37 protein-coding genes and 1 tRNA gene are annotated in these 40,496 nt (G+C 39.6%); 7 read left to right on the top strand and 31 right to left on the bottom strand.

The window, feature by feature from the left end; translation table 11 throughout:
* The 12 genes from QM867_RS09120 to QM867_RS09065 form a co-directional block, all read right to left on the bottom strand.
* A partial coding sequence (locus QM867_RS09120; RefSeq protein ID WP_414315615.1) for a YSIRK-type signal peptide-containing protein occupies positions 1-6,001 on the bottom strand: 6,001 nt, incomplete at its 3' end.
* 518 nt (positions 6,002-6,519) lie between these two features.
* Positions 6,520-12,471: a YSIRK-type signal peptide-containing protein gene (locus QM867_RS09115; RefSeq protein WP_414315614.1), complete on the bottom strand. Its 5,952-nt coding sequence runs from the start codon at positions 12,469-12,471 to the stop codon at positions 6,520-6,522.
* A 465-nt stretch (positions 12,472-12,936) separates the two neighbouring features.
* Positions 12,937-13,332 (bottom strand): YtxH domain-containing protein, encoded by a 396-nt coding sequence (locus QM867_RS09110; RefSeq protein ID WP_414273648.1) that lies wholly within the window; start codon positions 13,330-13,332, stop codon positions 12,937-12,939.
* A 15-nt stretch (positions 13,333-13,347) separates the two neighbouring features.
* Positions 13,348-13,731, bottom strand: a complete 384-nt coding sequence (locus QM867_RS09105) for a DUF948 domain-containing protein (RefSeq protein WP_414315613.1) — start codon at positions 13,729-13,731, stop codon at positions 13,348-13,350.
* A 1-nt stretch (position 13,732) separates the two neighbouring features.
* Positions 13,733-14,521 (bottom strand): prolipoprotein diacylglyceryl transferase, encoded by a 789-nt coding sequence (gene lgt, locus QM867_RS09100; protein WP_075231806.1) that lies wholly within the window; start codon positions 14,519-14,521, stop codon positions 13,733-13,735.
* On the bottom strand, positions 14,514-15,449 hold the full coding sequence (hprK, locus tag QM867_RS09095; RefSeq protein ID WP_075231805.1) for an HPr(Ser) kinase/phosphatase: 936 nt from the start codon (positions 15,447-15,449) through the stop codon (positions 14,514-14,516). The genes lgt and hprK overlap by 8 nt, the downstream gene beginning before the upstream one ends.
* Before the next feature lie 129 nt (positions 15,450-15,578).
* Positions 15,579-15,755 (bottom strand): 30S ribosomal protein S21, encoded by a 177-nt coding sequence (rpsU, locus tag QM867_RS09090; protein ID WP_000048054.1) that lies wholly within the window; start codon positions 15,753-15,755, stop codon positions 15,579-15,581.
* A gap of 129 nt (positions 15,756-15,884) precedes the next feature.
* Positions 15,885-16,229: a hypothetical protein gene (locus tag QM867_RS09085; protein ID WP_315940860.1), complete on the bottom strand. Its 345-nt coding sequence runs from the start codon at positions 16,227-16,229 to the stop codon at positions 15,885-15,887.
* A gap of 30 nt (positions 16,230-16,259) precedes the next feature.
* Positions 16,260-16,967 carry a glucosamine-6-phosphate deaminase gene (locus QM867_RS09080; protein ID WP_049508421.1) on the bottom strand — a complete coding sequence of 236 codons (708 nt, stop codon included), beginning with the start codon at positions 16,965-16,967 and terminating at the stop codon, positions 16,260-16,262.
* A gap of 522 nt (positions 16,968-17,489) precedes the next feature.
* Positions 17,490-18,125 carry an SGNH/GDSL hydrolase family protein gene (locus QM867_RS09075; RefSeq protein ID WP_075231803.1) on the bottom strand — a complete coding sequence of 212 codons (636 nt, stop codon included), beginning with the start codon at positions 18,123-18,125 and terminating at the stop codon, positions 17,490-17,492.
* Position 18,126: 1 nt separating this feature from the next.
* On the bottom strand, positions 18,127-18,954 hold the full coding sequence (locus tag QM867_RS09070; RefSeq protein ID WP_414315612.1) for an HAD family hydrolase: 828 nt from the start codon (positions 18,952-18,954) through the stop codon (positions 18,127-18,129).
* A gap of 21 nt (positions 18,955-18,975) precedes the next feature.
* Complete coding sequence (locus QM867_RS09065; protein ID WP_414315611.1) at positions 18,976-20,295, bottom strand: CapA family protein; 1,320 nt, start codon at positions 20,293-20,295, stop codon at positions 18,976-18,978.
* A 165-nt stretch (positions 20,296-20,460) separates the two neighbouring features.
* On the opposite strand from QM867_RS09065, the gene def reads away from it, so the two are divergent.
* A complete protein-coding gene (gene def / locus QM867_RS09060; RefSeq protein WP_075231800.1) occupies positions 20,461-21,072 on the top strand; it encodes a peptide deformylase in 612 nt (203 codons plus the stop codon).
* A 44-nt stretch (positions 21,073-21,116) separates the two neighbouring features.
* Positions 21,117-21,845, top strand: a complete 729-nt coding sequence (gene rlmB / locus QM867_RS09055) for a 23S rRNA (guanosine(2251)-2'-O)-methyltransferase RlmB (protein ID WP_248034622.1) — start codon at positions 21,117-21,119, stop codon at positions 21,843-21,845.
* Positions 21,846-22,028: 183 nt separating this feature from the next.
* Here rlmB and trxB read toward each other — a convergent pair whose 3' ends face one another.
* From trxB to QM867_RS09020, 7 genes are all read right to left on the bottom strand, one after another.
* On the bottom strand, positions 22,029-22,940 hold the full coding sequence (gene trxB, locus QM867_RS09050) for a thioredoxin-disulfide reductase (RefSeq protein ID WP_281334596.1): 912 nt from the start codon (positions 22,938-22,940) through the stop codon (positions 22,029-22,031).
* A gap of 65 nt (positions 22,941-23,005) precedes the next feature.
* Positions 23,006-23,230: a DUF4059 family protein gene (locus tag QM867_RS09045; RefSeq protein WP_414273655.1), complete on the bottom strand. Its 225-nt coding sequence runs from the start codon at positions 23,228-23,230 to the stop codon at positions 23,006-23,008.
* A 79-nt stretch (positions 23,231-23,309) separates the two neighbouring features.
* Complete coding sequence (locus tag QM867_RS09040) at positions 23,310-24,053, bottom strand: amino acid ABC transporter ATP-binding protein (RefSeq protein ID WP_045762917.1); 744 nt, start codon at positions 24,051-24,053, stop codon at positions 23,310-23,312.
* Positions 24,053-24,853, bottom strand: coding sequence for an amino acid ABC transporter permease (locus tag QM867_RS09035; protein WP_045762916.1), 801 nt, complete (start codon positions 24,851-24,853; stop codon positions 24,053-24,055). Before QM867_RS09035 ends, QM867_RS09040 begins: the two co-directional genes overlap by 1 nt.
* 156 nt (positions 24,854-25,009) lie before the next feature.
* Complete coding sequence (locus QM867_RS09030) at positions 25,010-25,366, bottom strand: Spx/MgsR family RNA polymerase-binding regulatory protein (protein ID WP_083303335.1); 357 nt, start codon at positions 25,364-25,366, stop codon at positions 25,010-25,012.
* Between the two features lie 12 nt (positions 25,367-25,378).
* Positions 25,379-25,870, bottom strand: coding sequence for a methylated-DNA--[protein]-cysteine S-methyltransferase (locus QM867_RS09025; protein ID WP_414315610.1), 492 nt, complete (start codon positions 25,868-25,870; stop codon positions 25,379-25,381).
* 13 nt (positions 25,871-25,883) lie between these two features.
* Positions 25,884-26,384: an N-acetyltransferase family protein gene (locus tag QM867_RS09020; RefSeq protein WP_414315609.1), complete on the bottom strand. Its 501-nt coding sequence runs from the start codon at positions 26,382-26,384 to the stop codon at positions 25,884-25,886.
* A 134-nt stretch (positions 26,385-26,518) separates the two neighbouring features.
* On the opposite strand from QM867_RS09020, the gene QM867_RS09015 reads away from it, so the two are divergent.
* Positions 26,519-26,974: a DUF1836 domain-containing protein gene (locus QM867_RS09015; RefSeq protein WP_414315608.1), complete on the top strand. Its 456-nt coding sequence runs from the start codon at positions 26,519-26,521 to the stop codon at positions 26,972-26,974.
* Positions 26,964-27,611 carry a PAQR family membrane homeostasis protein TrhA gene (gene trhA, locus QM867_RS09010; RefSeq protein ID WP_414315607.1) on the top strand — a complete coding sequence of 216 codons (648 nt, stop codon included), beginning with the start codon at positions 26,964-26,966 and terminating at the stop codon, positions 27,609-27,611. The genes QM867_RS09015 and trhA overlap by 11 nt, the downstream gene beginning before the upstream one ends.
* Positions 27,612-27,640: 29 nt before the next feature.
* Here the strand turns inward: trhA and pdxT are convergent, their stop codons facing one another.
* The 6 genes from pdxT to QM867_RS08980 all read right to left on the bottom strand — a co-directional run bounded on the left by pdxT (position 27,641) and on the right by QM867_RS08980 (position 31,508).
* Complete coding sequence (gene pdxT / locus QM867_RS09005) at positions 27,641-28,213, bottom strand: pyridoxal 5'-phosphate synthase glutaminase subunit PdxT (protein WP_414315606.1); 573 nt, start codon at positions 28,211-28,213, stop codon at positions 27,641-27,643.
* Positions 28,214-29,089, bottom strand: coding sequence for a pyridoxal 5'-phosphate synthase lyase subunit PdxS (gene pdxS, locus QM867_RS09000; RefSeq protein ID WP_006153788.1), 876 nt, complete (start codon positions 29,087-29,089; stop codon positions 28,214-28,216).
* Between the two features lie 138 nt (positions 29,090-29,227).
* Positions 29,228-29,860, bottom strand: coding sequence for a Pr6Pr family membrane protein (locus QM867_RS08995; RefSeq protein WP_414315605.1), 633 nt, complete (start codon positions 29,858-29,860; stop codon positions 29,228-29,230).
* Positions 29,861-29,862: 2 nt separating this feature from the next.
* Positions 29,863-30,201 carry a zinc ribbon domain-containing protein YjdM gene (locus QM867_RS08990; RefSeq protein WP_045762909.1) on the bottom strand — a complete coding sequence of 113 codons (339 nt, stop codon included), beginning with the start codon at positions 30,199-30,201 and terminating at the stop codon, positions 29,863-29,865.
* A 138-nt stretch (positions 30,202-30,339) separates the two neighbouring features.
* Positions 30,340-31,011 carry a (d)CMP kinase gene (gene cmk / locus QM867_RS08985; RefSeq protein WP_414311220.1) on the bottom strand — a complete coding sequence of 224 codons (672 nt, stop codon included), beginning with the start codon at positions 31,009-31,011 and terminating at the stop codon, positions 30,340-30,342.
* An 8-nt stretch (positions 31,012-31,019) separates the two neighbouring features.
* Positions 31,020-31,508: an SAG1386/EF1546 family surface-associated protein gene (locus tag QM867_RS08980; RefSeq protein ID WP_281334601.1), complete on the bottom strand. Its 489-nt coding sequence runs from the start codon at positions 31,506-31,508 to the stop codon at positions 31,020-31,022.
* Between the two features lie 45 nt (positions 31,509-31,553).
* On the opposite strand from QM867_RS08980, the gene QM867_RS08975 reads away from it, so the two are divergent.
* Complete coding sequence (locus QM867_RS08975) at positions 31,554-31,751, top strand: ferredoxin (RefSeq protein WP_083303333.1); 198 nt, start codon at positions 31,554-31,556, stop codon at positions 31,749-31,751.
* Positions 31,752-31,856: 105 nt separating this feature from the next.
* On the opposite strand, the gene QM867_RS08970 is transcribed toward QM867_RS08975, so the two are convergent.
* The 6 genes from QM867_RS08970 to QM867_RS08945 form a co-directional block, all read right to left on the bottom strand.
* Complete coding sequence (locus QM867_RS08970) at positions 31,857-32,804, bottom strand: glycosyltransferase family 2 protein (protein ID WP_281334602.1); 948 nt, start codon at positions 32,802-32,804, stop codon at positions 31,857-31,859.
* Positions 32,788-33,807 (bottom strand): UDP-glucose 4-epimerase GalE, encoded by a 1,020-nt coding sequence (gene galE, locus QM867_RS08965; protein WP_153224919.1) that lies wholly within the window; start codon positions 33,805-33,807, stop codon positions 32,788-32,790. The genes QM867_RS08970 and galE overlap by 17 nt, the downstream gene beginning before the upstream one ends.
* Positions 33,808-33,910: 103 nt before the next feature.
* Positions 33,911-35,008, bottom strand: a complete 1,098-nt coding sequence (locus tag QM867_RS08960) for an NAD(P)/FAD-dependent oxidoreductase (RefSeq protein WP_414315604.1) — start codon at positions 35,006-35,008, stop codon at positions 33,911-33,913.
* 16 nt (positions 35,009-35,024) lie between these two features.
* Positions 35,025-35,822, bottom strand: a complete 798-nt coding sequence (locus QM867_RS08955) for a Nif3-like dinuclear metal center hexameric protein (protein WP_414315603.1) — start codon at positions 35,820-35,822, stop codon at positions 35,025-35,027.
* A complete protein-coding gene (locus QM867_RS08950) occupies positions 35,809-36,486 on the bottom strand; it encodes a tRNA (adenine(22)-N(1))-methyltransferase (protein WP_414315602.1) in 678 nt (225 codons plus the stop codon). Before QM867_RS08950 ends, QM867_RS08955 begins: the two co-directional genes overlap by 14 nt.
* Before the next feature lie 101 nt (positions 36,487-36,587).
* A complete protein-coding gene (locus QM867_RS08945) occupies positions 36,588-38,924 on the bottom strand; it encodes a cation-translocating P-type ATPase (RefSeq protein ID WP_371607429.1) in 2,337 nt (778 codons plus the stop codon).
* Positions 38,925-39,056: 132 nt separating this feature from the next.
* Between QM867_RS08945 and QM867_RS08940 the strand changes: the two genes are divergently transcribed.
* On the top strand, positions 39,057-39,806 hold the full coding sequence (locus QM867_RS08940; protein WP_414315601.1) for a lysophospholipid acyltransferase family protein: 750 nt from the start codon (positions 39,057-39,059) through the stop codon (positions 39,804-39,806).
* 117 nt (positions 39,807-39,923) lie between these two features.
* Positions 39,924-39,996: transfer RNA gene (locus QM867_RS08935), tRNA-Thr, on the top strand.
* Positions 39,997-40,496: the final 500 nt, after the last annotated feature.

The raw sequence follows: 40,496 nt of genomic DNA, 5'->3' as shown, positions 1-40,496 counted from the left end.
CTGGAGTTTCTACTGGAACTTCCACTGCTGGTTTACCTGGTTCTGTAATCTTACCTGTACCTGGGACATCTTTCTTAGGAAGCTTGTCATTTGGTACTTTACCTTTACCATCTTGACCGATTTCAACTGTGATTGGTGTGCCATCTTCACCTGGAATTTCTACCGTAGTTCCTGGTGGATATGTTCCTCCTCCTGGTCTCTGCGGTGTTACTGTAACGTCACCTGTCTTAGGATCTTGTTCAACATCTACTGTTGGTGTCTTTTGAGCTGGTGTTGTTACATCTACTGGTTGTGATGGTTTCTTGTTCGGTTCGGTTACTGTTCCTTTACCTGGGACATCTTTCTTAGGAAGTTTGTCATTTGGTACTTTACCTTTACCGTCTTGACCGATTTCAACAGTGATTGGACCATCTTCACCTGGGATTTCTACCGTAGTTCCTGGTGGATATGTTGAGCCATCTGGTTTCTTAGGCGTTACTACTGCATCACCATTTGGTTTGCGTGTGATTTCAATCTCACTTGGTGTTTCAGTTGTTGGGGTATTTGGTGTTACCTTAGCTGGAGTTTCTACTGGAACTTCCACTGCTGGTTTACCTGGTTCTGTAATCTTACCTGTACCTGGGACATCTTTCTTAGGAAGTTTGTCATTTGGTACTTTACCTTTACCGTCTTGACCGATTTCAACAGTGATTGGACCATCTTCACCTGGGATTTCTACCGTAGTTCCTGGTGGATATGTTGAGCCATCTGGTTTCTTAGGTGTTACTGTAACCTCACCTGTCTTAGGATCTTGTTCAACATCTAGTGTTGGTGTCTTTTGAGCTGGTGTTGTTACATCTACTGGTTGTGATGGTTTTTTATTAGGTTCGGTTACTGTTCCTGTACCTGGGACATCTTTCTTAGGAAGCTTGTCATTTGGTACTTCACCTGAGCCATTGTCGCCAATTGTGACTGTGATTGTTGTTCCATTTTCACCTGGAATTTCTACCTTAGTTTTTGATGGGTATGTTGAGCCATCTGGTTTCTTAGGTGTTACAATCGCATTTCCATTTGGTTGTTGAGTAATTTCAATCTTACCTGGTTTTTCAGTTTCTGGTGTTTCTGGTGTTACCTTAGCTGGAGTTGTTACATTAGGAACTTCCACAGCTGGTTTACCTGGTTCTGTAATCTTACCTGTACCTGGAACATCTTTCTTAGGAAGTTTGTCATTTGGTACTTTACCTTTACCATCTTGACCGATTTCAACAGTGATTGGACCATTTTCACCTGGGATTTCTACCTTAGTTCCTGGTGGATATGTTCCTCCTCCTGGTCTCTGCGGTGTTACTGTAACGTCACCTGTCTTAGGATCTGGTTTCAACTCTATTGTTGGTATCTTACGAGCTGGTGTTGTTACATCCACTGGTTGTGATGGTTTCTTATTAGGTTCTGTTACTTTACCTGTACCTGGAACATTTGTCTTAGGAAGGTTATCATTTGGCACTTCACCTGAACCATTGTCGCCAATTGTGACTGTGATTGTTGTTCCATTTTCACCTGGAATTTCTACCGTAGTTTTTGGTGGGTATGTTGAGCCATCTGGTTTCTTCGGTGTTACAATCGCATTTCCATTTGGTTGTTGAGTAATTTCAATCTTACCTGGTTTTTCAGTTTCTGGTGTTTCTGGTGTTACCTTAGCTGGAGTTGTTACATTAGGAACTTCCACTGCTGGTTTACCTGGTTCTGTAATCTTACCTGTACCTGGGACATCTTTCTTAGGAAGTTTGTCATTTGGTACTTTACCTTTACCATCTTGACCGATTTCAACAGTGATTGGCCCATCTTCACCTGGGATTTCTACCTTAGTTCCTGGTGGATATGTTCCTCCTCCTGGTCTCTGCGGTGTTACTGTAACGTCACCTGTCTTAGGATCTTTATCCAACTCTATTGTTGGTGTCTTACGAGCTGGTGTTGTTACATCTACTGGTTGTGATGGTTTCTTATTAGGTTCTGTTACTGTTCCTGTACCTGGGACATCTTTCTTAGGAAGGTTGTCATTTGGCACTTCACCTGAACCGTTGTCGCCAACCGTTACTGTGATTGTAGTTGGGTTTCCATCTTTATCTTTACTTGGAATTTCTACCTTAGTTCCTGGTAGGTATGGTTTTCCATCTGGTTTCTTAGGCGTTACAACTGCATCACCATTTGGTTTACGTGTGATTTCAATCTCACTTGGTGTTTCAGTTGTTGGTGTTTCTGGTGTTACCTTAGCTGGAGTTGTTACATTAGGAACTTCCACTGCTGGTTTACCTGGTTCTGTAATCTTACCTGTACCTGGGACATCTTTCTTAGGAAGTTTGTCATTTGGTACTTTACCTTTACCATCTTGACCGATTTCAACAGTGATTGGCCCATCTTCACCTGGGATTTCTACCTTAGTTCCTGGTGGATATGTTCCTCCTCCTGGTCTCTGCGGTGTTACTGTAACGTCACCTGTCTTAGGATCTTTATCCAACTCTATTGTTGGTGTCTTACGAGCTGGTGTTGTTACATCTACTGGTTGTGATGGTTTCTTATTAGGTTCTGTTACTGTTCCTGTACCTGGGACATCTTTCTTAGGAAGGTTGTCATTTGGCACTTCACCTGAACCGTTGTCGCCAACTGTTACTGTGATTGTAGTTGGGTTTCCATCTTTATCTTTACTTGGAATTTCTACCTTAGTTCCTGGTAGGTATGGTTTTCCATCTGGTTTCTTAGGCGTTACAACTGCATCACCATTTGGTTTACGTGTGATTTCAATCTTACCTGGTTTTTCAGTTTCAGCGATTTTGGTTGCTACCTTAATTGGGCTTAGTTCTGACTCAACATTAGGCTGTCCTGGCGTTTGAACAGTTGTTTTAGCTGTAATATTCCCTACTGGAATTGTTCCTGTGATTTTCGCTTTTCCATTTGTCACAGTACCTGTACCAATGGCACGTCCTTCCGGAGAATAAAGCGTTACAGTAGAGCCATCTTTTACCCCCTCATGAACATTTACTACAACTTCCGTGTTAGGAACTTCTGCTTTACCAGTCAAATCTGTTTCAATCGTCGGAGCTTTTGGTTTAACAATAATAGTTACTTGCGGATTAGATTCAGCTACTGATTTATCTGGATGGGTTGCTGTGGCTGTGTATTTGAAGACACCTGCTGTATCTTGGACAACTTTTGGCGCTTCTCCTTTCCATCCCCATTCTACTCCAACTCCACGTCCTTTTGGTGCTTCTGTGTATTGGTTAGAATCTACACGTCCATTCCATGTCTTTAGTGAATCTCCAACTGTAACAGTCTCTGTTTTACCTTCTAGTGGGTACTTTTCTGCTTGTTCATGTATTTCAAAAACAAAGTATCCTGTTGTGCTGTTAGTTCCGTCTGTTGAAATTGCACGGGCAGTATACTTCCCTTTCTTAACTTCTAGACCAACTTTTCCTGTTACATTTTGTCCTAATGGCGATTCTTCTGTTGCTGTTCCATTGACAGGTGTAAAGCTAAAGCCACTTTGGAGGTTTTCCAATCTGAAGTCCGTCACTTTACCACTATCATCAATTGTGATGAGACGTGTGTTCACTGCATCACCACGATAGAGTGGAATAACAACATTTTGACCGGCCGCATGAGTGTAGCCTAACTCTTGTCGACTGCCATCGTCTTTAAGCCAGTAAATCTTTGGTGGAGTTGTATCACGTGGTGTTATCTTAGCTGGAGTTGTTACATCAGGAACTTCAACAGTTGGTTGACCTGGTTCTGTAATCTTACCTATACCTGGGACATTACCTTCAGGTAAATCACTATTAGGTACTTTACCTTTACCGTCTTTACCGATTGTGACTGGGATTGGCTTGTCACCTTTACCTGGGATTTCTACCTTAGTTTCTGGTGGGTATGTTGAGCCATCTGGTTTCTTCGGTGTTACTGTAACGTCACCTGTCTTAGGATCTTGATTCAACTCTAATGTTGGTGTAATAGATTGTGTAACCTTGACAGTTGATGTAAACTCCGCACTTTGTCCAACGTTATTGACAGACTTGACCTTGACCTTATAGTCGCCAGGATCTGAAGCAACACGACCTGTGATAATAAGCTTGTGCTCATAATCACTCACTTTTTGAACTTCAACTTTTTGATCTTTAAGTTCCAGCTTACTATCCACTAACTTGATAGAATCAGCTGGATTATAACCTAGTTTTGGATCACCAAGTGAAAATCCTGCTAGATTATCTTTAGTTGTAAATTCAAGTCGAATTTCCTTACCTTTTTCGATAGTTTGATCAGCCCCCGTCACCTTAGGAGATGGCAAACCATACCATTGCATATCATTTCGGTGGGTGCTGAACTCATAGGAGCGCATCCCTGCTGCATACATGAGTGGAGTCCCCTCAGCAGCCTTGGTTTTGAAACGAAAGATATAGTTTGATGCACTATCCTTAGTTCTACCACGATAATCAATATCAAAATGATAAACTCTTTGCGTATGCTGGATCAACCAATCCTTCAAATAATCTGATACCAGAACATCCTTCTCCGTTGTCGTACGGGCACCACCTGTACGATTAAAATAGAGTGTATCAGGTTTTGAAATGATTTCTTCAAATGTTTTAATCTCTCCATCAGCACCTTTCCAGAAAGCATCGGTAGTGGCGGCTTTGCCCCAAGCCTGCTCGATAGCTCCACCAGGGGTACCAATGTTAACATCCTTAGACGTAGAGCTAACCTGATCTTTAAAGATGTCGTATAAGTTTCGTGGTAATCTTCCTTGAGTTTCAATACGTCGTTTTCCACCAGAACCACCCCAGTAACTACCAAATGATGCCGAACCGTCGTCTACCAAGGTATGACCAGTTGGAATGGTAAACCAAGCATGGGCATTTTGGTGGTTTTCAGGATTACCTTCAAACTCAATGACCCAATCGTATGTATCTCCGTTTTTAGTGACATCAACCTTAACGACATCCTTGACATCCTTAACTCTTTGTTTATCCGCAGTATTTTGGTTACGGTCTCTAAAGAGCATGGTACCAGCTGGATAACCTGAGCCATCTCCTTCCTTTGTGAAGTAGAGCCCAACAGCATTGTCATAGGTTGCCCCCGCATCAGCGCGAAGCGTTGTCCCAACTGGGATAGCTGCGCCATTACGGACGTCATTACGCCCAGAAGTCAAACGATTACGTGCAATCATAACAGAGCTTTCGTTACGTTTGATGACACGATTCATATCCTCAACATCACGAAGGCTAACTTCTACACCACCAAATGCAGACTTGGCTACTGCAACTTGGGCGATAGCTTTTTCCAAGATTTCACGTGTCAAGTCATTCTCAGGTGTTTGGGCGATAGCCTGCTCCAAACGATCAATAGATACTTTGAGACTAGCTTTAGCTTTTTCCAGTTGCTCAGCATTAGTATTTTCTGAAGTTTCCTCAGACTTAGCTGAAATTTCTGGAGTTGGCTTCGCTACTTCTGGCTTGATTTCCGGAGTTGCTTCCTGTGTACTTTCACCATTTTTATCTTCTTTGCCTTGAGATACTTCCACTGCTCGTAGCTGGTCCAAAACATTGGTCAAGCGAGCTACTAAAGCGTCCACTTCTTCTTGACTCACTTTTGAATCAGCGAGAGTCTGTTCAGCCTTAACAAGTTCTTCCTTAGCAGTAACCAAAAGATCTGTATTCGCAGCTTCCTTGACGTGGAGCTGGTCTTTGATCTGTGCCACAAGCTGACTTGCAACAGCTGTATCCACTTTTACAGAACTAACAGGCTCTTCCTTATCTTGCGATGCTAGCGGACTAGTATCTTGAGTTAAAGCCTCTACATGAGGTTTGTCGACAGGTGTTACGCTATCCGCACTAACGACACGCGCACCCAAAAACATCAGCGCTGCAACAGCAACTGAAGCCGCACCGAAGCTATACTTACGAATAGAGAAGCGTAAGACTTTTTCCTGTTGTCGACGCTTTACTCTACTTAGTGAATTTGATTTTTTTTCCATCGTTCCTCCTTATATTAAAGACAAAATCAAATTGAGAAGCAATATTCCCTCTGGGGAATAATACAATAAAAATTACTATGATGACCATCTCTTAACACATCATAGCTATTTCAGGCAAATTATACCATTTTACATTGATTTAAACAAGCATAAAGCCATTCAACCTCTCGAATAAAGCGCAAACATATGCGAACGTTTATAACACATTAATATACAGTTTGTTTAAATAAAACAGAAAGATTCTCCTTTCTGATGACATTCTCTATATATTAGATTAGAAAGTGTACTAATCGCTCACCGATTGAGAACTTTTGGGAACATTTCAAAACTGAGCACTAGGATTAAAGACATACAATATTTTGAGAGGGGGTTGGTACGAATACTGATGTCTCCCTTTTTCAAGAATAAAACAACGACCTTGTACTTCTTCAAATGAGGAACAAGGTTGTTGTTTGATCTTTTATTATTTCATCGTTCACTTAACAGTGAGTAGTTCAAACTTTAACGAAATGCTTATTTTAGTCTTCTTTTTTCTTTCCAAACGCAAGTCCAAGGCTACTTAGCATACCAAGGAGCCCTAAAGATGCAAGAATCATACTTGACTCTGTTCCAAGTCTTGGCAATACATTTTGAGAATCATTTGACTTAAATTCCTTATCAATAGTAGTTGTAATGGATCCGTGATTAGCATTCGGAGTAACTGCATCTGGAATTGGAGTTGTTGGTGTATGTGTATCTTGGCCAGAATTTCCTTTAGTATCAGGTGTGACTGGAGTGACTGGAATTGTATTTGGATTTGTATTTCCACTTACTTTTCTGAAAATGTGAGTAATTACTGGTTCATTTTCATCAATCACAGTTCGTACAAATTCATATACTGGAATTGATCCATGTTCAGCATCCTTTTCATTACCTGTCTTAACGGATGGTTTCAATACATTTCCGTCTTCATCAATCCATCGAACCTCAATCATTAGCTCTGGCAATGCAATTGAACCCGATAATGCATCGTTTTCAAAAGTTGTTACCTTAGGAACTTCCACAGATGATTTACCTGGTTCAGTAATCTTACCTGTACCTGTTTTTTCTACGTTTGGTAGATCACTGTTTGGTACTTTACCTTTACCATCTTCATCGATTGTAACGACGATTGGATTACCATCTTTACCTGAGATTTCTACCTTAGTTCCTGGTGGATATGTTGACCCATCTGGCTTCTTCGGTGTCACTGTAACATCACCTGTCTTAGGATCCTGTTCTAACTCTACTTTTGGTTCTTTCGTTTTCCCATAAGTTCGAACGGTTGTTGGAGTTACCTTACCTGTTTTTGGATCAACTTCATAGGTAGTGGTATCAATCACATCATGACCTTCAGAATCTTTAGATTGTTCAACCTTAGTTTTCGCACCAACTTTAACAATTGTCTTACCTGCTGGGGTGACGACTGGGTTGCCAACGTGTTCTGTGATATGACCATCGTTTGAATCTACATCGTAAGTGGTTGTAGTAACTGTTTTACCTTTAGCTCCTTCAACGCGTTCATTAGGTGTGTCAACATCTCGTTCACCATCTCTAACATACTCAACTTCTGGTTCAATTGGTGTTTCTACTACTCTATCCTTCGATGCGACTTTGACAATTGTTTCTGTTGGATTTACTACTACTGGTTTTCCTACTGTTTCTGTAATAGCGCCTGTAGTAGGATCAACACTATATGTTGTTGTGGTAGTGCTTGAACCTACTTGACCTGCTTCTTCTACGTTGTCTTGGCCTTTGTCGCGCGTATCATCTTTTACGTATTTCTTAGGTGATGGGATTACTGTTGTTTCTACTTTGTCTTTGGCTGGAACTTTGACAATTGTTTCTGTTGGATTTACTACTACTGGTTTCCCTACTCTTTCTGTAATAACGCCTGTAGTAGGATCAACACTATATGTTGTTGTGGTAGTGCTTGAACCTGCTTGGCCTGCTTCTTCTACATTGTCTTGGCCTTTTTCGCGCGTATCATCTTTTACATATTTCTTAGGTGATGGGATTTCGGTTGTTTCTACTTTGTCCTTCGCTGCAACTTTAACAATAGTATTAGTTGGTTCTTTCGTACGAACTAGTTGACCTTCACTTGCTGTAATCTTCCCAGTATTAGGATCCACAGTGTAAATGGTTGTGATAGTGTCTTCGCCATCTTCACCTTTAACAGTAGTTGGGGCTGTACCTTTTTCTTTCGTATCATCTTTTTCATAGACAACAGGTGATGGTACTACTCTCTTCTCAACCGTTGGTGCTTTCGTTTTCCCATAAGTTCGAACTGTTGTTGGAGTTACCTTACCTGTTTTTGGATTAACTTCATAGGTAGTGGTATCAATCACATCACGACCTTCAGAATCTTTAGATTGTTCAACCTTAGTTTTCGCACCAACTTTAACAATTGTTTTACCTGCTGGGGTGACGCCTGGATTACCAACGTGTTCTGTAATATGACCGTCGTGTGAATCTACATCGTAAGTGGTTGTAGTAACTATTTTACCTTTAGCTCCTTCAACGCGGTCATCAGGTGTGCCAACTTCTCGTTCACCAGCTCTGACATACTCAACCTCTGGTTCAATCGAGGTTTCTACTACTTTGTCCTTCGCTGCGACCTTGACAATTGTTTCTGTTGGATTTACTACTACTGGTTTCCCTACTCTTTCTGTAATAGCGCCTGTAGTAGGATCAACACTATATGTTGTTGTGGTAGTGCTTGAACCTGCTTGACCTACTTCTTCCACATTTGGTTGATCTTTATCACGTGTATCATCTTTTACATATTTCTTAGGTGATGGGATTTCTGTTGTTTCTACTTTGTCCTTAGCTGGAACTCTAACAATAGTATTCGTTGGTTCTTTCGTACGAACTGGTTTACCTTCACTTGCTGTAATCTTTCCAGTATTAGGATCCACAGTGTAAATGGTTGTGATAGTGTCTTCACCATCTTCACCTTTAACAGTAGTTGGGGCTGTACCTTTTTCTTTCGTATCATCTTTTTCATAAACGACTGGGGATGGCACTACTTTCTTTTCGACTGTCGGTTCTTTCGTTGTTCCATAAGTTCGAACTGTTGTTGGAGTTACCTTACCTGTTTTTGGATCAACTGCATAGGTAGTGGTATCAATCACATCACGACCTTCAGAATCTTTAGATTGTTCAACCTTAGTTTTAGCACCTACTTTAACGACTGTCTTACCTGCTGGGGTGACGACTGGGGTACCAACGTGTTCTGTGATATGACCGTCGTTTGAATCTACATCGTAAGTGGTTGTAGTAACTGTTTTACCTTTATCTCCTTCAACGCGGTCATCAGGTGTGCCAACTTCTCGTTCACCAGCTCTGACATACTCAACCTCTGGTTCAATCGAGGTTTCTACTACTTTGTCCTTCGCTGCGACCTTGACAATTGTTTCTGTTGGATTTACTACTACTGGTTTCCCTACTCTTTCTGTAATAACGCCTGTAGTAGGATCAACACTATATGTTGTTGTGGTAGTGCTTGAACCTGCTTGACCTGCTTCTTCCACATTTGGTTGATCTTTATCACGTGTATCATCTTTTACATATTTCTTAGGTGATGGGATTTCTGTTGTTTCTACTTTATCTTTAGCTGCGACTTTAATAATAGTATTCGTTGGTGCTTTCGTACGAACTGGTTTACCTTCACTTGCTATAATCTTTCCAGTATTAGGATCCACAGTATAAGTTGTTGTGATAGTGTCTTCACCATCTTGACCTTTAACAGTAGTTGGAGTTGTACCTTTTTCTTTCGTATCATCTTTTTCATAAACTACTGGAGACGGTACTACTCTCTTATCAACTGTTGGTGCTTTCGTTTTCCCATAAGTTCGAACTGTTGTTGGAGTTACCTTACCTGTTTTGGGATTAACTTCATAGGTAGTGGTATCAATCACATCGCGACCTTCAGAATCTTTAGATTGTTCAACCTTAGTTTTCGCACCAACTTTAACAATTGTCTTACCTGCTGGGGTGACGACTGGGTTGCCAACGTGTTCTGTGATATGACCGTCGTTTGGATCTACATCGTAAGTGGTTGTAGTAACCGTTTTACCTTTTTTACCCTCAATACGCTGATCTGGTGTACCGAAGTTTTTTTCAACATCTTTAACATACTCAACTTCAGGTTCAATTAGCGTTTCTACTACTTTATCCTTCGCTCCCACTTTTACAACTCTAGCTATTGTTAGAGTTACGACTTCTGGTTTGCCTTTTGATGGAGTTAGGGTTCCATTTACTGGATTTACTCTATATGTTGTGGTGACTTTAGTTTGTCCTGATTTCCCTGAAAATTGAACAGTATCAGTACCTTTTGGACTGTTCTCATCTTTTAAATAAACTGTTTTGGGTTCAACTGAATTATACTCAACTATATCCTTCGCGCCCCCTCTATTGACTACTTCTTCCTTCTCAGTCGAAGTAAGACTGCCAGTTTTTGAGTTTACTGTGTAGCTTGTTGTCTTCTTAACAACGTCGGCTCCTCTTTTAATGTATTCTACTTCATCCTTGGCTGCGACTTTAACAACTGTTTCTATTGCCGGTTGCTTAACTACTGGTTGTCCTACATGTTCAATAAGATCTCCAGTTTTAGGATTTACACTATAAGTTGTTGTTACCGTCTGTTTCCCAGTTTTACCAGGTACTTCAACATTAGCTTGTCCTTTTTCGCGTGTATCATCTTTTACGTATTTCTTAGATGGTGGGATTTCTATTGTTTCTACTTTGTCCTTGGCACCATCTTTCTTGAAGATTTCATCAGTTGTATTCTTAGTAATATTTCCTGTATCAGGATCCTTAATACTAACAGTTGTTGACTTAATGATGTCATCTCCGCGTTTACTATATACAGTAGTTTCTCCAACTTTTTCTAAAGACTTAGCTGTAGTAATCTTAGGATTTTGAAAACCTATCCCATCTAAGGAAATTCGTTTCCCAGAAATAAACTCTGGTCGTCTATTAATCATATCGGCTTCAAAATAAGAACGGGAACTATGCCCTCCTTTTGTATCCCCAACATTTATAATAACATCACTATCATTGCTGACACCTTTTCTTATCGTCGAATCATTATCAACAATATAATGAGTCAATTTCCCTAACTTAGCTATTTTTTTGCTATCTAAACCTTTCTGCCAAAATTCACGACCAGAAACCAAACTTGTCACAACTTTTGGGGCATTAAATGTTGTTCCTTTTTTTAATACATTATTATAAAAGTTTCTATAAGCCAGCTGTTCTTTAGTAGACATGACTCTGCTGTCAGAATACGCCAACTGATAGGCTTCAACCATTGCCCGTTGTACTAAATATCCTCCCAGAGAATGTCCTGTTAGATAAAGGTTGGTGATACTCTTATCCTTAGCTAATTCACGCATAATTTCTTCTGCTTCTTTAGCTTGTTTAGGGTTACCACCTGTTCCAAGTGTTATATCAGCACCTATGTCTTTAGAATCACTAGTTCCACGAAATGCTAGTACCTGGGCAGTTCCATTTGGTAAATATAAGAAATCGCTCTTAGTCTCAAATAATACAGCATCAAGTCCACTGGATGTATGATAACTTTTCTTTCTTTTCCAATAAGGTCCCAATTCCCTATTCATCATCATATATTCATAGCGTGGTTTACTTTCACCTTTCTTTTTGTATAACTCTGCTTCTGTTAAAGGTGTCTTATGATCCAGTACTCTGTCAATGTACTTATCGTCACGGTAGGACAATTCCATGAACATAATCATATCACGTTCACTTACATTCCATTTTAATTTTTCATCTGACTTTTCGTCACTGTCAATAATACCATCACCATCAGTATCCTCTAGTAGCGGATGACTATTATAACCTACATACTTTTTCCCATTTTTTTCATAAATATAAAGCTCTTCTTTATCCTTCAAGTAATCATCATCTGTATAACCTTCTGGATTTAACTTGGGACCATTAACTAATAAACTATCAAGTTGATCACCTTCTGAACCGATTATTCCTGCTTTGATTTTTTTAGCATCTTCCTCAGTCAATTCATATTTTTTAATCTCAGTAGGATTTGATGCTGCTCTAACCTCTGGAGCACTTGATCTGTCTTCACCAGCCACCAAAGTAGTTGCCGTCGAATTGATATTTTCCTTACCACCGGAAGTATCTAGAACTGTCTCTTTTGTAGCTACTGTTGAAATCTCTTTAGCATCTATCTCAGAAGAAGCATTGTTTCGATGTTCTGAGATACTTTGAACTTCTTCTTTGATCTCCACAGTCGGCAGTGAATTGTCAATCTCAGAATTAACTTCTATCCCTGATTTATCATTATTTTCCGTAGAAGCCAAAACTCCTTGAGTTGGAGCAAACAAGGCAACCCCTATTAGTACAGATGCCGCTCCAACAGAAAACTTCCGAATCGAAAAACGTTGGCGTTTATTAAAGATATCTTTCATGTTATCCAATCCTTTTAACTATTTTTCATACTTAATATAGAAAACGTTAACATCTTCTGTTAACAAAATCATAATTTTTGTTTCTCCTAAAATTTGGGAACTTTACTCTACTTTAATACATCACATTTTAAATCCTTTCAATCTTTAAATAACTATTTGTTGTAATAGCTAAACCCAGTCACCCAGTTCATCAGGCGGGTTATTTAGGTTACGGACAGAACCGCTAATTTTAGACTTCCAAAAAACTCTGTAAAAAAGTACAAGGTTATCTTTTTCTATTTTATCACCTAGGTACATTTCCCCGTCCATATGAAGATCAATAACTTGCTGTTAAAATTTCAGTAAATTAAGAAAGAAATCTAAATATTGCACTTTCTATACTGCCATTATATCACAAAGAGTTCATTAAAAGAAAAAAATCACCATTCTTGATTTTCTAGAAAACCAAGAAATGGTGATTCTATGTTAATTTTCTTGAAGCTCGATGACAATTTCTTGACCATTTTCTTTTTCTTCCACAACTATTTTCTCTTCCAGTTGTGATTTAAAATGATTCAAGGTTTCTTTTGAAGCTTCAGTCGCTTGTTGAGCATGATATTTTGCTTTATCAAGAACAGTGTCAAGAGTAATTTCCCCAGATTCAATCTGCTCTTTTGTTTTAAGAACAAATTCTTTGGTTTGTTCTTTGACATCCGTTAATTTTTCACAAACCTGCTCTTTAGCATACTCAGGATCTTCTTTTAGATCTTCTAAAAATTCTTGTGCATGGCTTCTCACTTGCTTACCTTTATCACTTGTTAAAAACAAGGCTGCAGCAACACCTGAAACAGTTCCTAGAAAGATAGATGATAGTTTACCCATTAGCTTACTCCTTTTTTATTTTTTGAAAAATTTACTTGCAACTCGAATAGCTGACAAGCCTGCGCCAGTCTTCAAGGTTTTTGAACCAGCAGATGATGCCTTTTTACTCAAAACACGTGCTTGTTCATTTAGGTCAGAAACTGAAACAGAGAGGTCTGCAACAGCTGTAAAGAGGGGATCAATTGTAGCAACTTTGACATTGATATCATCAACAAGAACGTTGACTTTTGTAAGCAATTCATTTGTTTGATAAAGAGTTACATCTACATCTGATCTTAAAGTTTTAACAGTTTTTTCAGTTTCATCGATTACACGACCAACTTTTTGAAGGGTAATAATCAAATAAACTAAAAATACAACCAAGGCAATCGCCACAATAATATAAGCCGCTTCTAACATTTTAATTCTCCTTTTTTACATTATAAAATGGTGCTTTTTTCCGATTTTGATAAAAGATGATATAAATACCAAGGCCAATCAATAGGGCAGACAACCATTGAGATACTCGAAGCCCAAAGAACATGAGACTATCTGTACGCATGCCCTCAATAATCATACGTCCAAATCCGTACCAAATTAGATAAAAGGCAGTGATATGACCACGACGGATACTCTTTAATCGGCGTCTAAAAATGACAATCAAGGCAAAACCGATCAGATTCCAGATAGACTCGTATAAGAAGGTTGGTTGGCGGTATGAGCCATCAATATACATCTGATTCTTAATAAAACCAGGTAAATAGTCTAGATTGTCAACGACTGCTCCATAAGCTTCTTGGTTAAAGAAGTTTCCCCAACGCCCTAGACTCTGAGCAATCATGACGCTCGGAGCTGCAATATCTAAGAAATCCCAAGTATTGATTAATTTGCGATCAGCAAAGATATAGAGAACAATCGCGCCAGTAATTAAACCACCGTATATAGCAAGACCACCATTCCAAATAGCAAAAATCTCTCCCAGATGTTGGCTATAATAATCAAATCTAAAAATAACATAGTAGAGTCTAGCTCCAATGATTGACAAAGGAAAGGCAATTAAGATGAAGTCCAAAATATCATCAGATAAAATCTTCTTTTTAGGCGCTTCTTTACTGGCAAGATATACCGCTAAAACAAGACCTGAAACGATGCAGAGTGCATACCATCTAACAGCTAAAGGACCAATTTGAAAAGCGATTGGATCAATCATTTTTCACCTCGTTCTTTGCAATCAGATTTGTCAATCTTTCTTCAAATAGTCGAGTAGCATCAAAGCCCATTTCCTTAGCACGATAATTCATCGCTGCTGCTTCGATAACGACAGAAATATTACGTCCTGTTTTTACAGGAATGCGGATACGTGGAATAGCTACTCCAGAAATCTCCAATTCCTCAGCATTATTGCCTAGACGATCAAAAGTCTTTTGCGTGTCATAATTTTCTAGATAGACAGCCAACTGAACTTGTGAAGAATCCTTAACTGCACTGGCACCATAAAGACTCATCACATCTATAATACCAACACCACGAATCTCAAGTAAATGCTTCAAGATTTCAGCTGGTTCACCCCAGAGAGTCATTTCATCCTTAGCAAAGATATCTACACGGTCATCAGCCACCAAACGGTGTCCTCGTTTCACAAGTTCTAGACCTGTCTCACTCTTACCAATACCACTGTCGCCCTGAATTAACACACCCATACCATAGATATCCATCAAGACACCATGTACACTTTCACGCTCAGCCAAACGAGAATCTAGGTAACTTGACAATTCTCCAGACAGACGACTTGTTGCTGTACGACTCGTTAAAATAGCGATTTTACATTCTCTAGCAGCCTTTAGCATTTCCTCTGGAACTACTAAACCACGCGCAACAATAACTGCAGGTGTTTCTGGTTGAAACATCTTTTTCAAAACCTGGTAGCGATTATGAGAAGACATACTAATCAGATAAGACCACTCTTTCATTCCCAAAAGTTGAATCCGCTCTGGAGTATAGTAGTCAAAATACCCCGTCATTTCAAGCCCTGGTCGCGTAATATCCGCAGTATTGATTTTCTTTTCAAGTAATTCAGTCTCACCATAGACAATGTCTAGTCTGAGCTTATCAATCACTTCTTTGACTAAAACCGACATAATTTTCTCCTTCAATCAAGTTCTTCCCTCTATTATATCAAATTGTAGGAGGAAGTTTCAGAATTTTGCAGGATTTATAGGATTTATTTAAAACAAAAAAGACTAGACAAGTCTAGCCTTTCTTATTAATTAGAATTTTTTACGTTTACGAGCTGCTTCTGATTTACGTTTACGTTTTACAGAAGGTTTTTCATAGAATTCACGTTTGCGTGTTTCTTGAAGAGTACCAGCTTTAGTAACTGCACGTTTGAAACGACGAAGAGCATCGTCAAGAGATTCATTCTTACGTACTACTGTTTTAGACATTTTTTTCACTCCCTTCAAGTTCAAGATCTATTCTATTTTACACGGAATAAAGAAAATTGTCAAGAAAAAAATGAAATTCTCCCAAATCATTCAATTTAAAATTTATAAGATTTTACCATTATATCTAGCCTAGTTCTCCACTTCTAAAGTTTGTTCTAAACGAACACTTAATTTTTTAATTTCTAACCCCATGTGGTCTAGGTACTCCCAATAATCTGACGGTAGATCAAAAATGGTATATAAGTCCTTGCTGTCAACGTGATCAACAAGATGTTTCAGTATTTGCTCTCGAATAAAATATAAATCCTTTACTTGACCTAAACTAATAGCTTCCAGCTTTGCTAAATACTGACATAAAGCAGAAAGTGAAGAACAATCAAATTTGTCTTCTTCATGTAAAAAATACAAAAAATTTTGATTTTCAACCCTTATCATATTTGAAATATATTCAGAGCAAAAAACCACCCAATCCATAGGATCGAATGGTCTTTAATGATTAAAATCTTATTTTTTTAACAAACTGAGTGCTGCTGCATCTGCGATAATGGTCACATCCGGATGGTTTTGTAGGCTACTTGCCGGTAGACTTTCTGTCACAGGGCCTTCAACGGTTCCAGCGATAGCTTCTGCTTTTGATTCACCATAAGCAAATAGAAGGATAGACTTAGCATCCAAAATGTTCTTAATCCCCATTGAAATAGCTTGGGTTGGAACATCTTCAATCTTCTCAAAGAAACGCGCGTTAGCTTCGATTGTAGACTGATCTAGCTCTACAAGGTGAGTTTGGCTATCAAATGGTGTGCCTGGTTCGTTAAAGCCAATATGACCATTACGACCAATCCCTAAGATTTGTAGGTCAACGGGATGGTCAGCAAGAATTTGGTTGTAGCGTTCTACTTCTGCTTCCGCATTATCCTTGACACCACGTGGCAAAAAACTTTCTTTAAATGGTTTCTTGTTGAAAAGATTTTCTTGCATAAAGTAACGATATGATTGAGGATTGTCTCCATCAAGACCTACGTACTCATCCAAGTTCACACTTGTAAGATTTGAAAAATCAAGATCGCTCTCAACGATTCGTTGGTAAAATTCCAGAGGGCTACTTCCTGTTGCAAGTCCCAATGTTTGTGCACCGTTTTCCAATTTTTCTTTTAAGATATCAAAAGCAACTTTTCCACCTTCAATTGGATTTTCCACTTGAATAACTTTCATAATTTTGTCCTCCATATTCTTTATTTTATTATATGGTATAGACCAATTTTTGTCAAGTGAAAACGATTTATTTTTGTTGAAAATATGACAGTAGCCTCAAAATAGCTACTGTCTTGTCTCATTTGATTCTTAAAACCTTGATAGACTTGACAAATAGTAGGAAAGAGCCAAAAAAGCTCGATAATATTTGTAATAGGCAAATTCCTATAGATATTATGGAGCTTTTTATTGTATCGAATTGTCAAATGAAGAGCAGATAGTAGATTGCATACAGAATAGTGCACTGTGACTTCTAAAACATTGCTAGAAATTGATTTGACTTCCTTAATCAATTTATCCAGATTTTATTTCACTTCACTATACTTTCAAGGTCTATTATTTAGTATATCCTCCGACAAGTGAATGGTATCATCAACTAACATGAGATTGCTAGCATTGAAAGAATTTTTTTAATAATATTAGCAACATATTTATTTTACAAAAAATATTAATCATAAAAAATCTTGTTCATCTATACTGAATCTATAAAATATATTTTTTTAAAGTATTTGATAAAGCTTGATAACCAGCGACACTGAGATGAAGACCATCCGTTGTATAGTCTGCCTTGAGTTGCCCCTCTTGATCGAGTAAGTTCTCAAAAACAGGCACAAATTCAACCTGCATATAGGCAGAGGCAAGGTCTTGATAGGCTTGGTTCCAGGCATTGATTTTCTCATTGGTACGAATATAAACTGTCTGTTTAAAATTCTCCCCCTCATTGACCGGCAAGATTGAAACTAGCTTTATCTGTGACAGTGGATAGTCGCGTGAAATAGTTTGAATCACACTCTCAAGATTGTTTAGCGCTTCATTTATTGGAACATCTTTTCCGATGTCATTTGTCCCAATCAAAAGCACAATTTGATCCACTGCATCGCCATAGAGATGGGCATCAAGATTTTCTTGTAAAAGTCCAGTCTGGTAGCCTCGAATCCCTCGGTTCACAATGGTTTTTGACGTTCCCAATAATTCTTGCAAGGGATAATACTCTATAATGGAATCCCCGATAAAAATGATATCTGGTTCCATTACAGAAATCTGATTGAGTTCACGATACTTGGTTTGGATTTTCTCTTGCTCTTTTAAGAGCCAGTTCTCTAATAGTTGTACTGCCAAGTTATTCTCCTTCTTCTAGCCAGTTTTCTAAAGCTTGGTAAACACCTGCCTGACTGTTGGCTGGCGCCACTTTTGTCGCAACTTTCTTGACAGACTCCTCAGCATTTTCCATCGCGTAAGAAATTCCTGCCAACTCTAACATTTCGATGTCATTTTCACTGTCTCCAAAAGCCATGATTTGTTCAGATTTTAAGTTCCAGCGTTTGAGCAATTCCTCTAAGCCCCAAGCCTTATGAATCCCATCCTGTAAGATATCGATACAGCCATAGCCACTAGAGACAGCTCGAACCTGACCATCAAACAAGTCATTGATTTCCTGTAAAACAGAATTTAATCGTTCTTCTCCAACAACCATACTCATCTTGAGGACACCTCCAAAGAGACTGGAGTCAAATTCATCAACAAAGTGCATCCGTTGATAGAATTTCTCTATCATCTCCTGAGTCATAAATTTATCAAGTTCTGTAAAGACAGTGCCTTCCTTGACAAATCCACCATTCATCCCAGTTACGACAAACTGATCCTGACACTCTCTGCCTTTAAAATGAGCTAAAGCTCTATCAACCATAGCATCATCCCAAGTCTGAGCTTGAATCAATTGATCATTTTCGAATATACGAGCACCATTAGCAACCACAAGAACGACTCTCTCTGCTAAATGTCCCAATAATTGCCGCATACGATGAACTTCATTTCCCGTTGCAATGACAAAACGAACGCCACGTTGATCGAGTCGGTCCAAGATTTTTTCGAGGCGTGTTAGATCCAATTGTCCTTTAGGGTCCAACAAGGTACCATCCATATCTGTTGCAATAACTTTAATCTCCATCTTTTTCCTCTCTTAATGTCACTACCACTTCAAACCTACATGCTCATTCATTTCTTTATAGGCTGTATCTATCCGTTCCTTGGTATCTTCATCTAACTGACTGCGGTATTTTCCACCCTCTATAAAATCTTCCAAGATATAGGTCTGATAAAGAAAAAGTGGATAGCCGTCAGGTGAATAGGTGCCTTTTGGAGTACGGTTAACCCAAGTTGGATGAGCCTCTGCAGTCTCAATAGTTGTCTTGCCTGCTTTCTTCTTTATGGTTACGTCCATGAGGACTCCACGCTCCGTCCACTTGGCATTTTCCTCATCCTGCATGGTTTCAATCCGCTGATTTGAGATGAAATTCCCCATAGAATAGATAATGAGTTTCTTGTCCCCATCTTTCTCAACCGTTTCAGCAGGTTCAACTACGTGAGGATGGCCACCAAAGATAATATCTGCTCCCCAATCAATCATCTTGTGATAGAGTTGCTTTTGCTCTTCAGTTGGTTCCAATTGGTACTCAATTCCCATCTGAGGCATGATGACCGTAATATCCGCCTCTTTCTCTGCTCGCTCAATTTCAGCCTTCATCTTGTCTTCATTTAGGTCAGCAAGATGATTATCATAGTCTTCTTTAGAAATATATTCTTCAATGCCATTAAATCCATAAGAATAGGCTAAAAGGGCAACTTTAATTCCATTGACTTCCTTGATAACTATCGGTGCTTTATCTCGTGGTTCATGAGTATAGACTCCTATTGGTGTCATTCCAGCTTTTTCGATAGCATCTGCAGTTGAAAAAACTCCCTCAATCTGAGAATCCAAAATATGATTGTGAGCCAAGTCTAAGACCTGATAACCAGCATCCTTTATAGCATCCATGACTTCACCAGGTGCATTAAACAAAGGGTAGCCAGCTAAATAATGGCTAGGACTTATCGTCCCCTCAAAATCACCGATGACTAAGTCAGCTTGCTTGAGCCAAGGTTTTACATACTCAAAATTTTCATGAAAATCGTAAGTCCCATCTTCTTTTAGAGCAGTTCTATAAATCGGAATATGATAGAGCAAATCCCCATTTGCCATAATACGCGCACTTGTTTCTTGCTCCGTATCTGCATTCTTTTCCTGAGAATTTAACTTTTTCTGCACAGCACTTGGATCACTACTGCTTAAAGAAATCCCTCGAACTCCTTCCACTAATAAAGTAAAAATCATCAAGATAGCTACCGAAGCTAACAAGACCACAATAAAAGTGCGATTGTTCCACTGCTTATAGTTCCTGAAAAATCGAACAGAATGTCTAATAGCATGTAGAACAGGACCTTTTTTTCTTTTTCTACTACGTTGTTCCAAATTTTTTCTCCCTACTTTTTGATGCAAGTCACCTTACCTTATTATACCACAGACAAATTGGTATTTCCTTTTATTATATTATTTTTTAGCAACTTCTGTGACTTTCTTTCTCATCTGTTTTGTGTTATCATGTAATTGTAATAGAAGGAAAGGAAAGGAAAGAATATGTCTGCTATAGAACGAATTACCAAAGCTGCTCATTTAATCGATATGAAAGATATTATCCGCGAAGGGAACCCTACTCTTCGTGCCGTTGCCGAAGAGGTCTCTTTCCCCTTGAGCGACCAAGATATCATTCTTGGAGAAAAAATGATGCAATTTTTGAAACACTCGCAAGATCCTGTTATGGCTGAAAAATTAGGTCTACGTGGAGGTGTTGGGCTTGCTGCACCACAGCTGGATATCTCAAAACGCATCATCGCCGTACTGGTACCAAATATCACTGAGGAAGATGAGACTCCTCAAGAAGCCTATGATTTACAGGCTGTCATGTACAATCCGAAAATCGTCTCACATTCAGTCCAAGATGCTGCCCTAGGCGAAGGGGAAGGTTGCTTATCTGTTGACCGTGCTGTTCCAGGTTATGTTATCCGCCACGCTCGAGTAACTGTCGACTATTTTGATAAGGATGGAGAAAAGCACCGCATCAAACTTAAGGGCTATAACTCTATTGTAGTTCAACACGAAATTGACCACTTAAATGGCATTATGTTCTACGATCGCATCAATGAAAAAGACCCATTTGAAGTTAAAGATGGTTTGCTCATTCTTGAATAAAGAAAATCCCGTTGCAAGACGGGATTTTGTGTTATAATGAAGATATGAAAACAAACGATATTGTCTATGGCGTTCATGCCGTCACAGAAGCTCTTTTAGCAAATACTGGAAACAAACTCTACCTTCAGGAAGATTTACGAGGAAAGAATGTGGAAAAAGTTAAGGAATTGGCTACTGAAAAGAAAGTATCCATTTCTTGGACTTCTAAAAAATCACTTTCTGAGATGACTGAAGGAGCTGTTCACCAAGGTTTTGTCTTGCGTGTTTCTGAATTTGCCTACACTGAACTCGAGCAAATTCTTGCTAAGACACGCCAGGAAGAAAACCCACTACTACTAATCCTTGATGGTTTAACGGACCCACATAATCTCGGTTCTATCTTGAGAACAGCGGATGCAACCAATGTTTCAGGTGTTATCATTCCCAAACACCGAGCTGTCGGCGTCACTCCTGTCGTTGCAAAAACAGCAACAGGTGCGATTGAACACGTTCCTATCGCTCGCGTGACCAATCTCAGCCAAACCTTGGACAAACTCAAGGATGAAGGCTTCTGGACCTTTGGAACTGATATGAATGGAACTCCTTGCCACAAATGGAATACAAGTGGTAAAGTCGCCCTCATCATCGGAAATGAAGGCAAAGGTATCTCAAGCAACATCAAGAAACAAGTAGACGAGATGATCACCATTCCTATGAATGGTCACGTACAGAGCCTCAATGCCAGTGTCGCAGCTGCTATCCTCATGTACGAAGTCTTTAGAAATCGATTATAATAAAAAGGTGAGGTTGGGACAAAAAGATCCCGACCTCACTTTTTATTAGCAATCAAACTTTGACGCGGTAGCTGATTGAACTTTTTGTTCGTCTTTTAGACTCCAAAAAGCTCCTAATCATCCTCGCGGGGCTGGGACTACGAAATCGAGACTTTGTCTATCGATTTCTATCCCACCGCCTTTTTAACTATGTTCAGTAATATATTTATAGGCCTCTTGACCTGCAATAGCACCATCTCCAACAGCTGTTGTAACTTGTCGAAGGTCTTTTTGACGAACATCACCAACAGCAAAAATACCTGCAACACTTGTCTTCATGTGATCATCTGTCACAATCCAACCCGCTTGGTCTCGAATCTGCAACTCTTGTACGAAGTCACTAACAGGGTCCAATCCAACATAGATGAAGACACCACCAAAGGCTTGTTCTGTCACTTGTCCAGTTTTAACATTTTCAATGGCAACCGACTCAACACGGTTCTCACCCTTGATTTCTTTGACAACCGAATCCCAAATGAAGTTGATTTTTTCATTGGCAAAAGCTCTATCTTGCAAGACTTTTTGAGCACGAAGTTCATCACGACGGTGAATGATAGTTACAGACTTAGCAAATCGTGTTAAGAAGATTGCTTCTTCAACTGCTGAGTCACCTCCACCTACGACCAACAAATCTTGGTCGCGGAAAAAGGCTCCATCACAAACCGCACAGTAAGAAACACCACGGCTATTGAGTTCTTCTTCACCTGGAACTCCCAAGAGACGGTGTTTGGAACCAGTCGCTACTATAACTGTACGAGTTTCATAAACTTGGTCGTCTATTACGACTTTTTTGAATTCCCCATGATCCTCAACATTTTCAACGAAGCCATAGAGATGCTCAACACCCAGATTTTCAAGAGGTTCAAACATTTTTTCAGCTAATTCAGGACCACTGATATTAGCATAACCTGGATAGTTTTCAATGTCAGAAGTATTATTCATCTGACCTCCTGGAAGGCCTCCTTCAATCAAAGCCACTTTCAGATTACTGCGTGCTGCATACAAGGCTGCAGTCATCCCAGCAGGGCCTGCACCGATAATAATCGTATCGTACATTCTCTTTCCTTCTTTCTTGTTGTAACCATTTTTATTCTAACGGATTAAATCCTATTTTACAACTATTAAGCCTTGATAACCAACAAGATGCTCATGGTTGCAAAAGACAATACTGGAATTGTTAAAACTCCAATCATAATCATATCGTAGAGATGGGCTTGACGTGCTTTAGCAGTTTTGTCAACCCCCGACAGAGCTCTAAGTCCAATCCAGAGTCCCAAAATAATCAAGACCAGTAGAATTGTCAACACTAAACTCTCTAAATACAAAGCAAATAGCTGAACTAGCATGCTCTCTCTCATTTCTATTAATTTTAAAGAGCAAACCCAGTTGGCCTAGCCAACTGAGTCTTTCTTGTCTTCTATTATATCAAATATAGGTCCGTTTGTAACTAGCAAAGAATTCTTTTGTTCGTTCTTCTTTAGGATGATTGATAATCTCATCTGGTGTTCCAGACTCAATAATCTTTCCTTTATCCAAGAACAAAACCTTATCAGCTACCTGAGAAACAAAGGACATATCGTGACTAACCAAAATCATAGTTTGACCTGATTTTGCAGCATTAGCAATAGATCGTTCTACCTCACCAACCAATTCTGGATCAAGGGCTGAAGTAGGTTCATCCAAGAGCAAGATAGCTGGCTTCATGGCCAAAGCACGTGCCAAAGCTACCCGTTGTTTTTGTCCACCTGATAAGTGGCGAGGATAATGCTGTTGACGATCTGAAAGACCAACCTTAGCCAACTCTTCCTTGGCAATCTTAGTTGCTTCTTCGTCGGATAATTTCTTGACAACAACCAAGCCTTCCTTAACATTGTCTAGGGCTGTTCTACGTTCAAATAAGTTGAACTGTTGGAACACCATGGACAACTTGCGACGAAGAGTCAAGATTTCATCTTGAGTAATTTGAGAAAAATCCACTTTGAAATCATCAATCTGAATGCTTCCACTATCAGGTGTTTCCAGATAATTTAGGCTACGAAGAAAGGTTGATTTTCCGGCTCCTGATGAACCAATCAAAGCCACTACTTCCCCTTTTTGAATATCTAAATTCAGATGATCCAAGACGGTTTGACCTGAAAAGGATTTGCTTAAATTTGAAATCTTAATCATTAGCGAAGGTCTCCTTTCACATCTGTTTTCACATTATCTGGTGCTTCGATTGCCATTTTTCTCTCAATAAAGCGGCCAAGATTTTCAATAGCGATATTTACCACCCAGTATACAAGGGCAACTGAGATGAAACGTTCGAAGTAACGGTAATCGGCACCACCCAAAATCTGAGCTTGGGCAAAGACTTCTACAACACCCGCACTAAAGGCTAGGGAAGTACCCTTAGTCAAACCGATTAGGGAGTTAATCAAGGTTGGTGTAGCAACCACTGCTGCATTTGGAATAATCACACGACGATAGACTTGAGCACGTGTCATTCCAAGACTACGAGCGGCTTCAATCTCTCCAGGATTGACAGAAAGAATAGCGGCACGGATAGTTTCACTAGCGTAAGCTGCTTCATTAAAAGCAAAGGCTACAATGGCAAAAGCTGCAGCCGGAATCGCATTGATATTAAAAGCAGTCCCCCATTGTTGATTCAACGCTTTTAATGCTAGAGGAATTCCATAGTAAGTCAACATCAGCTGCACTAGGATTGGTGTCCCTTTTAAGAAACTAACAAAGAATGCTTGTAATGGATAAAGAATTCTAACGCGATTAATTTTTACAATAGCAAAAACCAAGGCCAAGATGATGCCAAAAAAAGCACCAAATACTGTCAACATCAATGTTGTTGGCAATTGTTGTACAATTCTTGGAATCCCATCAAAGACAGAACGAAAACTAAACAGTTTACCGTCTGGAATATACTGCATCAAGTTTTGGTACCAATCTGATGCTAAAAGTGTTGTAACATTCATAGAAACATCCTCTCCTGATAATGAATCATTCTATCATACTTCTGCCTAGATTTAAAATATTTGCTACGTGCAGAAGAGACTTTGTCTACCTACTAGTTTATCATACTTTAAAAGTGTGAGGTTATATATTTTACCTATCAAGGAGATAGAAAAAAACTATTTCAAATCCAAGTTGTCATAGGTTTTACGATAGCCAATTTGTTTAACAACACCATTCTCCACTAATATTGGACGTTTTAATAACATACCATCACTGGCCAAGAGTTTGGCTGCTTCTTTATTGGATAAAGTCCCAACCTTATCTTTTAAGCCCAGTTCACGGTATTTAATTCCACTGGTATTGAAAAATTGCTTCAACTCAAATCCTGAAGTTTCAAGCCAGTTTAAAATAACCTTTTCACTCGGAGTCTCTTCTACGATATGAACATCCTTATATTCTAGTCCGAGTTGATCTAACTCCTTTTTTGCTTTCTTACAAGTTGTACATTTTGGGTATTCGATAAATTCTAACATTTTCTTTTCTTTCTATTCTTTATTCTCTTGAAATGCTGTACCTTCATGCTTTAAGAGCCAGGCCTTCTTATCGAGCCCCCAAGCATAGCCTGTCAGACGTCTCCCAGCCCCTAGCACACGGTGACAGGGGACAAGGATAGACCAGGGATTGCGCCCTACTGCTCCTCCGATTGCTTGGGCAGAAGCCACCTGCAAGTCCTTAGCTATTTGTCCATAAGTAACTGTCTGACCAAAAGGAATTCCACGCAAGTAGTTCCAGACTCTTTTTTCGAAGTCACTACCGACAGGAGCTAAAGGCATCTTAGATAAGTCTTGATCTTGCCCCTTAAAATAAGTCTCTAAATAGGAAGTAATTTGATTTAAAATGGGATGACTTTCAACAAGAGTTACATCATTTTCAGATAATCCCTTCTCAAAATCACTCTCTTCTTCAATCCATATCCCAAACAGATAGTGGTCATCTGCAACCAGAGATAAAATCCCAACCGGAGACTTGTACAGCATTTTTGCATACTTCTTAGGCATTTGATTTTATTTTTTGATAGGCCAAGCGTTCCCCGTCTACTGGAACTTTACCGACCTGTTTAAAGCCAAGTTTTTCAAAAATATGCTGCATGGCTTTGTTTTTAGCGTGCGTATCTGAACGAAAATCTAGGTAATCAAAGCCTTCAATCAAGCCTTCCAAAAAGGTCTGAGCAACACCTTGACCTTGCATATCACTGGCAACTGCGATACGATGAAATACTAAGTATTCTGTTTCTCTTCCTTCCCAGCTTCCATCATAAATGGCTTCATAGGCTTTTTCTGGACTCTTGGTTACTGCTGCATAAGCTAAGAGCTCTCCTTCTTCCAGGGCTACATAAGCCTGACCTGAGATAATATCTTCGATAATCGTATCAGTATTTGGGTAACCATTTTGCCATTGGGTGCTACCAGCTTCCGCCAAGCTTTTTTTAGCTTCCTCAATCACTTGCATAATTGCATCTACTTCGTTTGGAAAGGCTAAACGAATTTCCATCTTATCTCCTCTTTTCTGACTAGTTTCTCTCATCATAGCATAATTTAAGGCTTTCTACAAGCAGTTAAAACTTGACTTTTGATTTCTATTATTTTATAATCTGGTTATCAAAACTAGATAAACAGGAGTTGGAAATGAAATCTACTTTTTCCTACCCAGAATGGGACGAAATTCCAAACATTGATCTCTATTTGGATCAGGTCCTACTTTATGTAAGTAAAGTTTGTTCCCCAATTTCTCTTGCTAAAGAGAAAGGTTTAACTGCATCAATGGTGAACAACTATGTCAAACACGGCTATATCAGCAAACCTGAAAAGAAAAAATACCAACGCAAACAAATCGCCCGATTAATTGCTATCACAACGCTCAAGTCTGTTTTTTCAATCCAGGAAATTGCTCAAACCCTTAATACCCTACACACAGAGACTAACTCAGAAGAGCTTTACAACGCTTTTGTGTACTACATGAACGAAGACATTGACCCAGCCAATCCTATTATCCAAGCAAGTTGCCAAACGGTTAAACTCTATCATCAGACACTTGCTCTTGTCTATACAGAAAATGAAGAGGAGGAAACAAATGAATACTAGTTTTAAACTTAGCAAACGCCTTAGTTTTGGAGAAGAAATAGCAAACAGTGTCACCCATGCTGTAGGGGCTCTTATCATGCTGATTTTGCTCCCTATCTCATCGACATATAGTTATGAAGCTCATGGATTTTTATCATCGATCGGGGTGTCGATTTTCGTTATTAGCCTCTTTCTCATGTTCCTTTCATCGACCATTTATCATTCTATGGCTTATGGTTCCACTCATAAGTATGTCTTGCGCATTATCGACCATTCCATGATTTATGTTGCGATTGCTGGCTCTTATACTCCTGTCGTTTTGACCTTGATGAATAACTGGTTTGGTTATCTGATTATCGCCATTCAGTGGGGAACAACTATTTTGGGTATTCTTTATAAAATCTTTGCCAAAAAAGTCAATGAAAAATTTAGTCTAATTCTCTACTTAATCATGGGTTGGTTAGTTGTGGCTATCCTACCAGCAATCATCAGTCAAACAAATCCAATCTTTTGGACTCTTATGGTATCAGGTGGGCTTTGCTATACAGTTGGTGCTGGATTTTACGCTAAGAAGAAACCATACTTCCACATGGTCTGGCATCTCTTCATCCTAGCAGCTTCAGCTCTCCAATACATTGCCATTGTTTATTACATGTAAAAATAGGCCGGGAAAATCCCGACCTATTTTTATTTGCACATGTTGATAAAGTATTGATGCAAGCGAAGATCATTTGTCAATTCAGGATGAAAGGATGTTACCAGCATATTCTTTTCTTGTGCCGCAACGATTTGATTGTTCACAATCGCTAGAACATCAACACCCTTACCAACTTCACTAATAATAGGTCCACGGATAAAGGTCATGGGAATTTTGCCAACACCCTTACAGTCTGCTTCGGTATAAAAGCTTCCTAGCTGACGTCCATAGGCATTGCGCTCAACTATTATATCCATAGTCGCTAGATGACTTTCCTCTTGAGAAGTGATTTGACTCGCTAGCAAAATCAAACCGGCACAAGTCCCAAAGACTGGTAAACCATTGAGAATAGCCTCTCTTAGAGGGAGTAGCATATTCTGGTCACGTAGGAGTTTTCCCATAGCTGTCGACTCACCTCCAGGTAAAATCAATCCTGACAGAGTACTCTGATGCTGCTGAAAATCTTCTAGGTTTCGCAGTTCAATACTTTCTACTCCTAGTTTTGCAAGGACTTTCTCATGCTCTACAAAGGCACCTTGCAAGGCCAATATTCCAATTTTCATCTATTTTCCTCGCTCAGCCATGAGAATTTGGATTTCATTCTCATTGATACCAACCATGGCTTCTCCCAAATCTTCTGAGATTTGAGCTAAAATTTGAGGATTTTGATAGTTTGTGACTGCTTTGACAATGGCTGCTGCACGTTTAACAGGATCACCTGACTTGAAAATCCCTGAACCAACAAAGACACCTTCTGCACCTAGCTGCATCATGAGAGCAGCATCTGCTGGTGTTGCAACTCCTCCAGCTGCAAAGTTGACAACTGGTAATTTCCCATGTTCGTGGACGTATTGAACTAATTCTACCGGAACTTGGAGTTCTTTTGCTGCGACATAGAGTTCATCTTCACGGAGATTTTGGATGCGACGGATTTCTTGATTCATCATGCGCATATGACGAACAGCCTGAACGATGTCTCCTGTTCCTGGCTCTCCTTTTGTACGGATCATCGATGCTCCTTCAGCAATACGACGCAAGGCTTCACCCAAGTCTTTTGCACCACAAACAAAAGGAACTTGGAATTCTTTCTTGTCCACATGGAAACGATCGTCAGCTGGAGATAACACCTCACTCTCATCGATATAGTCAATCTCGATGGCTTCTAAAATCTGTGCTTCAACAAAATGCCCAATTCGAACCTTGGCCATAACTGGAATGCTGACTGCTTCTTGGATTTCCTTGATCATCTTTGGATCGCTCATACGAGAGACACCACCAGCTGCACGAATATCCGCTGGGATTCGCTCCAAGGCCATAACCGCTGCTGCACCTGCAGCCTCTGCAATTCTTGCTTGTTCAGGATTTTGAACATCCATAATGACGCCACCTTTAAGCATCTGTGCCAAATTTTTATTTAATTCATAACGATTTTCAGTCATTTTCTCTTCCTCAATAGTTGTATTGGTAGCTACAGTTTTATTGTAAGGTAGAAATGACTCAAGAACAAGATAAAAAAAATTGATTTGTCCGGGTACAATTATATCAATCATCAATAAAAGTACCCACAGAGGGTACTTTTATTTCTTAGATTTTTTAATGTTTTTAACAAGATAAAACAGATATCCTGAAACCATGTAGGCAACAAAGATAATGGCTGCCCATCTAAAGACAAATCCCCAACCATATTTATTGGCATTCAAGAAGAAATAAGGGAAGGGACTATCCTTAGCGTTAGGAACGTCCATCTTTAGAACAAAGCCGTTTAAGATTGCAAATCCCATATAGAGCAGTGGTAAAACTGTCCATACAATAGGATCAAACCACTTATATTGACAACTCTTATCAAAAATGATGGTATCAACTAGAAACCAGAGGGGTACGATATAATGGCAAAGGAAGTTTTCCAAACGGTAAAAATCTTTTGTCAAGGGAGCCAACATGAAATGATAGATGACACAGGTAATCATGATACTCATGGTGATACCACCCTTGAGTCGCAAAAGACTTGAACTTTGCCAATAATCACCCTCACGTCGCATCTTCCATAAAAGATAACCTGTAAAAATCATCACCAAGAGGTTGGAAAGCACTGTATAGTAGAGCAACATTCCGAAACCACCGTGCTTGGTAATTTCCAGATAAATACCTGTAAATGCTGCTAAAAACATAAAAGCCCGACTGAAAAAAATTATTTTATTCCAAGCAGTCATGATTAGATCTTTTTAACAAATTCTGATTTCAATTTCATAGCACCAAAACCATCAATCTTACAATCGATGTTGTGGTCACCTTCAACAATACGGATATTTTTAACACGTGTCCCTTGCTTAAGGTCTTTTGGAGCACCTTTTACCTTAAGGTCTTTGATCAAGGTTACTGTATCACCGTCAGCCAATTTATTTCCATTAGCGTCGATAGCAACAAGGCCTTCTTCAACCTCAGCTTGCTCAGCAGGATTCCATTCATAAGCACACTCTGGGCAGACTAGCAAGGCTCCGTCTTCATAGACATATTCTGAATTACATTTTGGGCAATTTGGTAGATTGTTCATCTTATCTCCTTCTATTTTCATGATGGTTTGAATGTCAAATTTTCGTTAACAAAGACTATTATACCTTAAAATTAAAAATTTGACAAATTGCTAAAAAACCGACTCACCACTATCGTGGTCAATCGGTTAAAATTTCAATTAAAAATGTTTGACTGCTTCTGATTTAATTTTTTCGACAACTTCTAAAATACTTAGCCCTGTTGTGTCCAAATAGATTGCATCATCTGCCTGCTTAAGAGGAGAAGTTTCACGATGACTATCTTTATAATCACGCGCAGCAATCTCTTCTTTCAAAGTTTCCAAATCTGTTTCGATCCCCTTTGAAAGATTTTCCTTATAACGTCGTTCTGCACGTTCATCCACTGAAGCAACAAGAAAAATCTTCAATTCAGCTTGAGGTAATACAACTGTACCAATATCTCGACCATCCATGACGATTCCGCCTTGTTGGGCAATTTCTTGTTGAAGGGCTACCAATTTTTCACGAATAGCTGGAATGGCTGCAAAAGCAGATACAGCATTGGTTACTTCATTTTCACGGATTGGATTGGTAACATCAACGTCTCCAACAAAAACAAGCTGTTCCCCTGTTTCAGCACGACCAAAGCTAATCGGATATTGTTCCAATAATTCAAGAAGTCGAGAAGACTCTTCTGGACTTACTTGGTTGTTCAAAGCGATGTAAGTCGCAGCACGATACATGGCACCTGTATCCAGATAAGTATAGCCAAAGTCCTTAGCGATAATCTTAGCTACTGTACTTTTACCACTGGATGCTGGTCCATCAATAGCGATCTGAATTGTTTTCATTCTAACTCCTATCTTGTCTTAAGGACATCACCAGGATTTGCAAACCAAGTTCCTGAAGACATATGACCAGGGTTCAAGGCTTCAAGCTGGGCAATAGAAATGCCTGCTCTAGCTGCAATAGCTGCTTCACCTTCACCTGCAAGGACAGTAATGGTTCCCTCAGCATTTGTATGTTCCTCTGAACTACTTGAAGAAGTTGATCCTGCTTCAGAACTTGATACTTCAACTGAACTACTTGATGATGTTGAAGAAACTTCCTCTACCTTAGGCGCAGAAGAATCATGAAAATCTTTCAAGGCTGCTGTACGATCACTTCCACCAGATGACAGGTAGATTAAAACAGCAATCATACCGACAACGATAACAAAGAAAATACAAGCCAAAATGGTTAGAATACGGTTGGCTACCACTCCTGTTCCCTTATTTCCTCTACTTCTTCGTTCCGAACGACTTTCCTCGATGTCGTAAATATCTTCTTGCCATGGTTCCTTTTCCATACCTTACTCCTTGTTTTTTTTCTAATTTCTTATTACAATATAAATATGAAAATCACACTTATACCTGAACGATGCATTGCCTGTGGGCTATGCCAAACCTATTCTGATTTATTTGATTACCATGATAATGGTATTGTGCGTTTCTATGATGATCCTAATCTACTAGAGAGAGACGTCCCAGCTAGTGAAGAGCTACTGGAAGCTGTGAAACAGTGTCCCACTCGCGCGCTCATCAAAGATTAATTTGTCATCAGCGGTGATTCGATTTCCAAATCCCACTTCCTCTAGTTTAGCATATTTTTCCAGAAAATTATAGTCTTTTGAAGGACTTATTTTTAGTAAATCTTATCATGACTCACTCTGTTCTTTTATCAGATAGAGGGGTCTTTTTTTCGTTTCCATATAAATTTTACTGATATATTTTCCGAGAATCCCAATCGTCAATAATTGGACACCACCAAGAAATAGAATGACAGCCATCAGAGAGGTCCAACCAGAAGTTGGATTGCCCAGTACGAGAGTACGGACAACTACAAACAATGTCATCACTAAAGCCAGAAAACACGACGAAAGGCCAGCAACAAAGGCTAATATTAAAGGGAAATCTGAAAAATTCACAATCCCTTCAATAGAGTAGAAAAAGAGTTGTCTAAAACTCCAACTTGTCTTACCTGCCTGCCTTTCAACATTAGGGTATTCTAAATAGTGAGTACGGAAACCAACCCAGGCAAAGAGTCCTTTGGAAAAGCGATTGTATTCTGTCAATTCTAACACTGCATCCACAACTGATCTTCTCATCATCCGAAAATCACGGACACCCGATGGAAGGGCTACTGGGCTAATTTTTTGCATAAAACGATAAAAAAAATCTGCGCAGAAACTACGTAAAAAAGGTTCTCCTTCTCGACTGGTTCTGCGTGTTCCAACGCAGTCCAAGTCTGGATTCTGATCTAGTAGTTCCTTCATCTCAAGCAAGAGGCTTGGTGGATCCTGAAGGTCTGCATCCATAACTACCACCAAATCTCCACTTGCTTGTTGTAAACCTGCATATATGGCCGCTTCCTTCCCAAAATTTCGCGAGAAAGAGATATAATGTACTGCAGGATTTTTCTCTCGATAAATCTTTAGAACGTCCAAAGTCCTATCAGTCGACCCATCATCTACAAAAATATATTCGATTTCTGTTCCCAAATCTGGGATCAGTACTTCAAGAGTTTGATAAAAAAGAGGAAGTACTTCCTCTTCGTTTAAACATGGGACTATGATTGAAATCATCATTTTAGTCTTCAAATCCATTTGGATGCTTACTTTGCCAACGCCATGCATCTTCACACATTTCTGTAATACCAAGTCCTGCTTCCCATCCAAGTTCTTCCTTAGCTTTGGCTGGGTCTGAGTAACATTCTGCAATATCACCAGGACGGCGCTCCACAATACGATAAGGAATCGGGCGTCCGACTGCTTTTTCCATATTTTGGATAATTTCAAGGACAGAATAGCCTTTCCCTGTACCAAGGTTGTAAATGTTTAGTCCTGAACCTTTTTGAAGCTTCTTAAGGGCCGCAACGTGCCCTTTTGCTAAGTCAACGACGTGGATATAGTCACGAACACCTGTTCCATCTTCTGTATCGTAGTCATCTCCAAAGACCTGAACTTGTTCCAACTTACCAACTGCGACTTGTGTAACATATGGAAGAAGGTTATTTGGAATACCGTTTGGATTTTCACCCAAATCACCGCTCTTATGCGCTCCGATTGGGTTGAAGTAGCGAAGTAAAACAACGTTCCATTCTGAATCGGCTTTATAGATATCCGTCAAGATTTCTTCAAGCATCAACTTAGTACGACCATAAGGGTTAGTAGCAGAAAGAGGGAAATCTTCGAGGATTGGAACAGTATGCGGATCTCCATAAACTGTTGCTGAAGAGCTGAAGATGATATTCTTACAGTTTGTCTCTTCCATAACTTTCAAGAGACTGACAGTTCCAGCAATATTGTTATCATAGTAGGCAAGTGGGATACGTGTAGATTCCCCTACAGCTTTCAAACCAGCAAAATGAATCACACCTGTTGGTTCTTCATGTTTGAAAATATCACGAAGTGTATCTGTGTCACGAATATCTGCTTCGTAGAAAGGAATTTCTACCCCAGTGATTCTTTCGACTACTTCAAGACTTTTACGACTACTGTTTACCAAATTATCGACAACAACAACTTGGTGTCCTGCTTGGACCAGTTCGATGACGGTGTGAGTTCCGATAAAACCAGCTCCACCCGTTACCAGAATTTTTTCTTGCATTTTATTTCCTCAATTCTTGGATTATTTTTTTCATTTTACCATTTTTGATAGGGAAAGTCATTTACTTTCCTAACACTATCGTAAAATCTAAGTAAAAGATTTACTATTGTTTCTTTTTAATGTATCTTTCAGTTGGATAATCTGCTGGATCCAATACTCCACTTCTTCCTTGAAGCATTTGAGCTAGGTGATAACCGATAATAGGACCAGTCGTTAACCCTGAAGATCCTAGACCACTTGCTGTATAGACTCCTGATAAGTTTGGAACCTGTCCGAAAAATGGAGAGAAATCACTTGTATAAGCACGAATCCCCACACGTTCACCAGATAAAATTGCATCCTTTAAGCTAGGATAAAACGGACTTGCTGCCTCCTCCATTTGTTGGAGCAAATTCTCGTCAACTGTTAGGTCAAATCCCATGTCATTTTCATGGGTAGCTCCTAGAGATAATTTACCGCCTGGAAATGGTATCAAATCCCACTCTCCTTCTGGCATAACCACAGGGTATGTTCCCATGTCTTGTTTCACTTGATAATCTCTAAGTTGTCCTTTTTGAGGACGAACATCCACCTCATATCCTAAGGGATCTAACATGTGTCCAAGCCAAGCTCCCGTAGATAAAATTACTTGGTCAAACATTTGATTGTCTATCTGATAGCCTGATGATAGAGGTTTCAGACTAACCTCTTTCTTTATAACTTTCACTTGACTGGTTTCCAATAACCGACTTACTAGGAGTTGCCCGTCTACTCGAGCTCCTCCAGAAGCATAGAGTAATCTTTCAAATCCCTCTAATTCAGGGAACAACTTATTTGTAGCGGTTTGATCCAGAATGGCTAATTCCCCTATTAAGGGAGATTCATCTCTACGTTGCAAGGCTAAGTCATAGAGTTCCTCGAGCTTGGAATCATCTTTTTTGAGAAGGAAGACTCCTGAGCACTGGTAGAAATCAACCTTTTGACCAGTTTTTTCTAAATCAGCTAATAAATCTACATAAAAGTCTGCTCCTAGGCGCGCCATCTTATACCAAGCTTTATTGCGTCGTTTAGAGAACCAAGGACTGATGATTCCTGCTGCGGCCTTGGTAGCTTGTCCGTACCCATGATCAAAGACAGTTACTTCGACATCTGCTTCCTTAGAGAGATAGTAGGCAGCTGTTGCCCCTACAATTCCTGCTCCTACAATGGCAACTTTTTTCATTGTCTTTACCTTCTAACTAGATATGATGGAATGGATTGGTAGAAGCCTGACTTGCGATTACTTCTAGTGACCAAGCATTCTCTTCCTTCCATTCGTTCAAGAGCGCTGCAATTCTTTCCACAAAAAGCACTTCGATATAGTGTCCTGGATCTAGAGCTAACAAACCATCTGACAACATATCTTGGGCAGTATGGTAGTAAATATCACCAGTGATATAGACATCTGCCCCCTTTGCCAAAGCATCCTTATAGAATGACTGCCCACTGCCACCACAGATGGCCACTCTTGAGATGGTTTTTTGCAAATCACTCTCTTGATAATGTACCATTCGAAGACTATCTAGACCAAAGACTTGCTTGACACATTGGGCCAATTTCCCAAATGTCTGAGGCTGAATATTTCCAATACGTCCAATCCCACGTTCAGGGCCTGTCTCCTGCAGATAAATCGTCTCCTCGATACCTAGCATCTGGCAGAACCAGTCATTGAGACCATTTTCAACGATATCAATATTGGTATGGCTAACATAAACTGCGATGTCATGCTTGATTAGGTCGATGTAAATCTGATTTTGAGGACGACTAGCTACCAAGTCCTTAATCGGACGAAAGATAGGCGCGTGCTTAACGATAATCAGATCAACACCCTTGTCAATAGCTTCAGCGACTGTCTCTTCACGAATATCAAGGGCAACCATGACTTTTTTAATTTCCTTGTCTAGGGTGCCAATTTGCAGACCACGACTATCACCTTCCATAGAAAATTCTTGTGGGCAATAGGCTTCATAACGCTTAATCACTTCACTTGCTTTCATGGAGCACCTCCTTAATGGCTTGAATTTTATCTGCTAGAACCTGACGTTCTTCTTGATTTTTTTCTGGAATTTGACTAAGGGCAAACTCAAGCTTAGCAGCTTCTTTTTGCCATTTTTGGATGAAGACTGGACTGACTTCTTTGGACAAGAATGGGCCAAAGCGGACATCAGTTGCTGATAGATTCATTTCGCCAACTTCTGCAACTATGATCTCGTAGAATTTCCCTGCTTCTTCTAGGATACTTTCTGCTATGATTTGAAAACCATGCTCTTGTAACCAAGAACGCAACTCATCTTCTCGGTTATTTGGTTGAAGAATCAAACGATCAACATTGGCAAGTTTGTCTAATCCTTCTTCTAAGATCGTAGCAATCAAACGGCCACCCATTCCAGCAATAGTGATGACAGAGACTTGGTCAGCCTCTTCAAAAGCTGCCAGGCCATTGGCTAAACGAACCTGAATTTTCTCAGTCAAACCATGACTCTCAACATTTTTGACTGCAGATTGATAGGGACCTACCACTACCTCTCCTGCAATGGCACGCTCAATGTGACCTTTTTCAACTAGTTCAATCGGTAAATAAGCATGGTCGCTTCCGACGTCCAGTAAAACAGCTCCTTGGGGAACAAAAGAAGCTACCGTTTCTAATCTCTTCGAAATCATTTTCTCTCACTTTCCAAAAGTCTATTTCCCTTTATTATACCATATTTTGTCTAGCAATTCTGTACCTAAAAAAGACCGCAATCAAGGATTGCAGCCTTTCTTTATTTTTTTGCTTGATAACGACTTGTCAGGATGAAAATGACAGCAAATATGACCATCATAATGCCATAGACAGGTAATGTTTGTCCTGTAAGTGTTGAAATTTCAAGCAATTTTTGAATTCTTGGAAATAGAGCTGTTCCAAGGAAGCCACCAACTGACCAAATAATCAAGAGAACACGCCACAGACTAAATGGCAAACAAGCTCTAACTACAGACATGAAACCAATCGATGCCAATAGATAATACAAAAGTGTCGAAATTTCAATTGCCGACCAACCTTGACTGGTTCCAAAAATTTTAATAAATAGAACGCTAAAGACTACCATCAAGGCACTTGGTAGTGCACGGAGCATGGATTTTCTGAGGAAGTTTTGTTCTACTGGTTTAATATTTCGCTCAAAGGTCAATACGAACGGTGGGAAGCCTTCCACGAACTGGTCAATCATGGTAATCTGAATCGGAATGAATGGGAAAATTAAAATCCATTCAGTACGTCCCAACAAAGCACTCGCAATACAGATGACTGCAAGCAGGAAGGAATAGATTGTCTTAATCAAGAAAATTGGAGCAATGTGGGCAATGTTATTGACCACACGACGACCTTCAAAGAGAATCTCAGGAACATCATTAAAGTCTGAGTTCAAGAGGACCAGATTTGCAATCTGACGAGTCGCTGGATCTCCTTCAGCCATCACGATGGAACAATCTGCCTCACGGAGGGCAAGGATATCATTGACACCATCTCCTGTCATTGCAGTCGTATGACCTGCTTTTTTCAACGTTTGGATGATCAGTTTCTTTTGATGAGGAGAGACACGTCCGAAAATCGCTGTCTCCTCAGCCATGGCAACCAACTCTTCATCAGTAATTTTCGAGCAATCTACGTAGCTGTGGTAATCTGCAAAACCAGCTTTTTGAGCAATACTTGAAACCGTAACTGGATTATCACCAGAGATAATTTTCAGCCCCACTTCCTGAGAACGAAGATAGTCTAGAGTTTCAGCTGCCCCTTCTCGGATTGGATCTAGAATTTCAAGCAAAGCCAAAGCCTGAATATCAGATGGCTTTTGTGGCTTGTGGTGATCAAGTTTTTCTTGACTGAGGGCCAGAACTAAGACACGAGATCCTCGTTCAAGAGCTTCTCTAGCCTCATGAACTTCAGCATCCAACAACATCTCCGGTGCACCTAGGAAAACAGTTCCGAGACCTTCCAACTCCATTGCTCCCCATTTACGATCGCTAGAAAATGGAAGACTAGAAATCATCGGATAAGCTACTTGACCTTGAAAACGTTGACGGATAGCTTGAGCTGTAGGATTTTTATCCTCACTGTTTGCCATATAGCTGGTTAGTATGTCGGCAATAGCATCCTTGTCATAAGTCTGGGTCAGAGGAAGGACAGTCTCAACCTGCATCTTCCCTTGGGTGATGGTACCTGTCTTATCCAAGCAGAGCATATCCACGCGCGCTAGGGTTTCAACAGAGTACATCTCCTGCACCAAGACCTTTTTCAACCCAAGCTTGATAACAGCAGTTAAGAGAGAGGTAATGGTTAAGAGGGCAATCCCCTTAGGCAACATTCCCAAAAGAGCCGTAGATGAATTCACTACAGAAGACTTCAGTGGTAAACCTTTTAAGACCAAAGCTTCAAGCAAAAGAGCAATTCCAAATGGAATGATGATTTTACCCGTAAAACCTGCTAGCTGGTCTAGCGATTTCATGATACGTGAGTTGATGGGTTTAACTGTCTTAGCTTCAAGCATGAGTTTGGCTGCATAGTTATCTGCTCCTACATGATGAACTTGAGCAAAGACAGAACCACTGGCAAGAAAACTACCTGACAACATTAAGTCTTCTACTTCTTTTTGCACCAAGTCGCTCTCGCCCGTTAACATGGCTTCATTGACTTCTGCAAAACCTTCTAATACAATCGCATCACTTGGAATTTGATCCCCTGCAGACAAGCGAATCACATCATCCAAAACAAGCTCTTCAGGGTCTAAAGCAATTTCTTGTCCATCACGGATAGTGGTAATCTTTTCTTTATTCAGGAGATTGAGTTTATCAACCATATGCTTGGCACGTAGCTCGGTTACAATTCCTGAAAAAGCATTAAAACAGATAACCGCAAAGAAAACCAGGTTGCTCCAGGCTTGAACAAAAGCGAGCGCTAATGCAATAGCAAAGTTTAAAGCATTGAAGAGAGTAAAGACATTTCGTTTTACAATCTGCCAAGTACTGGTACTAGCTGATGCTTTGAAATCATTGACCTGTCCCTGTTTCTGACGTTCTTTAACTTCTGATTGGCTTAAGCCTATAATTTTATTTTTATCCATAAGTTCTATCATATCATTTTTTTAAAAATAATTCTAATTTCATATGAAGAGCAATTCCGCCTAAACAAAAAAACATTTGCTTGTCCTAGTATGATAAGGTATAATAAAAGAAAGAAAATTGAAGGAGATACCATGTTTTATACTTATCTTCGTGGGCTGGTTATGTTGATTCTTTGGTCTATCAACGGTAATGCTCATTATCATAATACGGATAAAATTCCGAGTCAAGATGAAAACTATATTCTAGTTGCGCCCCATCGTACCTGGTGGGATCCAGTTTATATGGCCTTTGCGACCAAACCGAAGCAATTTGTATTTATGGCTAAAAAGGAACTCTTTACCAACCGTATCTTTGGCTGGTGGATTCGCATGTGCGGTGCCTTTCCAATCGATCGTGAAAATCCTAGCGCTTCGGCTATCAAATACCCTATCAATGTTCTTAAAAAGAGCGACCGATCTCTCATCATGTTTCCAAGTGGTAGTCGCCATTCTAACGATGTCAAAGGTGGCGTAGCTCTGATTGCCAAAATGGCTAAGGTTCGCATCATGCCAGTTACTTACACTGGCCCAATGACCTTAAAAGGACTCATCAGTCGCGAACGTGTCGATATGAACTTCGGAAATCCTATCGATATCTCGGACATTAAGAAGATGAATGATGAGGGAATTGAGATAGTTGCTGAACGTATCCAATCAGAATTCCAACGTCTGGATGAAGAAACAAAACAATGGCACGATAATAAAAAACCAAATCCTTTGTGGTGGTTTATTCGCATACCAGCACTGATTCTTGCTGTCTTAGTTGCGATTGTTACCATCGTCTTTAGCTTTATTGCAAGTTTTATCTGGAATCCAGAAAAAAAACAAAATCAATTAGGTTAGAAGAAAATGGCTTTAGGACATTCCCTAAAGCTATTTTAATTTGACTGACAGCCGATTACTTTTAAATAAAATATTTTATTGACAAAGATTTGATTCTATAGTATACTTTTTAAGTAAGCTGATTTAGCTCAGTAGGCAGAGCGCATCCATGGTAAGGATGAGGTCGCCGGTTCGATCCCGGCAATTAGCATTGTTTAACAGTTCCTTGGTATAGGAACTTTTTTTATTGACATTTTATGGATCTTATAGTAGAATAGACAATGCGATGAGTCGATATGTAGCGAGAGCTACTATTGAGCAAAGGAGGTCATAACGCAGGAGCGGACCTTGAGAAATTGTGTGAACCGGTTTCTCACATGGAGATGCCTCTCAAAGCTTTCTGGTTTTTCCAGAGAGCTTTTTTTATTTTCCTAAACGCCACTAAATCCTATCTGGGTTTAGTCGTAAAGATACTAAGATGACCAATGAAATCTCTAATTACAGCAAAAGTTACAGGGCAAACTGTATTATATACCTTAGCATTGAAAGGAAAATGATATATTTTACCCCTCGTAACAAAAAAAGGCTCTATAATATTTGTAGTGGGTAAATCCCCTATGGATATTATGGAGCCTATTTTTGTGTAGAAAAAAAGTCCCATATGACCTATAATGAAAAGCGATCAAACAACTCATTAGAAAGAATCATATG

The organism is Streptococcus infantis, from assembly GCF_047463635.1.
Lineage (GTDB): Bacteria > Bacillota > Bacilli > Lactobacillales > Streptococcaceae > Streptococcus > Streptococcus infantis_W.
This window is presented reverse-complemented; position numbering and strand designations above follow the sequence as displayed.

What these genes read in the sequence shown, in the direction of transcription:
- QM867_RS08950 (WP_414315602.1), bottom strand. Translation starts at nt 36,486, where the DNA reads ATGATTTCGAAGAGATTAGAAACGGTAGCTTCTTTTGTTCCCCAAGGA.
- QM867_RS09110 (WP_414273648.1), bottom strand. Translation starts at nt 13,332, where the DNA reads ATGGGTAAACTATCATCTATCTTTCTAGGAACTGTTTCAGGTGTTGCT.
- QM867_RS08955 (WP_414315603.1), bottom strand. Translation starts at nt 35,822, where the DNA reads ATGAAAGCAAGTGAAGTGATTAAGCGTTATGAAGCCTATTGCCCACAA.
- QM867_RS08990 (WP_045762909.1), bottom strand. Translation starts at nt 30,201, where the DNA reads ATGAACAATCTACCAAATTGCCCAAAATGTAATTCAGAATATGTCTAT.
- QM867_RS09115 (WP_414315614.1), bottom strand. Translation starts at nt 12,471, where the DNA reads ATGAAAGATATCTTTAATAAACGCCAACGTTTTTCGATTCGGAAGTTT.
- rpsU (WP_000048054.1), bottom strand. Translation starts at nt 15,755, where the DNA reads ATGTCTAAAACAGTAGTACGTAAGAATGAATCTCTTGACGATGCTCTT.
- trxB (WP_281334596.1), bottom strand. Translation starts at nt 22,940, where the DNA reads ATGTACGATACGATTATTATCGGTGCAGGCCCTGCTGGGATGACTGCA.
- pdxT (WP_414315606.1), bottom strand. Translation starts at nt 28,213, where the DNA reads ATGAAAATTGGAATATTGGCCTTGCAAGGTGCCTTTGTAGAGCATGAG.
- QM867_RS09035 (WP_045762916.1), bottom strand. Translation starts at nt 24,853, where the DNA reads ATGAATGTTACAACACTTTTAGCATCAGATTGGTACCAAAACTTGATG.
- QM867_RS08995 (WP_414315605.1), bottom strand. Translation starts at nt 29,860, where the DNA reads ATGACTGCTTGGAATAAAATAATTTTTTTCAGTCGGGCTTTTATGTTT.
- QM867_RS08945 (WP_371607429.1), bottom strand. Translation starts at nt 38,924, where the DNA reads ATGGATAAAAATAAAATTATAGGCTTAAGCCAATCAGAAGTTAAAGAA.
- hprK (WP_075231805.1), bottom strand. Translation starts at nt 15,449, where the DNA reads ATGTCGGTTTTAGTCAAAGAAGTGATTGATAAGCTCAGACTAGACATT.
- QM867_RS09040 (WP_045762917.1), bottom strand. Translation starts at nt 24,053, where the DNA reads ATGATTAAGATTTCAAATTTAAGCAAATCCTTTTCAGGTCAAACCGTC.
- QM867_RS09070 (WP_414315612.1), bottom strand. Translation starts at nt 18,954, where the DNA reads ATGGAGATTAAAGTTATTGCAACAGATATGGATGGTACCTTGTTGGAC.
- QM867_RS08970 (WP_281334602.1), bottom strand. Translation starts at nt 32,804, where the DNA reads ATGGATTTGAAGACTAAAATGATGATTTCAATCATAGTCCCATGTTTA.
- trhA (WP_414315607.1), top strand. Translation starts at nt 26,964, where the DNA reads ATGAATACTAGTTTTAAACTTAGCAAACGCCTTAGTTTTGGAGAAGAA.
- QM867_RS09085 (WP_315940860.1), bottom strand. Translation starts at nt 16,229, where the DNA reads ATGGATTGGGTGGTTTTTTGCTCTGAATATATTTCAAATATGATAAGG.
- QM867_RS09025 (WP_414315610.1), bottom strand. Translation starts at nt 25,870, where the DNA reads ATGCTGTACAAGTCTCCGGTTGGGATTTTATCTCTGGTTGCAGATGAC.
- QM867_RS09080 (WP_049508421.1), bottom strand. Translation starts at nt 16,967, where the DNA reads ATGAAAGTTATTCAAGTGGAAAATCCAATTGAAGGTGGAAAAGTTGCT.
- def (WP_075231800.1), top strand. Translation starts at nt 20,461, where the DNA reads ATGTCTGCTATAGAACGAATTACCAAAGCTGCTCATTTAATCGATATG.
- pdxS (WP_006153788.1), bottom strand. Translation starts at nt 29,089, where the DNA reads ATGACTGAAAATCGTTATGAATTAAATAAAAATTTGGCACAGATGCTT.
- rlmB (WP_248034622.1), top strand. Translation starts at nt 21,117, where the DNA reads ATGAAAACAAACGATATTGTCTATGGCGTTCATGCCGTCACAGAAGCT.
- QM867_RS08980 (WP_281334601.1), bottom strand. Translation starts at nt 31,508, where the DNA reads ATGGAAAAGGAACCATGGCAAGAAGATATTTACGACATCGAGGAAAGT.
- galE (WP_153224919.1), bottom strand. Translation starts at nt 33,807, where the DNA reads ATGCAAGAAAAAATTCTGGTAACGGGTGGAGCTGGTTTTATCGGAACT.
- QM867_RS09045 (WP_414273655.1), bottom strand. Translation starts at nt 23,230, where the DNA reads ATGCTAGTTCAGCTATTTGCTTTGTATTTAGAGAGTTTAGTGTTGACA.
- QM867_RS09105 (WP_414315613.1), bottom strand. Translation starts at nt 13,731, where the DNA reads ATGTTAGAAGCGGCTTATATTATTGTGGCGATTGCCTTGGTTGTATTT.
- QM867_RS09015 (WP_414315608.1), top strand. Translation starts at nt 26,519, where the DNA reads ATGAAATCTACTTTTTCCTACCCAGAATGGGACGAAATTCCAAACATT.
- cmk (WP_414311220.1), bottom strand. Translation starts at nt 31,011, where the DNA reads ATGAAAACAATTCAGATCGCTATTGATGGACCAGCATCCAGTGGTAAA.
- QM867_RS08940 (WP_414315601.1), top strand. Translation starts at nt 39,057, where the DNA reads ATGTTTTATACTTATCTTCGTGGGCTGGTTATGTTGATTCTTTGGTCT.
- lgt (WP_075231806.1), bottom strand. Translation starts at nt 14,521, where the DNA reads ATGATTGATCCAATCGCTTTTCAAATTGGTCCTTTAGCTGTTAGATGG.
- QM867_RS08960 (WP_414315604.1), bottom strand. Translation starts at nt 35,008, where the DNA reads ATGAAAAAAGTTGCCATTGTAGGAGCAGGAATTGTAGGGGCAACAGCT.
- QM867_RS08975 (WP_083303333.1), top strand. Translation starts at nt 31,554, where the DNA reads ATGAAAATCACACTTATACCTGAACGATGCATTGCCTGTGGGCTATGC.
- QM867_RS09030 (WP_083303335.1), bottom strand. Translation starts at nt 25,366, where the DNA reads ATGTTAGAATTTATCGAATACCCAAAATGTACAACTTGTAAGAAAGCA.
- QM867_RS09020 (WP_414315609.1), bottom strand. Translation starts at nt 26,384, where the DNA reads ATGGAAATTCGTTTAGCCTTTCCAAACGAAGTAGATGCAATTATGCAA.